The sequence below is a fragment of the Acinetobacter sp. TY2 genome, assembly GCF_046269225.1.
Taxonomy (GTDB): domain Bacteria; phylum Pseudomonadota; class Gammaproteobacteria; order Pseudomonadales; family Moraxellaceae; genus Acinetobacter.
Window position 1 is genome coordinate 1 of record NZ_JBJZOR010000028.1, and the last position, 43,619, is coordinate 43,619.

General features: G+C 36.4%; 39 protein-coding genes and 1 pseudogene. 20 read left to right on the forward strand and 20 right to left on the reverse strand.

Features of this window, described 5'->3' with window-relative positions; all coding sequences use genetic code 11:
* Positions 1-76: 76 nt before the first annotated feature.
* Both ACK1JC_RS14500 and ACK1JC_RS14505 read left to right on the forward strand, forming a co-directional pair.
* A pseudogene (locus ACK1JC_RS14500) lies at positions 77-2,944 on the forward strand (efflux RND transporter permease subunit); the annotation flags it as partial.
* 8 nt (positions 2,945-2,952) lie between these two features.
* Positions 2,953-4,344 (forward strand): efflux transporter outer membrane subunit, encoded by a 1,392-nt coding sequence (locus ACK1JC_RS14505; RefSeq protein WP_409512582.1) that lies wholly within the window; start codon positions 2,953-2,955, stop codon positions 4,342-4,344.
* 280 nt (positions 4,345-4,624) lie between these two features.
* Here ACK1JC_RS14505 and uraH read toward each other — a convergent pair whose 3' ends face one another.
* Together uraH and ACK1JC_RS14515 are read right to left on the reverse strand one after the other, a co-directional pair.
* Complete coding sequence (gene uraH, locus ACK1JC_RS14510; RefSeq protein WP_409512583.1) at positions 4,625-5,023, reverse strand: hydroxyisourate hydrolase; 399 nt, start codon at positions 5,021-5,023, stop codon at positions 4,625-4,627.
* A 2-nt stretch (positions 5,024-5,025) separates the two neighbouring features.
* Positions 5,026-5,523 carry a GlcG/HbpS family heme-binding protein gene (locus tag ACK1JC_RS14515; RefSeq protein ID WP_409512584.1) on the reverse strand — a complete coding sequence of 166 codons (498 nt, stop codon included), beginning with the start codon at positions 5,521-5,523 and terminating at the stop codon, positions 5,026-5,028.
* Between the two features lie 102 nt (positions 5,524-5,625).
* On the opposite strand from ACK1JC_RS14515, the gene ACK1JC_RS14520 reads away from it, so the two are divergent.
* Both ACK1JC_RS14520 and ACK1JC_RS14525 read left to right on the forward strand, forming a co-directional pair.
* Entirely contained in the window at positions 5,626-6,300 is a 675-nt protein-coding gene (locus ACK1JC_RS14520; RefSeq protein WP_409512585.1) for a heavy metal response regulator transcription factor, read from the forward strand.
* Complete coding sequence (locus ACK1JC_RS14525) at positions 6,300-7,673, forward strand: heavy metal sensor histidine kinase (protein ID WP_409512586.1); 1,374 nt, start codon at positions 6,300-6,302, stop codon at positions 7,671-7,673. Before ACK1JC_RS14520 ends, ACK1JC_RS14525 begins: the two co-directional genes overlap by 1 nt.
* Before the next feature lie 283 nt (positions 7,674-7,956).
* Here ACK1JC_RS14525 and oxyR read toward each other — a convergent pair whose 3' ends face one another.
* From oxyR to rubA, 4 genes are all read right to left on the reverse strand, one after another.
* Complete coding sequence (oxyR, locus tag ACK1JC_RS14530; protein WP_409512587.1) at positions 7,957-8,862, reverse strand: LysR family transcriptional regulator OxyR; 906 nt, start codon at positions 8,860-8,862, stop codon at positions 7,957-7,959.
* Between the two features lie 13 nt (positions 8,863-8,875).
* Complete coding sequence (locus ACK1JC_RS14535) at positions 8,876-9,814, reverse strand: alpha/beta fold hydrolase (RefSeq protein WP_409512588.1); 939 nt, start codon at positions 9,812-9,814, stop codon at positions 8,876-8,878.
* Between the two features lie 68 nt (positions 9,815-9,882).
* Positions 9,883-11,073 carry an NAD(P)/FAD-dependent oxidoreductase gene (locus tag ACK1JC_RS14540; RefSeq protein ID WP_409512589.1) on the reverse strand — a complete coding sequence of 397 codons (1,191 nt, stop codon included), beginning with the start codon at positions 11,071-11,073 and terminating at the stop codon, positions 9,883-9,885.
* Positions 11,074-11,146: 73 nt separating this feature from the next.
* Complete coding sequence (rubA, locus tag ACK1JC_RS14545; protein ID WP_409512590.1) at positions 11,147-11,311, reverse strand: rubredoxin RubA; 165 nt, start codon at positions 11,309-11,311, stop codon at positions 11,147-11,149.
* 661 nt (positions 11,312-11,972) lie between these two features.
* Between rubA and ACK1JC_RS14550 the strand changes: the two genes are divergently transcribed.
* On the forward strand, positions 11,973-12,515 hold the full coding sequence (locus tag ACK1JC_RS14550; RefSeq protein WP_409512591.1) for an adenine phosphoribosyltransferase: 543 nt from the start codon (positions 11,973-11,975) through the stop codon (positions 12,513-12,515).
* A gap of 136 nt (positions 12,516-12,651) precedes the next feature.
* Here the strand turns inward: ACK1JC_RS14550 and ACK1JC_RS14555 are convergent, their stop codons facing one another.
* Positions 12,652-13,158 carry a YqiA/YcfP family alpha/beta fold hydrolase gene (locus tag ACK1JC_RS14555; RefSeq protein ID WP_409512592.1) on the reverse strand — a complete coding sequence of 169 codons (507 nt, stop codon included), beginning with the start codon at positions 13,156-13,158 and terminating at the stop codon, positions 12,652-12,654.
* 173 nt (positions 13,159-13,331) lie between these two features.
* Complete coding sequence (locus ACK1JC_RS14560; RefSeq protein ID WP_409512593.1) at positions 13,332-14,048, reverse strand: hypothetical protein; 717 nt, start codon at positions 14,046-14,048, stop codon at positions 13,332-13,334.
* 111 nt (positions 14,049-14,159) lie between these two features.
* Here ACK1JC_RS14560 and lysS point away from each other — a divergent pair, with 111 nt between their 5' ends.
* Positions 14,160-15,692, forward strand: a complete 1,533-nt coding sequence (gene lysS / locus ACK1JC_RS14565; RefSeq protein WP_409512594.1) for a lysine--tRNA ligase — start codon at positions 14,160-14,162, stop codon at positions 15,690-15,692.
* Positions 15,693-15,891: 199 nt separating this feature from the next.
* The gene (locus ACK1JC_RS14570) at positions 15,892-17,349 is read left to right on the forward strand and encodes a capsule assembly Wzi family protein (protein ID WP_409512595.1); all 1,458 of its coding nucleotides are present in this window, start codon (positions 15,892-15,894) and stop codon (positions 17,347-17,349) included.
* 287 nt (positions 17,350-17,636) lie between these two features.
* Here the strand turns inward: ACK1JC_RS14570 and ACK1JC_RS14575 are convergent, their stop codons facing one another.
* Positions 17,637-18,080 (reverse strand): GNAT family N-acetyltransferase, encoded by a 444-nt coding sequence (locus tag ACK1JC_RS14575; RefSeq protein WP_409512596.1) that lies wholly within the window; start codon positions 18,078-18,080, stop codon positions 17,637-17,639.
* 151 nt (positions 18,081-18,231) lie between these two features.
* Between ACK1JC_RS14575 and cysD the strand changes: the two genes are divergently transcribed.
* From cysD to ACK1JC_RS14600, 5 genes are all read left to right on the forward strand, one after another.
* Positions 18,232-19,140 (forward strand): sulfate adenylyltransferase subunit CysD, encoded by a 909-nt coding sequence (gene cysD / locus ACK1JC_RS14580; protein ID WP_409512619.1) that lies wholly within the window; start codon positions 18,232-18,234, stop codon positions 19,138-19,140.
* Between the two features lie 157 nt (positions 19,141-19,297).
* Entirely contained in the window at positions 19,298-20,911 is a 1,614-nt protein-coding gene (gene cysN / locus ACK1JC_RS14585) for a sulfate adenylyltransferase subunit CysN (RefSeq protein ID WP_409512597.1), read from the forward strand.
* 859 nt (positions 20,912-21,770) lie between these two features.
* A complete protein-coding gene (locus tag ACK1JC_RS14590; protein WP_409512598.1) occupies positions 21,771-22,280 on the forward strand; it encodes a PadR family transcriptional regulator in 510 nt (169 codons plus the stop codon).
* 9 nt (positions 22,281-22,289) lie between these two features.
* Positions 22,290-22,601: a DUF3861 domain-containing protein gene (locus ACK1JC_RS14595; RefSeq protein WP_409512599.1), complete on the forward strand. Its 312-nt coding sequence runs from the start codon at positions 22,290-22,292 to the stop codon at positions 22,599-22,601.
* Positions 22,602-22,615: 14 nt separating this feature from the next.
* Positions 22,616-22,876: a DUF2798 domain-containing protein gene (locus tag ACK1JC_RS14600; protein WP_409512600.1), complete on the forward strand. Its 261-nt coding sequence runs from the start codon at positions 22,616-22,618 to the stop codon at positions 22,874-22,876.
* Between the two features lie 5 nt (positions 22,877-22,881).
* On the opposite strand, the gene ACK1JC_RS14605 is transcribed toward ACK1JC_RS14600, so the two are convergent.
* The gene (locus ACK1JC_RS14605) at positions 22,882-23,226 is read right to left on the reverse strand and encodes a thioredoxin family protein (protein WP_409512601.1); all 345 of its coding nucleotides are present in this window, start codon (positions 23,224-23,226) and stop codon (positions 22,882-22,884) included.
* A gap of 138 nt (positions 23,227-23,364) precedes the next feature.
* Here ACK1JC_RS14605 and ACK1JC_RS14610 point away from each other — a divergent pair, with 138 nt between their 5' ends.
* Positions 23,365-24,357: an NAD(P)H-quinone oxidoreductase gene (locus ACK1JC_RS14610; RefSeq protein WP_409512620.1), complete on the forward strand. Its 993-nt coding sequence runs from the start codon at positions 23,365-23,367 to the stop codon at positions 24,355-24,357.
* 63 nt (positions 24,358-24,420) lie between these two features.
* Here the strand turns inward: ACK1JC_RS14610 and ACK1JC_RS14615 are convergent, their stop codons facing one another.
* The gene (locus ACK1JC_RS14615) at positions 24,421-24,705 is read right to left on the reverse strand and encodes a hypothetical protein (protein ID WP_409512602.1); all 285 of its coding nucleotides are present in this window, start codon (positions 24,703-24,705) and stop codon (positions 24,421-24,423) included.
* A gap of 142 nt (positions 24,706-24,847) precedes the next feature.
* Here ACK1JC_RS14615 and ACK1JC_RS14620 point away from each other — a divergent pair, with 142 nt between their 5' ends.
* The gene (locus ACK1JC_RS14620; RefSeq protein WP_409512603.1) at positions 24,848-25,351 is read left to right on the forward strand and encodes a hypothetical protein; all 504 of its coding nucleotides are present in this window, start codon (positions 24,848-24,850) and stop codon (positions 25,349-25,351) included.
* 117 nt (positions 25,352-25,468) lie between these two features.
* Here the strand turns inward: ACK1JC_RS14620 and ACK1JC_RS14625 are convergent, their stop codons facing one another.
* On the reverse strand, positions 25,469-26,809 hold the full coding sequence (locus ACK1JC_RS14625; protein WP_409512604.1) for a CitMHS family transporter: 1,341 nt from the start codon (positions 26,807-26,809) through the stop codon (positions 25,469-25,471).
* Between the two features lie 603 nt (positions 26,810-27,412).
* Here ACK1JC_RS14625 and ACK1JC_RS14630 point away from each other — a divergent pair.
* Positions 27,413-27,631: a hypothetical protein gene (locus ACK1JC_RS14630; RefSeq protein WP_409512605.1), complete on the forward strand. Its 219-nt coding sequence runs from the start codon at positions 27,413-27,415 to the stop codon at positions 27,629-27,631.
* 338 nt (positions 27,632-27,969) lie between these two features.
* On the opposite strand, the gene ACK1JC_RS14635 is transcribed toward ACK1JC_RS14630, so the two are convergent.
* Both ACK1JC_RS14635 and ACK1JC_RS14640 read right to left on the reverse strand, forming a co-directional pair.
* Positions 27,970-29,289: a hemolysin family protein gene (locus ACK1JC_RS14635; protein WP_409512606.1), complete on the reverse strand. Its 1,320-nt coding sequence runs from the start codon at positions 29,287-29,289 to the stop codon at positions 27,970-27,972.
* A 129-nt stretch (positions 29,290-29,418) separates the two neighbouring features.
* Complete coding sequence (locus ACK1JC_RS14640; protein WP_409512607.1) at positions 29,419-30,408, reverse strand: LysR family transcriptional regulator; 990 nt, start codon at positions 30,406-30,408, stop codon at positions 29,419-29,421.
* A gap of 648 nt (positions 30,409-31,056) precedes the next feature.
* Here ACK1JC_RS14640 and ACK1JC_RS14645 point away from each other — a divergent pair.
* Entirely contained in the window at positions 31,057-32,658 is a 1,602-nt protein-coding gene (locus ACK1JC_RS14645) for an isocitrate lyase (RefSeq protein ID WP_409512608.1), read from the forward strand.
* Between the two features lie 99 nt (positions 32,659-32,757).
* Here ACK1JC_RS14645 and ACK1JC_RS14650 read toward each other — a convergent pair whose 3' ends face one another.
* Positions 32,758-33,246, reverse strand: a complete 489-nt coding sequence (locus ACK1JC_RS14650; protein ID WP_409512609.1) for a copper resistance protein NlpE — start codon at positions 33,244-33,246, stop codon at positions 32,758-32,760.
* 462 nt (positions 33,247-33,708) lie between these two features.
* Here ACK1JC_RS14650 and ACK1JC_RS14655 point away from each other — a divergent pair, with 462 nt between their 5' ends.
* Entirely contained in the window at positions 33,709-34,299 is a 591-nt protein-coding gene (locus tag ACK1JC_RS14655) for a 1-acyl-sn-glycerol-3-phosphate acyltransferase (protein ID WP_409512610.1), read from the forward strand.
* A gap of 79 nt (positions 34,300-34,378) precedes the next feature.
* On the opposite strand, the gene ACK1JC_RS14660 is transcribed toward ACK1JC_RS14655, so the two are convergent.
* The 4 genes from ACK1JC_RS14660 to trpS form a co-directional block, all read right to left on the reverse strand.
* On the reverse strand, positions 34,379-34,702 hold the full coding sequence (locus tag ACK1JC_RS14660) for a hypothetical protein (protein ID WP_409512611.1): 324 nt from the start codon (positions 34,700-34,702) through the stop codon (positions 34,379-34,381).
* Between the two features lie 496 nt (positions 34,703-35,198).
* Positions 35,199-36,905 (reverse strand): flotillin domain-containing protein, encoded by a 1,707-nt coding sequence (locus ACK1JC_RS14665; protein ID WP_409512612.1) that lies wholly within the window; start codon positions 36,903-36,905, stop codon positions 35,199-35,201.
* Between the two features lie 75 nt (positions 36,906-36,980).
* Positions 36,981-37,628, reverse strand: a complete 648-nt coding sequence (locus ACK1JC_RS14670) for a YqiJ family protein (RefSeq protein WP_409512613.1) — start codon at positions 37,626-37,628, stop codon at positions 36,981-36,983.
* 496 nt (positions 37,629-38,124) lie between these two features.
* On the reverse strand, positions 38,125-39,138 hold the full coding sequence (gene trpS, locus ACK1JC_RS14675) for a tryptophan--tRNA ligase (RefSeq protein ID WP_409512614.1): 1,014 nt from the start codon (positions 39,136-39,138) through the stop codon (positions 38,125-38,127).
* Between the two features lie 241 nt (positions 39,139-39,379).
* On the opposite strand from trpS, the gene ACK1JC_RS14680 reads away from it, so the two are divergent.
* Both ACK1JC_RS14680 and ACK1JC_RS14685 read left to right on the forward strand, forming a co-directional pair.
* Entirely contained in the window at positions 39,380-40,306 is a 927-nt protein-coding gene (locus ACK1JC_RS14680) for a DUF808 domain-containing protein (protein WP_409512615.1), read from the forward strand.
* 54 nt (positions 40,307-40,360) lie between these two features.
* On the forward strand, positions 40,361-41,254 hold the full coding sequence (locus ACK1JC_RS14685; protein ID WP_409512616.1) for a neutral zinc metallopeptidase: 894 nt from the start codon (positions 40,361-40,363) through the stop codon (positions 41,252-41,254).
* 62 nt (positions 41,255-41,316) lie between these two features.
* On the opposite strand, the gene ACK1JC_RS14690 is transcribed toward ACK1JC_RS14685, so the two are convergent.
* Entirely contained in the window at positions 41,317-41,862 is a 546-nt protein-coding gene (locus ACK1JC_RS14690; RefSeq protein ID WP_409512617.1) for a hypothetical protein, read from the reverse strand.
* A 285-nt stretch (positions 41,863-42,147) separates the two neighbouring features.
* Here ACK1JC_RS14690 and ACK1JC_RS14695 point away from each other — a divergent pair.
* The coding region (locus ACK1JC_RS14695) for a cation:proton antiporter (RefSeq protein ID WP_409512618.1) at positions 42,148-43,619 on the forward strand (1,472 nt) is incomplete at its 3' end.

Here is a 43,619-nt window from a genome sequence, read left to right on the forward strand (position 1 = left end):
TCTTGCTCATGGTAAACTCCTGATGAGTGTGTTTAGTTTACCAAGTTAAAACCTCCTGTTTTTTCAGCACACATCAGCCATTAACTCATCGAGTAGTCAGAGTTCGGCACAAGTAGTTTTGAATTTTGATTTGGCAACCGACATTAATGAAGCGGCAAGAGAAATACAGGCCGCCATCAATGCCGCCATGTCGCAGCTACCCTCAGGCATGCCCAACCCACCTGAATATTTTAAGGTGAACCCAAGCCAAAGCCCTATTTATTACTTAGCACTGAGTTCGAAACATTTATCTGCGGGTAAATTGTATGAAATCGCAAGTGATCTATTACAACCTAATTTGGCACAGCTCAGCGGTGTGGGGGAGGTTTCTATTGATGGTGCTTCCATGCCTGCGGTGCGAATTACCTTAAATCCAAATGCGCTTATTTCGCAAGGCGTTACTTTAGAGCAGGTACGTGAAGCCATTGATAAAAGTAACCGTACACAAGCGCTTGGTGTGGTTGAAACTGAACAATTACGTTGGCAAGTGGCACTTTCTAGCAATTTAAAAACAGCGGCTGATTTTGCCAATCTGACTATACATAAAAATGCTCAAACCATTGTACGGTTAAAAGATGTGGCTGAGGTTCAAGACTCAGTGGAAAACCGTTATGTGAGTGGCTTTCATAATGGTAAACCCGCAGTCATTATTAAAATTAGCCGACAGCCGAATGCCAACACCGTTGCAACCATTGAGAAAATTAAAGAAAGATTGCCTGAATTGCAAATGATGATCCCTGAGGATGCTCAACTTGCAACAGTAATGGATGGTTCAAAAATTATTCGGGCAGGTTTAGATGAAGCAAGAGATACTTTGTTGCTTTCAATCATTTTGGTCGTGATTGTTGTCGCAATAATGCTTGGGCGAGTACAAAGTGCATTGGTGCCTGCTGTAGCTTTAATTGTGGTTTTGATTGGCGCAAGCAGTTTGGTGTACTTGGCTGGATTTTCACTTAACAATTTGTCCATTATGGCAGTCATTGTCGCTATTGGACTTGTGGTTGATGATGCTATTGTGGTTCTCGAAAATATTGAACGTCATATAGAGCAAGGCGAGCAACCTATTCAAGCTGCCTTAAAGGGCATTCAGGAAGTTGGGACGACCTTGGTTGCTATGAATTTAGCTTTAGTCGTGATTTTTATCTCTATTTTGTTTATGGGGGGAGTAATTGAGCGCCTCTTTCGAGAGTTCTCTTTAACTTTAGTTTTTATTGTTATTTTATCGGTAGTGATTTCACTGATCTTAACGCCAAGCTTATCTGCACGCTGTCTGAAACCATTGGCTAGCTATCAACATCAAGCGCTGTATCAATATAGTCATCGGTGGATGCAAAGTCTAAATCGAGCTTATTTAGTATCTTTAAAATGGATGCTCAGGCATAGCTATTTGATTATTGTGTTATGGGTTAGTGCAATTGTTGGCTCGGCTTACATTTATCAAACCCTACCTAAACGTGTATTGCCTGAGCAAGATACAGGGCAAATCGATGCCTTTATTCGAGGCGATGATGGATTTTCATTTCAAATTATGCAGCCCAAAATTGCAGCTTTTAGCGAGAGCGTTCTGAAAGATCCTGCGGTACAAAATGTAGTAGGAACTTCGGGTGGCTCAGGTGGGACAACCAATTCATCATTGATGGTGAGTTTAAAACCAAAAGCTGAACGAGATGGTCAAAGTGCTCATGAAGTTGCAGAGCGTTTGAAACAGAATGCGCCGTGGCAGGCAGGGGCAATTTTTTCTGCACGTGTAAAACAAGAGTTGGAACTTGATGATCCATTTGGTGGAAGTGGACAGGATTATATGTTACTCCTGCAATCTGACAATGTGGCATTGCTACGTGAGTGGGTTCCTAAAGTTGCATTGGCAATGCAAAAACTTCCTCAGCTTGAAGAAGTAGAGTCGATGGGCGATGAAGGTGCGCAACATGTAACTTTAGAAATTGACCGTGAGGCTGCTCGACGCTTGGGCGTAAATATAGAAAGTATTTCCAGTGTCTTAAATAATTCATTTTCACAGCGCCAAATTTCAACGATTTATGATCAGACACAACAGTTTCATGTGGTTATGGAAGTCGATAAACGTTTTACCGAACAACCTGAGGCTTTGACCAATATACGCGTACCGAATCAGCAAGGCGAGTCAGTTCCATTAAGTAATTTTGCCACATGGTCTTACGGAATTACCAATGATCGAGTATATCGTCGTAATCAATATGCTGCCATGGGAATTGGTTATGTCGTAAAACCAGAATATACCAATGAACAAGCCGATGTCGCAATTCGTTCAGTTCTACCTGAAGTCATGTTGCCAAACGAAATTTTCATGACCAGTGATAAAGAAGCCGAAGAACAAAGCTTACAAAGTGGCTTAAGCACGCCTGTACTTGTGTTGGTAGTGATTTTAATGATCTATATCGTATTAGGTGTGACCTATGAAAGTGTACTTCATCCTTTTACGATTCTGTCCACCATACCCGCAGTCGCCTTGGGAGCTTTACTGACACTATGGACATTTGGCTTCCATTTTACCCTAATTGCCTTGTTGGGAATGTTCCTACTCATTGGGGTCGTAGTGAAAAATGCCATCCTTCTCATTGATTTTACATTGATGGAAAGGCGGGCAGGAAAATCAGCTTATCAGGCAGTATTATCAGCAGCGGAACTACGGTTTAGACCCATTCTAATGACGAATACGGCAGCATTGTTAGGTACTGTTCCATTGGCACTCAGTTGGGGTGAAGGGGCTGAATTGCGTCAGCCATTAGGTGTAGTGATTGTCGGTGGATTGGCGCTTGGACAATTACTTACTTTATATACTACGCCTGTGTTGTATTTAGTTTTGGAAAAATGTGCTGAATTTTTTAAAAGATCGAAAAATGTGCATGCGATTGATTTGGGTAAATAGGAAACAAAATGCAGAGTTTAATTTATAAAAATTTGATGAGCCTAAGTTGCGTGCTCATTTTAACTGCTTGCAGTTCTCATATGCTATTGCAACCACCTGAATATAAAATTCCACTTATACAAGCCGATGATCAATATAAATATGCAGATTTAAATTGGGTACAAACCTCAGCCATTAAAACTTCCGATGATGGGTGGTGGGACATTTATCAAGACCCAGTGTTAAGTCGGTTGATGGAACAATTGAATCAAGAAAATTTAAGTTTAAAACAAGCTGAAGCACGTTATCAGCAGGCACAAGCATTACTTGATATACAACGCGCCAATCGGTTACCAAACATCACAGTAAATGGTTCTACAAACCGTAATGGGGCAAAAAATATATCAACAAGCGGTCAATTTGGGTTGGCTCTTCAAGCCAGTTGGGTACCTGATGTATGGGGGCGAGTGGCAAAAGCCATTGAAGGACAACAAGCCAATTTAGAAGCGAATCAAGCAGATTTAGACGCTGTGAAATTAAACCAACAGTTGTTAGCTACAGAAACTTATTGGAATATCAGAGTGTTGGATGCTCAATTCGATTTGCTTGAACATACTTTAAAAAGTTATATTCGCTCAGTTCAAATTTTAAAGAATCAATACAATGCAGGCATGATTGCTCGGGCAGATGTCATACAGGCTGAAACCCAATTAAAGCAGGTACAAATCCAACAGATTGAAACAACTAGAGATCGAAATTTACAAGAAAACATTTTGTCAGTGTTACAAGGTAAAAGTGTTGCCCAATTTCAATTGACCAAACAAAAGCAAGTATTGACAGTACCACACATACCATCAGAGCTTCCGAGCCGATTATTGGTACAGCGTCCCGATGTTATTCATGCAGAACGTGAATTAGCAATAATGCATGCTGAACTAGGATTAGCCCAAACAGCATGGTTGCCAGATGTAACAATTGGCTTAAATGGAGGGTTAAATAGTCAAATTTTTAGTCATCTTTTTCAATCGCCACAATACTTATGGTCTACAGGTTTACAAGCTGCAACAATTATTTTTGATGGTGGCACACGAAAAGTTGAAATTGCTCAGGCTCAAGCCAATTATGATGAAAAATTAGCAGCGTATAAGCAGGCAATTTTAACGGGGTGGAAAGATGTTGAAGATGCTTTGTTACAAGCATCGAGTTTTAAACAGCAACAAGATGAACAAGCGAAACTATTTGCCTTGGCAACTGAAAATGAACAAGTTGCGATTCGGCGTTACAATGCAGGTTTGGTGAGTTATTTGGAAGTAGTGACTGCTCAAAACTTAAGATTACAGGCAGAGCAGACTACTTTACAATTGCAGCAATTACAATTGAATAATGCTGCACAATTGGTTGCTGCATTGGGAGGAGGTTGAGAAGGTTTTAATTAAGATATTGTTATTAATTTTTTTCAGCCAAGATTTTACCAAATAGTAGCGTATATAAAATTTTAGACTAAACGATATCAACACTAAAGTTTCGAAATACCTATGAAAATTGAGTGAGTCAAAATAAGGTTCGTGAAATTTATTTTTTGCTTATAAATTACATGAAAGCAGTTGTGAATAGCCAATAAAATTAGAAAAGCATATTCATGTATGAAAAAGTATGAACAAAATAATAATCATTTTATTCATACTTTTTTGTCATTAACGTTTAATTGCCACGATAGGTTGAATAACCATAAGGGCTCACTAATAAAGGAATATGATAGTGCTTTACTGCACCATCTACATTAAAGATGACAGGCACTTCTGGAAAGAAACTATTTTCATTATGACTTTTAAACCAATCACCTGTTTTAAAAGTCACGCGATAAACACCTTGTTCAAGTGCTTTATGATCAGGGTATAGCGCAGTAACGCGTCCATTTTCATTGGTGAATTTTTCATTGAGTTTGATCCATTGACCTTTTTTATTTTGTTCAAGAACAACAGCAACTTCAGATGATGGTAATCCAGTTTGTAAGTTAAGTACATGTACACTTAAAGGATTATCAGCGGCCATTGTATATGCACTTAATAGCATTCCTGTACCCAATACCAATGCTTTCATATTTATATCTCCTGTGAATTAAATGTCATTTTGATTGCCTGTTCGGCACATAAATCATCATTTTTAGAACCACCAGAACCCGCAATTCCAATGGCTCCGACGACTTCATTTTGATAAACAATTGGAAAACCACCGCCTAACAACAATAGTTCTGAGAAAGAAGTGAGGTTTTGTGAGTCAATATTCTGCCGAGCATTTTGGCTAAAAATAGTGGTTGGAGTTTTAGTTGAAAGTGCAGTAAATGCTTTTTTTTGTGCAGCGATTGCATTATGTGGCCCAACACTTTCATGACGTTTGATTAAGAGAGGTTGACCACTACGATCCAATATCGCAACAGCTAAATGCTTATTTAACTGTTGACAAGATTTTTCAGCATTTATCGCTAATTTTTCTGCTGTAGCTAAATTAAGATTATACTGCTTTGAAAGTTCGAAATTTTCTGCAAAACTAGGCGCGCTAAAAAACAATCCCAGCATCAGTCCTAAAATGACTTTTTCCATACGACCCACCTCTTTGTATTGCTTTTAGTCTAATTAAGCAGTCGAAGTGCAACATGACATTTACATTACAATCTTGTCATTTTAGAAATGGATGTTCCTATCATGCGTATTCTTATTATTGAAGATGAAACAAAAATTGCAGGTTATTTGGTACAAGGTTTAATCGAGTCTGGATATCAAGCGCAATATGTTAATCATGGTCTTGAAGGGCTAGAGCTTTTAAAAAAAAAGCGATTTGATTTGGTTATTTTAGATGTAATGCTGCCCGATATTGATGGCTGGACTGTATTACAAATATTGCGACAATTTTCTCAGGTTCCTGTGATCTTTCTGACCGCTAAAGATCAGATTATGGATCGGGTCAAAGGGTTGGAATTAGGAGCAGATGATTATCTTGCCAAACCTTTTTCATATGTCGAATTGTTGGCTCGAATTAAAAGTTTATTTCGTCGCCAACAAGTTCAAATGGGTAATATTTTAACGCTTGCAGATTTACAACTTGATTTGACTCAACACAAAGTTTTACGTGCGAATCAATTGATTGAATTGAGTAAAAAAGAATTTGATTTGTTACGTTTTTTGATGCAACACCATAATCAAATTATTTCACGTCGCCAAATTGCATCAGAAGTCTGGCGAATCAATTTTGATACAGATACGAATTTTATTGATGTTGCCATCCGACGGTTACGTCAAAAAGTAGATGATATCAGTGAACTTAAATTAATTCATACCATTCGTGGTTTAGGCTATAAACTTTCAGAAGAGATTGTTTGATGAATGTGCGTTCACTAGAGTTTCGACTTACACTCATGGTGACACTTGTCTGTACCATTATATTGTGCTTGGTTGGTATTTTGACTTATTTAGGAATCGACCGTATCTTGATTCGTGAACAGGATCAGGCTCTAGCCTCGCGTATAGAACGTTTGGAAATATTACTTCAAGATAGCGAAAATATTCAACAAATCGTTCAGAAACCTAAGATTTATCAAAATATGTTAGGAAACCAAGATAATCTATTTATCTTAATTCATGACAAAGAAAAATTAATTAATATCAATCCATTAGATATCAATATTCCCGATTTGATCGCTGATCAAAAAATCCATTTTCTTGACCTGCATCAAGATAAATTATCGACTCGTATCGCTTGGAAAAATTTTGAAATTTCAGGACAATCCTATCAATTAATTGCAGGGAAACAATGGTCTGAACGTCTTGGTATTTTATATTCTTTTCGCAATGACCTGATTTTTTATTTTGGTATAGGCATCGGAATAATATGTTTATTTTGTTGGTTTGTTTGCCGTTTCGGGTTAACGGGTCTACGTGAACTAACTCATCAAACTCAGGCTATAGATATTCAATCTTTACAACAGAGGATTGTGATTCGGCATAAAAGCAGTGACATTATGCAACTGAGCCATGCGATTAATCATATGTTGCAACGTATTGAAAGTGGTTATCAGGAGCTTAATCGTTTTTCAGAGAATATTGCACATGAATTTCGAACACCATTGAATAACGTGATGGGACAAACTGAAATTTTACTTTCAGAGCCTCGTACATCTGCTCAATATCAAGAATTACTGATTTCACATTTAGATGAATATCAACGTTTAAGGCGCATGATCGACAGCATGTTATTTCTAGCGAGAGCAGAGCAACAGCAAGTTAGACTAGATTTTCAGTCTATCGAAATTCAAGAATTTATTGAAAATATTTTGAGTTTTTATGAACTTCTAGCGAGTGAAAAGCGTATACAGATCATGTCAGAAGTTGAAAATTTAATTGTTAAAACGGATCCTGATTTATTACAACGTGCAATCTCTAATCTAGTTGAAAATGCAGTTTTACATGGCTCAGAAGGTGGCATCATTCATCTTTATGCAAAATACGTTACATATAAAAACCGAGAAATGATTAAGATTTCTGTGCTTAGTCAAGATGTATTCATTGAAAATCAGCATTTACCTTATATTTTTGAACGCTTTTATCAGTGCCAGTCATCTCGTCATTTACAAGGGCGTTCTGGTGGTTTGGGTTTGTCGATTGTGGCTTCAATTATGAAATTACAAGAGGGTGATTATCATGTTGAAAATACAGAATGTGGGGTTTGTTTTTCTCTTTATATACCCATTCATTGATCTAATTTTGATTAAAATAGAGGATGGTTTTTCTTTTTTAAATGACTAAATGTTCAAAATTTTGTCGGAAATAATAAAATCTAAAATGTGGAATTACAAAAAATATTTTAGATTGTTATAAATTGACCAAACAATTGCTTAGATCAAAAATTGAATAATTTTATACAAGATGACTGTAAAAATTGCTTACTAATAGAATTACATAAAAATTTATATCTAAGAAAAACAATACAATAAAAAACCCCAATATTAAATTGGGGTTTTAAAATAATACAATACGGACTTAATGCAAATCAGAGGTAATTTTTTGCAAAATTTGTAAAAGAACATCAAACTCATTTTGTAATGGCGTACTTTTACGCGTAACTAAAGCCAATACACGAGAAGGCGCATTTTCGATCTGTTTAATGACAATCTGTTCATTGCTTTTCAGCATATGTGCATGAATTGCGATTTCAGGCAGTAAGGTAAAACCAAGATTGGCACTAACCATTTCAACCAATGTCGGTAAAGAACTCGCTTTTAGGCGGTGATCATTTTTACGTTCACTAATTGGACAGACACTTAAAGTATGGTCACGTAAACAATGACCTTCTTCAAGTAGCATTAAATGTGTTAAATCGAGGTCATCTAGCTTTCTTGCATTGGCAGCATTTTGATCATTTTTATTGTAAACCAAAAATAAACTTTCTTTTGCAACTTCAGCAACTTTTAGACCACGTGTATCGAAAGGTAGAGCGAGCATGATCATGTCCAAATTACCATGTTCAAGCTTTTCTACAATTTTATCACTTTGCGCTTCATGCAAATGTAACTGAATTTTGGGCAGTTGCTTATGCACTTCATCTAATAATTTAGACAAAATAAAAGGCGCAATAGTCGGAATAATACCAAGATGTAGATCACCCGTAAGCGGCTCACTCATCTCACGGCTTAATCGCATTAAGTCCTGAGCATCGGCAAGAAGGACACGGGCGCGGGCGACAACTTGTTCACCCAACGGAGTTAAACGTACGTTTTGACGATCGCGTTCAACAAGTACGCCACCCAATAAACGTTCAAGCTCCATAATCCCGCCTGAAAGCGTAGATTGAGTGACGAACGAACGGCGCGCTGCTTCAGTAAAGTGCAACGTCTCAGACAATGTCACCAAATATGACAGCTGTCTTAGGGATGGTAATGCAGCCATAGTGTCCTAATATTTACGATTTAAAATGATGAGCAAATAATCCACTAAGTTGAGGAATAAAGTGCGGAGGGATATCATGCCCCATTCCTTCAATTAATTCAAACTTAGCACCTGATATTGCCTTGGCAACAGCCTTACCATGACTCGGTGGAAGTAGACGATCTTTTGATCCATGAACTACTAAAGTCGGTTTTTGAATCTGTTTATCCAATGGTAATAATGAACCTGTACATAATATTGCTAAAAACTGTTGAAGTACACCCGCTGGATGATAACTTCGTTGATATAACTTACGAGCGGTCTGTAAAGCTTCCAATTGATTTAAATATCCAGGAGAACCAATCGTTTTAAAAACTTTTAACGAATGATTGATAATACCTTGTTCATCACGCGATTCAGGTTTACCAATGAGTGTAAATAATTGCTTTGGAAAGGGTGGTGGCAGTAAAGGCTGATTATTACTGGTGAATATTAACCCTAATTTTCCAATTTTTTCAGGATATTTTGCTGCAAGAATTTGTGCGATCATACCGCCCATGGAAGCCCCAATAATATGGGGTTGATCTAAACCTAAGCGATCAATAAGTAGTGCAACATCATCTGCCATATCATAAAGATTATAAGGCGCGCCATTATTAGGTAAGCCTATGGCAAAACGCCCCATCAGTTTTAAATGATTCAAACGAGGGCCTTTGTGGCGAATTTTAGAAGATAGACCAATATCACGGTTATCAAAGCGAATTACACGATAGCCTTGATCAATAAGAGATTTACAGAAAAAATCGGGCCAAAATAACATTTGTGCACCTAAGCCCATAATCAACAAAATGGCTGGATCAGTTTCTTTTCCGCCTATTTCAACATGCAATTGCACACCATTACCCAAGTCAATCGAAGTTTCTTGCATAAAAGGTGTGTAAGGAGAGATTTGGAACTGAAGTGCACTATTCATTATTATTTTTCCTAGATAGTGAAAGAGGTCTGTATCTTTTATATGGATACAGACCTTTAAAAATCAATTTAAACTGTAGCAGGAATCAGGTCAGGAACGAGTTTAGTCAAAGCTAAGCGTTGTTTGCCTGCAGTTGCACCGAGCAAGACAAAACCTCTGAGTGTACCTGTTGAATCAATGGCTTTTGACAACATACCATCTTCAAACTCTTCATTTTCCCAATTGACTTCAACACCCACAGGCACAGGAAGCACAGTCAGTGGAGCAGCAGGTGTTTTAACAGCAACGGGCATAGCTGGATAGTGGACATTCGTATTTTGACCATCAAGTGTTTTTGCAAGTGCACGTGCTTGTTGCATCAGAGGCATCACATAAGGCAATAATGTACCATTAATTTCTGCACAGTCACCGATTGCATAAATATCCGGTTGATTGGTTTCCATTAGGGTATTTGCAATGATGCCACGGCTTGTTTCAATATTCGCCGTTTTTGCTAAGGCAATATTTGGCTGTAAACCAATCGCAGAAAGTACGACATCTGCAACTAACGATTGACCATTAGCGAGTACAACTTGGTAGCCAATATCAATTTTACTGATTTTTTCAACCGTTGTGCCGAGTGCGAACTGAATGCCTGATTCTTGTAAATTGTGTTGGAAGGCTTGTGCAACATGTGCTGGCAAAAGTCGACCTAAAGGCTGTGGCGCTAAATCAATCACCGTGACTTTGTGACCTGTATTTTGTAGATCATTGGCAAATTCACAACCAATTAGACCTGCACCTAAAATGACTACACGTTTTTCACCTGATTCAGCAGTAGAGCACTGATTCAGTGAGTCGCGAAATGCACGGTAATCAATCAATGAATTTACGACATGAATATCATCACTACCATCACCTGCAATGGCTAAACGGACAGGATTTGCACCCACAGCAAGAATAAGTTTGGAGTAACCTTGAGTTGTGGTTTGACCTGCTTGATCTAGGGTTAATTCATGTTTATCAGCATCAATCGATTTAACCCATGTATCGTTTTCAATGCGAATATTGAGTTGTGTACGCATTTTTGTCGCATCGGCAAGACCAATTTGATCAGGTGCTTTGTTACCGACTAAAGCATTGGAAAGCGTCGGTTTTGCATAATTCACCGCATCGTCAGCACTGATCATAACCAATTCTTGTGTTGGATTTAATTTGCGGAATTCCCGTGCTAGGGTATAACCGGCCATTCCTGAGCCAATAATGACGATTGGTTGCATATTTTTCTCCGCTTTTTACTTATTCAAATAACATAAAAAAAGACCATGCAGCATCATGGTCTTTGTCTTGTAATCAGATTTCGACCATTTCGAAGTCTGCTTTAGACACGCCACAGTCAGGGCAAGTCCAATCATCAGGAATATCTTCCCATTTTGTGCCAGCAGTAATACCATCCAATGGCCAACCTTCTGCTTCGTCATAAATCCAACCACAAACGATGCATTGATACTTCTTCATTTAACTCTCCAAAAAAACCAACAGCTCATCAGCTAGACTCTTGGTTTTTATATGACCTTTATAATATGCTCAGACTTCTTATTTTGTATTGCTACATTCTTTATTATTACCGTAAATAAAGGCGATAAAGAATTTCAATCAGAAGTCTATTGAAATGTTGCTCTAAGTTTACATATTCAATTCAATTGAATTTTTACGCAGTTTCAATATGAAAGTAAAGTAATTAAAGGGAGTTTACCGTACTAATCTGAAAGCTGAATGGCAGAGTAGGACAAAAGCAGGGGCGTTTTGGCAAATATATGATTATTTTGTCTAACAATTTATATCGTCGTATTTTATTTAATCAACCGAATTGTTAAATAATCAATTGTTTATAAATGTGAAGATGAGTTTTAATGCATTTTTCATATTCAAAGATAATGACATAAAATGAAAATCTTTAGACTATTGTCTAGCATGATTTTTGTATGTAATGAGGTATAATTAATTCAGAATATTATATACCCAATATTTCATATAAAAATGATGTAAATAAAATCAATTAGTTATGTTTTTTCATTGACTCTTTTATTGCTATTAAAAAACCCTTGAGCTGTTAAATTGTATAAAAATGCGTTAAAATTCACCTATTCCTTATTATACTATTCTCCCTATTATGAACATGTCTACTGCTTTGTGGTCACACATTCGTACTGTCCAAAATTTTCCAAAACCAGGTATTTGTTTCTATGATTTAACGCCATTGTTTATGAATAAACTTGAAGCGTTAACAGATGCACTTATTGCCAGTATTCCTGTAGATCAACTTGAGCAATTAGACAGTTTTGTAGCAGTAGAAGCACGTGGCTTTGTATTGGCGAGCTTACTTGCACAACGTACAGGCAAAGGTTTATTGTTGGTGCGTAAAGCAGGTAAATTACCACCTCCAGTTGTGGGTGTCGGTTATAGCCTCGAATATGGTTTAGATCGTTTAGAAATGTCGGCTGACATTGCAGCGCAAAAAGTGATTATTGTTGATGATGTCTTGGCAACGGGTGGCACACTACGAGCTGTAAAACAGTTGATGGATAAATGTCATCACACGGTATTGGGTGCAAGTATTTTTCTTGACTTACCTACACTGCATGGTGATTTAGGTATGACGATTTGGTCTGTATTAGATGAAAGTTCAAAACCTGTCATCAAAGAAGTTGAAGTTGCATAAGCAATAGACTTCAAACGTATAGATTTTTGTTCTTGATGAATAAAAAAACCTGTCTATTGCAGGTTTTTTTATGCGTGAAAATTACAATAATTTAAGATTGATGTATAAAAAGTATTGATCAATCAAATCGAAAAAATTAGGACTGAAGAAAGGTTTTCTGCATATATTCGATTAATGCATTCAAATTTTCAGGTTGCGCCAAACGATGATGACCACCTTCAATACTTTTAATTTGCATGAAGGGCTCAAGCTGCTCTGATACTTCATACATATTTAGAACTTCATCGCCAAGTTCAATATAAGCAGTTTGTGGGATATCGTGCTCAAGATCATGTTCATCTATAGGGCAGTAATCATCTCTAAAGTTAGGCGAAAGGCTAGGGTTGGCAATGATTGCAGGCATTCGATGTAGAGAGGAAAGTTTTAGCGCCCAATAACCGCCTAGACTGTGACCGACTAAAAGATCAGGCTTAATAGTTGCAATAGCATCATTATAAAATTTTTCGACCGTTGCATAATTCAAATTACGATAATCAACATCTATGCAAAACTTTTTGGTAGCATGAATGGCATGAAATTTAGTTGATTCTCGAGAAGAATCAAGTCCATGTAAAAATAAAATTCTTAAATTACTTTGATTCATTGTTATCGCTTTCATACTGTCTTTTATACAAAGATAGATTTGAATTGAAACGTTATATTTCAATTAACTTTCTGGTTCTGTTCATTGTACGTATTAGCAATAATATGAAAAGTTAGCTTTTGGTCTAAGATGATTAAACGACTGTATGATTTTATACTGATTGAGATGAATACTTATTCCGAATTACATTGAATAATCAGCGGTTGATCAATCGTAAACGGTATAGGAATACCATATTGATTGTAGGGATAGAAGCGTGCTTTTTTGAATTGTGAGGTCATTAAATGAATGGTTTCTTGATCTAAAGTTGGATTATATTTGACGGCATAAATTTGCCCTTCAGAATCTACAGACAAATTGGCATTGAAGATAAGTTGATGATTTTGATCAGGTCGTATTTTTAATCCCTTTTGTTGTCGTGTTTCATTATTACAGAGGTTTTGCAGTCCATCATTCATGGCTTTGAAACCCGGTTTAATGTTGTACTGAAATCCTCTTGGGAATTTGATTACTAAGATGTATTTGCCATAATAAAAATCGGTTTTTAGTAGATTTTTTTCATCAGTATTTAAATTGGATTTACTCGAAAGGCTATCAATTTTAGGTAGTTGAGAAATTTTGATCTGACGAGCAATATTTAAGGCTCGAGTATTTAAAAGACTGAGTTGGGCATGCGGATTTAATAATTTGACTTGAATTTGTTGATTGAGCTGTGGAATTAATTCAAGTTGCCAAACGTAATTTTGTGTATTTACGTTAGTGGATTCGATACGAGTCGGCAGATCTTTACGTGCTGTGTTTAATATTTGAATAGGTGAAGCAATCGTTACACTGCATTTAATCATCCCGATCAAAATCAGCAACATGGTCTTGTGTATGCTTGAATGCAATTACTTATCCATTTTTTATTTTTGTAGGCTCATTGAATTATAGTCATACGCATTATGTTGTAAATCTGCTATGCTATGCAACTTCCGTTTTTAATTACAATCGAGGCAGAGATGACGCAACAAAACGCTCAATCGACTTCTGAACCAACTATTTCCGAGAACGATTTAATAGCACAGCGTCATGCCAAGCTTAAACAAATACAAGACAAGGCTCAAGAAACTGGAACGAGTCCTTGGCCAAATACCTTTAAACGTGAACATTACGCACAAGATTTGCAAGATCAATTTGCAGAAATGTCTAAAGAAGACATCGAAGCAGGTGAGAAAGTTTATGTGTCTGTCGCGGGTCGTGTAATGTTGAATCGTGGATCATTCATAGTGATTCAAGACATGACAGGTCGTATTCAGTTGTATGTTGCACGTAAAGAACTTGAACCTGATGTTTTAGAGACAATAAAAAGCTTAGACCTTGGTGATATTGTTGCAGCTAAAGGTTATATCGGTCGTTCTGGTAAAGGTGATCTTTATGTTCATATCGAACATTTTGAACTTTTAACTAAATCACTTCGTCCACTTCCAGATAAATTCCATGGCTTAACAGATACTGAAGCTAAATACCGTAAGCGTTATTTAGATTTAATCGTGAATGAAGAAACACGTAAAACTTTTGAAATTCGTGCAAAAGTCGTGTCAGGTATTCGTGCGTATTTAACCAATGAACGCTTCATGGAAGTTGAAACGCCAATGATGCATGTGATTCCTGGTGGTGCATCTGCACGTCCATTTGAAACACATCATAATGCGTTGGATATGCCATTGTTCTTACGTATTGCACCTGAACTTTATTTAAAACGTTTGGTTGTAGGTGGTTTTGAACGTGTATTCGAAATTAACCGTAACTTCCGTAACGAAGGTGTATCAACGCGTCACAATCCTGAATTCACCATGATTGAATTCTATCAAGCCTATGCAGATTACAAAGACTTGATGGAATTGACTGAAAAGATGCTTGAAAAATTAGCCATCGACATTTTAGGTTCAACTGATGTTTCTTATGGCGAAGAAGTGTATAGCTTCAAAGGGCCATACAAAAAAATCTCAATGTTCGATGCGATTCTTGAGAATAATCCACAGTTCACACCTGAAAATGTCGGTGATCGTGAATTCCTTGCAAACTTCGTTAAAAATGAATTGAAAGAACAAGTTAAACCAGGTTTTGGTTTAGGTAAACTTCAAACGATTGTATTTGAAGAAACCGTTGAAACTAAACTTCGTCAACCAACTTTCATTACTGAATATCCTGCGGAAACTTCTCCACTTGCACGTCGTAATGATGATAATCCACATATTACCGATCGTTTTGAATTCTTTATTGGCGGTCGAGAGCTGGCGAATGGCTTCTCAGAGTTGAACGACCCAATCGATCAAGCAGAACGTTTCCAGGCACAGGTTTCAGAGAAAGATGCAGGAGATGATGAAGCAATGCACTATGATGCTGAATTTGTTGAAGCATTGGAATACGGTTTACCTCCTACAGCAGGTCAGGGTATTGGTATTGACCGTTTGGTGATGTTATTCGCCAATGCACCAAGTATCCGTGATGTGATTTTGTTCCCACATATGCGTATTAAACAAAGCAACTAATTTTTTTAAATAAGTTGTTGTTTAAAAGTAAAAAAGCCACTGATTTTAGTGGTTTTTTTATATCAATTTTGAGCCTTAATTATTTGTTGAGAGACCTAGTTTTAAATACACATGATAGATAAACACACAGATTTACCATTGAATAAAGTGACTAAAATCTTTATGGTGGGGCGGAGAAAATAAACTTGAGAAATAACACATGTATTTAAGAAAAGCGCTCTATGCTGCAGTTTTAACGACGATGAGTCTGCCTATTTTTGCACAAGGTTTAGTGCTGAACAATGAAGATATTCGCACTGACTTAAATTGGTTAACTCAGCAAGGCGTGATTCAGATCAGTACATCGACATGGCCAATGAGTGGTAATGAAATTCAGCGCGCGCTTTCTCAAGCTAAAATTTCAAATAATGCACAACAAAAAGTGATTGATTCAATCCAAAATGCGTTGAAAGCGGACAATCAAACTGCAAAAATAGGATTATTCGCAGAAACGGATCAAAAAAATATTCCACAAGCCTTTGGGGATAGTACTAAAGCTCAATACGTTGGATCACTTGAATTAAATGCAGGTGGCGAAAATTGGGATGGTAAATTACGTATTAATGCAGAAAAAGATCCACAAATTGACAATGGTCAAGACGTCAATGTTGAGGGTTCTTATATCGCAGGAAAATTATGGAACCAATGGTTGATTGCAGGACAAATGCCGACTTATTGGGGCCCAGGTCATGATGGTAGTTTAATTCGTGGTGATGCGAGTCGTCCTGTTTATGGTTTTACTGCGCAACGTGCGGAACAAAAAGCATTTGATACAAAATGGTTGTCTTGGGTTGGTCCTTGGCAGTATCAAGCATTTGCGGGTCAACTTGATGATTACGAAGCAATTCCTGATGCGAAAATATTAGGCTTTCGTTTAACAGCTCAGCCACTTCCGTATTTGGAGTTAGGGGCATCTCGTATTCTACAGTGGGGTGGAGAAGGTCGCCCTGAAAGTTGGGATTCGCTTTGGAATGCAATAAAAGGTAATGATAATTTTAATGATGGTGATGATGATAAATCGAACCAAATTGCAGGATTTGATGGGCGTTTAAATTTACAGCCTTTACTTGATGTACCTGTAAGCCTATATGGGCAGTATGTCGGTGAAGATGAAGCTGGATTATTACCATCGAAGAAAATGTACTTAGCTGGCGCTGATTTTTCATCAAGTTATAAAAACATGCCGTATCAGCTTTATGCCGAGTGGGCAGATACACGTACTAATGGCGATGCAAAAGGGATTTCATATAGTCACTATATTTATCAAGATGGTTATTACCAACACGGCTTTCCGCTCGGACATGCAATGGGCGGTGATGGTGAAATGATTTCGGTGGGTGGTGATATTCGTTTTGATGTAATGAATCGCTTAAGTGGTCGTGTGATGTATGCCAAAGTGAATCAATCTGCAGCTCATTTTGGTGATGATCAAATTAATAAAGCGTTTCCTGAAGATGATAAAATTAAAGCACTTGATTTAACATGGACACATTATTTGAAGCCGACTTTACCATTGAAAATCAATGGTTGGGTGAGTGATTCAGATCGTCAAGGTAATGATGCTGGGGCATCTATTGGAATTGAAATTCCACTTGATCGTGATATTTTTGGTTTCTAAAAAGTAATTGTTTGAAATACTCATTATAAAAGTTCATATCAATATGTTACATATGGACTTTTATATAATGAACGATTAATTAAAGTATAAAAATACCTGATTTCAGGTATAGCACTGTTATTTTTAGAACGTTATTCTATAAGTGCTTATCCATCATGACCTTGATGAATAAGTTATTCCTACTTTAAAGCATGAAAGATGAGGTTGTGCTTTTATGTATTTTAAGGCTTATTCATATTGGATAAGCCTTTTTTTAATAAAATTGCATAACTTCAACAATACGAATTTTAGAGTGTCTGTTTATACTGAATAAATCCTGTTTGACTCGCAACTTGATCATAAAGATATTGTGCGGCGATATTCGATTTTTGTGTTAGCCAATAGATACGATCAAATTTTTCAGCACATACTGTATAACTATGTTCAATCAGTTTACGAGCAAATCCTTGATTTCTAAAATTTTCATCAATATATAAATCTTGTAAATAACAATACGGTTTTTCTGTCCACATACTCATGTGTGAAATTAAATGTACAAAACCCATCATTTTTCCTTCATGAATCAGCGCATAACCAAACATATCTGCTTGCTCTGAATTTGTGATTCTCTTCCAAGATAATCTTATTTGTTGTTCTGTCATTTCTGATTTATAAAAGTTTAAATAACCTAGCCAAAGAGGAAGCCATTGCTCAAACTTTATCTGTTCTAATGAAAGGATATTGGTCATCATTTTATTGCGTTCTCGTGATTTATATATGATGTTTTTTTATATCAATATAAAAAAACAAGCAATAGAAAGGGGTTGTAAATCACTATAATGAATATAAATTTTAATATGTGTAATAAGTACACGTTTTTGTGAGTTGGTGCTGTCAATGTCTATATCTGAGGAAAGACTTACTCATCTCAAGCAACTTGAAGCTGAGAGTATTCATATTATCCGTGAAGTTGCTGCTGAGTTTGAAAACCCAGTCATGCTTTATTCAATCGGGAAAGACTCAGCAGTAATGCTGCATCTTGCATTAAAAGCATTTTATCCTGCAAAACTTCCTTTCCCACTGTTGCATGTCGACACAGGTTGGAAGTTTAAGGAAATGATTAAGTTCCGCGATAATATGGCAAAAGAGCATGGTTTTGACCTAATTGTTCATCAGAATAAAGAAGGCAAAGATGCAGATGTAAATCCATTCGATTACGGTAGTTCAAAATATACTGACATTATGAAAACCCAAGGCTTAAAGCAAGCTTTGGATAAATATCAGTTTGATGCGGCTTTTGGTGGCGCACGCCGTGATGAAGAAAAATCACGTGCTAAAGAACGTGTTTATTCGTTCCGTGATTCTAAACATCGTTGGGATCCGAAAAACCAACGTCCTGAACTTTGGAATCTTTATAATGGTAAAGTGAACAAAGGCGAAAGTATTCGTGTATTCCCATTGTCAAACTGGACTGAATTAGACATTTGGCAATATATTTATCAAGAAAGTATTCCTTTAGTGCCTTTATATTTGGCTGCTGAGCGTCCAGTTGTTGAGCGTGATGGTACGCTCATTATGGTCGATGATGAACGTATGCGCTTGAAAGAAGGTGAAGTTCCACAAATGAAATCGGTACGTTTCCGTACTTTAGGCTGTTACCCATTGACTGGCGCAGTTGAATCTAAAGCGGATACCTTGCCTGAAATTATCCAAGAAATGCTTTTGGCAACAAGCTCAGAGCGTCAAGGTCGTATGATTGACCATGATGAAGCGGGCTCGATGGAAAAGAAAAAGCAAGAAGGTTATTTCTAAATTAATTTTTAATCTCTCCCCATGCGCAGCAGTGCTACTCATCTTTTAAAAGAGGGGGAATCCTGAAAAGAAAGAGTGGAAAGTCCCTCTTTCTCAAAGAGGGATATAGGGAGATTAAAAAAACCGATTTCTAAAGAATATTGTGGAGCTTTGAGCGATGTCTCATCAATCAGAATTGATTAGCCAAGATATCTTGGCATATTTAAAACAGCACGAAAATAAAGACTTATTGCGCTTTCTAACTTGCGGTAATGTGGATGATGGTAAATCAACTTTAATCGGTCGTTTACTTTACGATTCAAAATTGATTTATGAAGATCAGTTACAAGCCGTAACTCGTGATTCGAAAAAAGTCGGTACAACAGGTGATGCACCTGACTTGGCGTTACTTGTAGACGGTCTACAAGCTGAACGTGAGCAAGGGATTACCATTGATGTCGCTTATCGTTATTTCTCGACTGAAAAACGTAAGTTCATCATTGCGGATACTCCAGGGCATGAGCAATATACGCGTAACATGGCGACTGGTGCGTCTACTGCGGATCTTGCGATTATTTTGATCGATGCTCGTTATGGTGTTCAAACACAAACGCGTCGTCATACTTATATTGCGAGCCTTTTAGGGATTCGTAATATTGTAGTTGCGATCAATAAGATGGACTTGGTTGAATTCTCTGAAACTCGCTTCAACGAAATTCAAGCAGAGTACAATGATTTCGTCAATCAATTGGGTGATCGCAAACCTGCCAATATTATCTTCACACCAATTTCTGCATTGAATGGTGATAATGTGGTGAATCCATCAGTGAATACGCCGTGGTATAACGGTAAAACACTGATGAATACTTTGGAAACAGTCGAAATCAGCCGTGACACAAGCGCACATGAATTCCGTTTTCCTGTACAGTATGTGAACCGTCCGAACCTCGACTTCCGTGGTTTCTGCGGTACGATTGCTTTAGGTTCTGTGAAAGTTGGCGATGAAATCGTGACTTTGCCATCAGGCAAAAAATCAACAGTTAAAGAGATTGTAACTTTTGATGGCAATTTAGAACATGCTATTGCAGGTCAAGCAGTGACGTTGACCTTGAATGATGAGATCGACGTTTCTCGTGGTAATGTTTTGGTGAAAGCTGGAGAGCAACCACTCATTTCACGTTCGGCTCGTGCAACTGTGGTATGGATGGCAGATCAACCTTTAGTGGTGGGTAAGTTATTTAACGTTAAGTTTGGTACGCAAACCATTCCTGCCAAAGTATCTAAAATCAATTTCCGTACCAATGTGAATACTTTGGAAAAAATGGAAGTTAATCAATTAGATTTAAATGCCATTGCTGATATTGATATTGAGTTTGATGTACCTATGGTCTTTGACCGTTATAACGACAGTCGTTATACAGGCTCATTTATTTTCATTGACCGTTTAAGCAATGTAACGGTGGGTGCAGGTATGGTTGAGTCTGCAATCGAATGGTCAGCGCATGATGAACCTGTCACAGCAGAAGCGCGTGCAGCTCGTTTGGGTCAGAAACCTGCTGTTGTGGCTGTAACAGCTAAAGCACTTGAAAATGCGCAAGCACTTGAGAGCTTGCTTATTCAGCAAGGTGTAGTTGCAATTGCTAAAGTTGGCTTAACAGCAGAACAAGTGGCATTACTTCGTCAAACAGGTATTGTTGTGATCACTGATTTGGAGCAAGGCGCAGATGTAACATTAACTCAGGAAGCTGTTGAAGAACTTGCTGAGAAAATTGTGGAAACTGTTCGACTGTAATAGATGAATTGATGTGAAAAGCCCACGTCAGTGGGCTTTTTTATGACAATACAATAGGTGAATGCATTGAATTAGATGATTCTTGAAAAAGTATATTGCTATGCGCGTGAATAGATTCAGAATAAAGCAAAAAAGAATCAAGCCTTTAAATAGTAATCTTGATATAAATAAAAAATGCTGTTTGTAGTCATTATATAAGTAGAGTTTTTAAAAAATGAAAATACAAGCGACTGTGAGAGTTGATCATTATTTTTAGAATATTTAATGTCGTAAGTGGAGTAGCCAAATGACTGCGCGGCTTATGCTTATTATGGCGACGAAAATAGCCTGAAAATCAAAGAATATCAAAAAGCTCCATCCAGATGCACCATTTACTTTTGATGCTTAGAATTCGACCTAATTAATATAAAAATAAGCCAGAACTTGAAATATAACGATAGCTTTGAAAGCATAATCTCAAGGGAACTGTAAAAACCACGCCCAAGCGATAATTGCCAATGTACTTAAGCCTGTGAAAAATGCAATTTCAAGTCGATTTTGCCATGTCATCGAAAGATGGTTAAACATAATGCTGCACCTCAAATTTTGCAGCTGAGATGGTTTAATTTTTATCTCAATAAAATTGTATTTTCAAATCGATCATAATCTTTTAACAGTTTAAAATATATCGTTTTTTGATAGATATTGTTTAACCTATTTTTGCTGTATCACATGAAGCTAAAAATAAAGAATCTATATTTTTAGTAAGGAATAGGAAGGCACTGTAGTTGTGGTGTTGTAATTTAAAAATTATAAGGTTGAAATTTTATTACTTCACATATAAGATATATCTTAATAAGTCTTATGGTATGTCTTAATGATGTCAAATTCAGAAGATTTTATTGATATCGAAAATAGTAAAAAGCCACGCAAACGCCTGTTTGAAGCAGGGCATATGAAGCTTTTGGTATTACATCTGATTGCGCAAACCCCTCAGTTTAGTTATGACATTATTAAAGAAATTGGCAATATTGTGGGTGGTGGTTATAGCCCAAGCACAGGTACGATTTATCCAACGTTAAATTATCTTGAAGAACAACAGTTTATTCAGTCAGATATAACGTTAGATGATCGTAAACAATATCGTATAACAGATGCAGGAATGGTGCATTTACAACAGCAAATTGAAACGGTTGAAAAAATAATGAATCGTTTTGATACTCGCAAACAGATTCAAAATAACCAACAATATTTAGAGATTAAACGTGCGATGGAGCATCTTAAAGCCTCGCTACGCCTCAAAATTCAACACTGCGAACTGAGTGTTGACCAAGTCCAAGATATTGCCGATAAGATAGATCAAGCCGCTGTGGAAATTAGTCGTTTATAGGAGCAGAACATGAAACAACATCAATACGAAATAACTGTAAAACATATTGCCGATGCACAAGGTCAGCCTTCAAGCTACAGCGAGATCTTACAGTTTCAAGCCTATAATCATGATGATTTATTTAAAATTTTGGAAAAATTGGCTAAGGCTAACTTACTTGATGATGAAAAAACTAAAGCATTTACCGTGGGATTGAAACTATTTGGTGAAACTTTATTGGAAAATAAAGACATTCCGTTATTTAAAGAATTTTTGCCACAGTTTGCACACTTTATGAAAGCTTTAAAGCAAACCGTTAAAACTCAAAATGAAATGAATTAAAAAATAGGTCTTATATGTTAAATCATTTTCCAAAATTTCACCCTAAACACTTGGCTTGGTTAATGCCATTAATTTTATCAGCCATCATGAGTGGCACTATTTCATGTTTTAACATGTGGATGAATTTAGGCTTTATTGATGGGTTTTTATCAACTTGGTTACATGCATGGGGCATATCATGGCTTCTCGCATTTCCACTGATTTTAGTGATGTTACCTTTGGTACGTAAATTTTTGATGCAGTTTGTGTATGCACCCAGTCATTTGGAAAAATAAGTGATTTAATCTTCAATATGAGCGAATGTTCGGCTTAAAATATTTTGCATTTCTAGCACATTTTTAACGCCTACAATACGCTGAATAATTTTTCCTTGGTAAAAAATTAAGGTTGATGGGAGTCTGTAGACGTTATAGCGTAAAGTGAGAATGGGGGATTGGTCGATATTCACTTTCCCAAATTTAATGTTGATTTGTGTACTTTGAAAATACGTAGCCGTTTGTTCAAAAAATGGAAAATTTTGTACACAGGGTGCACACCAATCTGCGTAAAAACGAATCACAGCAAAGCCATCATGCCATTCAAAGTCACTATAATTATTTTCTGTATATTGGATAATATAATGCATTAGACCATCACTATTCATTTGCTAAATAAAAACAAATTATACATAAGTCCACTGTTATTCATTCTTGAGCAACTTTATGTTCAAATACATAAAATTTGAAAAGTAATGAATTAAACAGGAAGAATGATGTTAAACCAAATGATCGCAACAAGTATGCAACAGGTGATTATTACTGAACCAGGCGGTGTGGAAAAATTGGCTTATGAAACAGTCAGTATTCCTGAAGTAAACGCAGACGAGGTTTTAGTCAAAGTACATGCATTTGGAATTAATCGCCCTGACATTTTGCAACGTCAAGGTTTATATCCTATGCCAAAAGGCGTAACGCCAGTTCCTGGGCTTGAAGTTGCAGGGGAAATTGTTGCTGTTGGTGATACAGTTACGCAGTTTAAAGTGGGTGATCAAGTTTGCGGTTTAACCAATGGTGGTGGTTACGCAGAATATTGTGTTGTACCTGAAAGCCAAACATTGACGATTCCACAAGGCGTCAGTTTTGTGCAAGCGGCGGCAATTCCAGAAACATTCTTTACTGTTTGGGCAAATGTATTTCAAATGGGTAAAGCCAAAACTGGGGAAACTCTACTTGTCCATGGTGGTACAAGCGGGATTGGTACGACGGCATTGATGCTTGCAAAATCATTGGGTTTAAAATCATTTGCAACGGTTGGTTCTAATGAAAAAGTTGAAGCTATTAGCCATTTAACGGATGCAATTAATTATAAGACGCAAAATTTTGAACAAGTGATTAATGAAAAAACTGAAAATGGCGGTGTCGATATCATTTTAGATATGGTAGGTGCGCCATATTTAGAACAAAATTTAAACTTGCTACGCCATGATGGACGTTTAGTTTATATTGCATTTTTAGGTGGTGCAAAAGCTAAAGATGTGAAACTCGGTCAGATTATGATGAAACGTTTGACTATTACAGGCTCAACTATGCGTGCGCGTACTACAGCCGAAAAAGCTGAAATTGCTCAAGGTTTACAAACACAAGTTGCACCACTTTGGGCAAAAGGTGAATGTCTGCCAATGATTTATCAAACCTTTAAATTTGATCAAATTCAAGCGGCTCATGCATGTATGGATACAGGCGAGCATATTGGTAAAGTTGTGGTTGAAGTGCTTTAACATGAAGTATTGATTTTGCTCAATGTATACCTTTTCCCAAGGGAGAAGGTATAACACAATCATTTAATCAAAAAATTTAGACAGTAAAATTCGTATAGGCCAACTGAACAAACGCCACCAAGTAATGAGTGGATACGTAAACCAATGGTCATGCCACAGCGTTTCATTAAAACGGTTACGTCTTTTTTGTTCATAAGCAGCGGGTGTAATCATGACAGCAAGGATAAGTAAAACCGCCGCTAAAATAAGTAAAAATGGGTGATTATTTTTTGTAAAATAGAAATAAATCAAATAAATGCTCGAATAGAAACAAGTGCAAGCAAGAATTGCAGAAATAGAAAAAGGCATAGAAATGATCTATCTTTATAAGATTATTATGCTAAACATTGTGCCAAAAACTGCTGATCATTTCATCTTTTCATTTAACTCAGCTTTCTGCGTGAAATTATGCGAAAATAGGTAGATTAAATTTTCTGTTTTTCGGACTCCCATGACTAAACAAACGCCTGCATCACTTAGTGATATCGAAATTATGGATATTTTACAATCCATGAAAAATGACGAGCTTGATATCCAAGCACAAGATATTATTCGTCAAGGAGGCAAAGCGGGTCGTCAGGAATCTCATAAACAGGCATTGGTTGCATTGCATGAAAGCTTTGAAGAGAAGTTTGTTGAAGCAGTGACTTTAGCTTTAAATTTAAATGAAGCTCAAGCGAAGAAAATTCGTTATAAAAAAGATCGAATCCGTATTTTGAAAGCCAAAGGCATTGATTATATGGATATTGATGGTGCAGAAACAGCACAAGTATTATCACAAGTCGCACAAGCTATTTTACGTGAAGATGCGGTTGTGACACATGATTTGCACAACATTTTCCCATTTTGGAAAGAAGGTTGGCCAATGGTTCAGTTTGATAATGCGTTCAATATTTTAAATGATGATATTCGTATTCACTATCAAGCGACTCTAGATGCATTGCTCAGCGTGTAGTACAAAATTAATATTTTGATTTAGTAAAAAAGCCAATCTGAAATAGATTGGCTTTTTTGTACGTATGTATAAAGTAATGATACAGCTGATTATAGCATCAGCCGAATGTGTTTTTCTTTAAGGTAAAGTCGAATACAGTGGGAATATACCAAATAGCATCGCAGTAACGAGCATGACTAAACAGGTTACAATCGCCCATTTAATGGCAAATTTTTGATGTTGTCCCATTTCAATGCCTGCTAATCCACAGAGTAAATAGGTTGATGGCACCAATGGGGAGAGTAAATGTACAGGTTGACCCACAATAGATGCGCGTGCCATTTCTACAGGAGTAATGCCATAGTGTGCTGCTGCTTCCGATAGAACAGGTAGAACACCATAATAGAATGCATCATTCGACATAAAGAAGGTTAACGGCATACTGACAATTGCTGTAATTGGTGCGAGAAAAGGTCCCATACTTTCAGGAATGATCGCAACTAATTCCTTAGACATAGCATCGACCATGCCCGTGCCAGTTAAAATGCCAGTGAAAATTCCCGCTGCAAAAATAATACCCACTACATTGAGCGCACTTCCTGCATGGTGAGCAACCAAACTTCTTTGCATATCAATATCTTTGTAGTTCACAACAAGTGCGATACTCAATGCAATCATAAAGAGAATTGAAAGTGGTAAGACGCTTTTGACAAGACAGACCATCAATACAATAGTCAATAAAGCATTAAACCATCTTAAGTGTGCACGATTGGCTTCAGGGTTAGTTGAGATTTGAATGCTATCACCATGACTCACATCAAGATCAATAATACCTAAGCGCTTACGTTCCATACGTCCGTACATAAAGCCAAGGAAATATAGCCATGCAATCGCACAGAGCATTGGTAAGATCATTGGAACAAAAACATCACTTGGATCGACATGTAATGCACTAGCAGCACGAGCAGTTGGACCACCCCAAGGGGTTAAGTTCATAATGCCGCTTGCAAGCATCATTAGACATGCCATGATCAGTGGGCTCATGCCTAGACGTTTATAAAGTGGAAGCATTGCAGCCACACAGATCATATAGGTGGTTGAGCCATCACCATCAAGAGAGACAATAATAGTCAGGGTAATAGTGCCAAGAATAACTTTAAGCGGATCACCTTTAACAAGCCGTAAAATGAAGCGAACAGAAGGATCGAATAATCCAGTGTCAATCATGATGGCAAAATAAAGAATAGCGAATAAAAGCATAATACCTGTCGGGGCAAGCTTCTTTACACCTTCGAGCATCATTTCGCCAAGTTCATGAATTTGGATATGACTTAAGCTGTCAACAAAGAAACCGAGCCCATAAGCAATAAGTGCAAAAATAACAGGAATCAATGTGAGGGCAACAAGGGGTGTAAGGCGCCTAGACATGATTAAGTACATAAAGCACATAATCATGCTAAGACCGAGGACGGTTAGCATAGTTCAATCCTTTGATTTTGAATGATCTTGTTGTTGGGATAATTTCATCCGAAGTTTAATGGTTTTTTAAACTAACCTAAATAATTCAAAATAAATATGATTTATCAAATGATCATTCAGCGAAATAATTGTCTTTGATTGATTGTTTAATTATTGACTAGATGATTTTAAAGTTAAAAATAAATAATTGTTTTATATTTATTTTTAACTTACTTTGATTTTTTTAATTTTTAAATAAAAAAATAATATTGTATTTTATTAAAGTGTATCAGTAAAAAATGGCACTTATTACAAATACAAATGTTCATTTGAGCAAATCATATAATTAGAAAATCTTTAATATTTGGTTAAGTATAATTTAACAATATGGATATAAAAATAAAAAATAACATCTAAACTTTAAGAAAATTTAAATAAAGGATACTTCTAAATGATGGATTTATTGATTGGTCATATCATTTTGTTTGCAATCATTGTATTGGTTATTTTGGGAACTAAAAATTTAAAAATTTTGGTAAGGATGTCGGTAGGGCCGTAAAGGATTTTAAGCAAGCGGTAAAAGATGACACGACATTGAACGATCCTAAATAGAGTTCAATTGTTATGTTTGAAGTGGGTTTTACTGAAATCTTATTTCTAGGCATTGCTTTAGATATTTTAGAAAACAAGCAAGCTTATGCTGTTGTTGTGAGTTTTTTTATTGTGATGTTTATCATCCCACCTGATATTTTCTCTATGGCTGTTGCGGGTTGCTTTAATTATATATACGAAATTGGGTTACTGCTTGCATGTGTGCTTATGTACTATACAAGCGATTTATGAAAATATAACAGCGTTGTAGAAACTCGATGATAATGCGGAAGATGTGTAAATTGTTTCCCAAGGGCGTTATCAAGCAGGTGTTGGACAATTGCTTAAAGTGATTAATTCACAAAATCTACTGATCGAAACTCGGATGAATTATTTCAATGCTTTAATTGAGGTTTGGTTGTCCGTTATCAACTACTTGCGAGTCTAGGTAATCTTAATATTTGGTCTGAGTAATCTAGCCAAAATTAACAGCAATTACACAGGTAATGTCTGCGTCTAAAAAATTATATAAAAACAGGAGGCATTAAAAAGCCGAAGATTCGGCTTCAGCCAATTGGAATGAACAGATATTATTCATCAGCAACAGGTGCGTCTGAGTGATCTAATAAACGGGTGACAAGTAATTGGTCAATTTTAAAATGATCAACATCAACCACTTCAAACTTATAATTGCCAAATATCACTGCATCAGCAGGGCGAGGAATTTTACGTAGGCGATACATCATAAAACCAGCAAGAGTTTCGTAATTTTCTTCATCGGGCATTTCATCAATTTCAAGTGCATGTTTCAGGTCTTCAATAGGCGTACTGCCTTCAATGAGCCATGAATTATTGTCCCGTTTAATAATTTGTATGTCAGCTTCAACAGGGGTAACCCAATCACCCATCACAGTAATCATAATATCAGAGAGGGTAATGACACCTACGACCAGTGCATATTCATTGATTACAACCGCAAATTTTTCTTTGGTTGAACGAAATCGGTCAAGTAGTTCCGATAAGGTCAGTGTGTCTGGAATAGTTAAAACATTACGGATGGTACTTTCGTTAAGTTGTAATAATGACTGGTTTTTAAGAATACGAACCAAAATATCTTTGGCATCGACATAGCCAATAACATCATCAATATTTTCGCTACAAACCAAAAATTTTGAATATGGATATTGTGCTAATTTCTGGCGAATACTTTCTTCAGATTCATTCAATGTAAAATAAATGACATTTTCACGGGTAGTCATACTCGATGGAACATTACGTTCTTCGAGTTCAAATACATTTTCAATAAAATGATGCTCTTGTTTTTGTAAAACTCCAGCTTGTGCACCTGCATCCATAACGGCAGAGATATCATCAAAAGTAATGTTGTCGTCACGAATGGTATTGACTTTAAATAATCGAAATAACACATTGGCAATAGCATTGATGATCCATGCCAAAGGTTTACAAACGGTAATAAAAACTTGAATCGGATTAATAACGGAAACAGCAATTTTTTCAGGTGCAATCATTGCCATACGTTTTGGCATTAGATCTGCAAATAAAATAAATAATGAAGTTACTAAAGTGAAGGACAATGCAAAACTAATGGATTCAGCCCAAGTACCTTGATAAAACTGCATCACAAAATTGAGAAAATAAGGTCGGAATGCACCTTCACCTAATATACCACCCAAGATGGCAATGGCATTTAAACCAATTTGCGAGGCTGCAAAGAAATTTGCTGAATTTTCTTGTAAATCTAATACTTTTTGCGCACGAATATCACCTGATTCCGCGAGGATTTTTAATTTAACTTTTCTTGCACCAGCAAGTGCAATTTCTGTCAGAGATAAAAAACCCGCCCCGGCAATAAGTATGGCGATAATAACGATGTTTTGGAAAAGGCTCACGCATCCACCTGTGTATTTTCATTATTATGAATATTTTTAACACATAAATATCCAAACAATGAATTGTTTCATTGTTTGGACGAGTATAAAGCAAAAAAATAACAATTTAGTTTTTTTATTAAAATCAGCTTAATATTGAGAGAAATGAGAATTATTTGTTAAAAATTCACGATTTTCTTCTTCAACCATCTGACGAGCCACATACAAAATTAGCTGACGTAACCAACGATGTGCAGGATGATGATGCAATAAAGGACACCAAGCCATTTTCAATTCAAATTCAGGAATATAAAAAGGAGGGTCTTTGATGAGCAAATTTTGGCTGTTGGCTTGTAATTGTGCAATACGTGTTGGCAGCGTTGCGACCAAATCAACATTGGATGCCAAAAGTGCAGGCATTTGATAATGCCGAGTAAAAACAGAAATTTTACGTTTTTGACCAATTCGTTCTAAAGCCTGATCAATCCATCCAAGTCCAGCTTGTTTTTCAGGATTTACTCCAAAGCCTACGCCCATACCTGTTTTTGAAACCCAAATATGCTGTGCATCGAGGTAACTTTTTAAATTCAAGTTATTGGCGGCAGGGTGTTTGCCGTTGAGTAAACATGAAAAACTGTCACGCCATACTAAAACTTGGTGAAAACTTTGTGGAATTTCATTGAAGCGGTTAATGGCAAGATCGACTTTACCTTGCTCCATGTCACGATATGACACATCACTTGGTGTTAAAAAGTCCAGTACGACATTGGGGGCTTCTGAACGTAAGGCTTTGACTAATCGAGGAACTAAGGTCGCTTCTGCATAATCAGAGGTCATAATTCGAAAAACACGATTAGACGTATAAGGACGAAACTCTGTACGTGGTTCCAAAATCATCGACAAATCAGACAGCGCATCACGAATACGTGGTTGTAATTCCAATGCACGTTCTGTCGGTGTCATGCCTTCAGATGAGCGAATCAATAAAGGATCATTAAATAAATTACGTAAACGACGTAAAATATTACTCATAGCTGGCTGAGTTACACCAAGTTGTTCTGCAGCACGAGTTACATTTTTTTCACGTAACAGTACATCAAGGTAAATCAGTAAGTTGAGGTCGACCCGCTCAAGATTCATAAAATAAATACCGAAAATAAAATTTAGAAATCACGATGGATTATGCCATAAGCAAAGTCTTTTGTGTTAAAAGCTGACGAAATTTGCATCTGATTCTCAACATTCATTTAGGTGATTTTAATTTTATTTGCACTATATCTGTGGGAGCTTTTATTTTGATTGGTGATCAATAGATACTTTGGGGTAAAGGTTATATTGAAGAAGTTTTGTTGAATGATAACACTATGTTATATTATTGCGTATGATTTGCTCGTGTAGTTGTTTAATATTTGCGCGTTTAAAATTGTAGATTTTTTAAAAAATTGGCTGAATTGACCTATTTTCGAATTATTTTGAAACAGCTAAGACTTAGGTCTAATAATGTGACTTTTGAGTTTTTGTCTTTAATTTAAACAAGAAATAAAAAATATTGAAAAAATAAAATAAATAAAAACATATATTTATTAAATGCAACTCTAATTATAATACGACTTTGATCTATATATTTTTTAAATAAATACTGAAAATTACAGCAAGATATTGGATAAATTATTTGACTCAAACTAAGCTAAGTCCATAGCAACGAGGTGTACTAAATCTGAACAGTTTTTAAAATTTCGATTTAGCCCTTCAATTGATGAAATCCTAAAATTATATACAGGAAATATCATGACTCAATATCAAACAGCAGTAGATGCAATCCGCGAATTAAAAGCAAAATTCGGAAGCACTTGGCGCGATATTAGCCCAGAAGATGCTGCACGTATGCAAATGCAAAACCAATTCAAAACTGGTTTAGACATTGCAAAATATACCGCTGCGATTATGCGTCAAGATATGGCTGCTTATGATGCTGATTCTAGCAAATACACTCAGTCTTTGGGTTGCTGGCACGGTTTCATCGCACAACAAAAAATTATTGCGAACAAAAAATACTTCGGTACAACTGAACGTCGTTATATCTACCTTTCTGGTTGGATGGTTGCTGCTCTTCGTTCAGAATTTGGTCCACTTCCTGACCAATCTATGCACGAAAAAACTTCAGTACCTGCGTTAATTGAAGAAATCTATACTTTCCTTCGTCAAGCTGATGCGAAAGAATTAAACGATTTGTTCCGTGCGCTTAAAAAAGCAAACGAAGCAGGCGATGCAGCTAAAGCGAAAGAAATTACTGCTCAAATTGACGGTTTCCAAACTCACATCGTTCCAATTATTGCGGATATCGATGCTGGTTTCGGTAACGAAGAAGCGACTTACTTACTTGCTCGTAAAATGATTGAAGCGGGTGCATGTGCACTACAAATCGAAAACCAAGTATCTGATGCTAAACAATGTGGTCACCAAGCTGGTAAAGTAACAGTTCCACATGAAGACTTCATCGCTAAAATCCATGCATTACGTTATGCATTCTTAGAAATGGGTCTTGATGACGGTATCATTGTTGCACGTACTGACTCTGAAGGCGCTGACTTAACTCAAAAAATCCCAGTGGTTAAAGAGCCAGGTGACATCGCTTCTCAGTACATTAGCTACTTAGACACAGTTGAAATTGACATCGCTGATGCTCAAGAAGACGAAATCTTAATCAAACGTAACGGTAAATTACACCGTCCTAAGCGTTTAGCTTCTGGTTTGTATCAGTTCCGTGCTGACACTCAAATTGACCGTGTTGTACTTGACTGCGTATCTAGCCTTCAAAACGGTGCTGACCTTCTTTGGATCGAAACTGCAACGCCAAACGTTGAAGAAATTGCTCACATGGTTAACCGTGTTAAAGAATCAGTTCCAAATGCGAAGCTTGTTTATAACAACTCTCCATCTTTCAACTGGACTTTAAACTTCCGTCAACAGTCTTATGACCGTTGGGTTGCTGAAGGTAAAGACGTTTCTGCTTACGACCGCGCTAAATTAATGAGTGCTGAGTACGATGCTACTGAATTAGCTGCTGATGCTGATGCTAAAATCCGTACTTTCCAAGCAGATGCTTCTCGTGAAGCAGGTGTGTTCCATCACTTGATCACACTTCCGACTTACCACACTGCAGCGCTTTCTACTCATGAGCTTGCACAAGGTTACTTCGGTTCTGAAGGTATGTTGGCTTATGTAGCTGGCGTACAACGTAAAGAAATCCGTGGTGGTATCTCTGCTGTTAAGCACCAAGCAATGGCTGGTTCTGATATCGGTGATGATCACAAAGAAATCTTCTCTGGCGACAATGCACTTAAAGCGCATGATGATGCTAAAAACACAATGAACCAATTCGGTGGTTAATCCTCGAAATTGATTCAAAAAAAACCCTGCCAAGCAGGGTTTTTTTTATGCATTAAAATAAATAAAATTGAGCATTTCAAGACTCAATTGGATCATAGGTTAATCGGTTTTTTTCGTTAAAACATAATGTTCAGCAAGTGTACTTTCAATTTTTTCACCCGTTTCAATATCACGCGCTTCTAATTGATTTTCACCGACAAAAAATTTACGTTTTTCTGCATTTTGATCAAGTGTAATGATTGTTCCTGAAGGGTCAAAACTAAATGTTCCTTCAGATTTAAACTCTTTACCATCTCCCTTACCTTGATAAACTTCTGTAAGTTGATATTGATGATTGGGTTTTAATTCCAATTGAGTTTCGATACCACTACAGTCAGCACATGGAAATAGACCTGTATAGAGTCCTTCCCAATCTAGACTGTTTTGTGCATTATGTTCGCTGTCAATAGTTGGAACTGCGGCTTCATGTGTCGTTGCAGCTTGTGTTTGAGGCGTACTTTGGATGTCATCAGTTGCTTCATGTGTTGGTTTAGAACATGCACTAAGTGTAAGTCCTAGTATAGAAATCATTAGGAGTGTTTTTTTCATCATATGATCCAATTTAATATTATAAAAAATAAGTAGAATGAGTAGGGTTTCAGAATAAGAATACAATTCATGTTTTCAAAGGAATATGTATGTAATGTAAAAATAGACATGAATACGAAAGGATTGTGTTGAGTTATATATTTTTATGAGTTGGATCTCGCCATAATACATAAAAAATTTTATAGGCAAAACTCTGCTTCTATGGTTGTAAAATATTGAATAAAAAACGTATTGATATATAAAATTGAGAATAATTGTGATCTTTTTTTTGGCGAACTTATTTATTTTTTACATTAAAATCATTATATGAAAATAAAATAAAAAATAAGTAATTTTAAGTGCTTATGAATGCTTAAAAAAATTATACACATATATATTAATTGATAAATTTTCTGTCAAATTGAGCTTTCATATTTTGATCTGGTTGCTACAATCCACGCATTATTTTATTGAGTATATAACGTGTTTGAAAAATTGGCAGAACAAAGCCTTGGATTGATAGGATGGAAAATTGATAATCATTGGGATTTAAATATTGATCAATGTGTCATGATTGCTGCACCACATACTAGTAACTGGGATGCTTTGTATGCGCGTCTTGCACTTAAAGCTTTAGGTGTGAATGTTCGCATCACTATTAAAGACAGTTATATGAAATTGCCATTGGGTCCTTTTGTCCGTGCAATGGGTGGCATAGGTATTAATCGTCGGCCTAAAAAAGAGGGTGAAGCACGCCCAAGTATGGTTGAATTGATGTCAGACTTATTTAAAACACATGAAAAATTAGTGATGTTGGTGACACCAGAAGGAACACGTGCTAAACAAGAAAAATGGAAAACAGGCTTTTATCATGTTGCCATCAATGCAGGTGTACCTATTGCTCTTGCATATATGGATTATGATAAAAAAACTACAGGTGTTGGGAAGATTATTTATCCAACAGGCGACTATGAAAAAGACATGGCTGAAATTATGGCTTTTTATGCACAGATCAATCCTAAATTTCCTGAATTATTCAGTGTTGATATCCGTTATCATTCATCTCAAGAATAAGTATTAAAGACGATTTAAAATGATAAAAGACAGGATAGACCTGTCTTTTATTTTTGAAAATTAAAATCTTAAATGCTTTTTAGTTGATTTTTGATACACCGCCTAAAGATTCGCAAGCAGATTTATAAATATCATATTGTTGTTGAACCACTTGATCGAGGGGAATACGAAAAATTTCCTCGCCTTCCTTATAACTTTCAACATAAGACGATGCTTTTTCTTTACTGACCGATAGAGTGCGTTCATGATAGCTCGTAATTGCACTGTGGTTTAGTTGCCCTGTTTCAATATTTTTACATTCAAATTGATTAAGTATAACTTCGGCTTTTTTGAGTTCACGGGGTGTGCCGAGTGTACACCCAGCTAAAATGGCTGAGCATATGATTAAAAATGAGAATTTCATCACACATATTTTTATAAAAATGGATGGGCGAGATTCTATGCTTAATCGTAAAATTTAAAAAGTATGTATTACTCTAAATCTTTTAAAAATAAATTCAACTGTTTGAAAAATAATCTTAACAGGGCGTAAGCAAATTAAAAGGTAGAGAGCTCTTTTTGCATGGCATTCTATAGCTTTGTTAAGCACTCAGGATGATGAAAGGTACTCTAACCTGTGGTGGTAAAATATAAACTCAAAAAGACATCATAAATAAGGTAAAGATAAAATTTATCAATTTTTGAATCTACGATAAAGCCTGTCACGGTGCGCTACAGATAAAATGAAGCCAAAATAAAATATTATGACCTAAATAAATGATTATAATTTTAAAATGATGATTTTACGGTATTAAAAAGTACTGAATACTTTGTATATTCAGTACTTATACGTATGAGAAAATTCAAGCAAAAGGTAGGACTTGACTCAAAGAAATTTGCTGAAATAAAGTCAGCGAAACTTATTCAACTTTAGGTTTAAGGCTTTGCGTCATTCCATTGATATCACCACCTTGAATACCCAATTCACTCATTAAGCTATCAATGAGCGGTGCTTGGCTACGGTAGCGTAGGGCACTATTTACCACTTGATCTGATAAGGCAACCTGACCTTGATCATTCGCTTCACCATTCACTGTTGCAGAGCCAATATTTCCTAAACCATTGACCTGAAGAATTTTAATATCGTCAATATTTTCCATTGGTTTAACACTTTCACGAATAATTTCAGGAAGATATTTTAATAATGCTAGGCGGATTTGCATTTCTACTTGCTCAGAAGACAAAATATTATTGGCTTCATTGACTGCACGTGTACCTGCTGCATCAACTTGATATTGTTTTTCTTGTGCTTGAGCGAGCAAAATTTTTGCATCGGCTTCACCTTTTGCTTTTAAACGAATTTTTTCTGCATCGGCTTCGGCAACAGTACGCACTGCTTCGGCATCATCCACAGCAGCTTGTTTTGATGCTTCTGCTGCCACAGTAATAGCAATTGCATCAGTTTCAGCGACTTGTTTGGCTGCAACAAGTTCAACAGCCTTTAAGCGTTCAGCACGTTGAGTTTCACGTACAGTGGTGACTTCCTCTTCGGCTTTGACTGCTTGTGCACGGGCTTGATCCGCAAGTGCTTTCGCTTCAGATTCTGCACGAGATTTTTCAGCAATCGCAATTGCACGGTCTTGTTCAGCAAGTTCAATGGTTTTCTTTTGTTCAACTTGTGCTTTTTGAATGGCTTGTGCTTTTAAAATATTTTCATTTTCAATATCACGATCGGCAGCAATTTGTTTTAATTGGACTTGACGATCAGAGGCAATTTTTGCTTCGCCTGCTTCACGTTGCTTTTCAGATTCTTGAGTTGCAATTTCAGCTTGTTGCTCCGCACGGCGAATAGAGAGTTCTCGGATTTGTTCCATCTTCGAATATTCTTCTTCACGAGTAATTTTAAGACGTGCTTGCTCGGTTTCAAGATTTTTAGTTTTAATGGCAAGGTCTGCATCTTGTTCTAGACCATTACGTTTTTTACGGCGATCTTCAATGGTTTCAGTCAGTTTCGTTAGACCTTCAGCATCGAAAATATTCTGTGGATTGAAAAATTTAAAATCGGTTTGATCTAGACCAGTTAATGATACGGTTTCAAGTTCAAGACCATTTTTAAATAATTCTTCTGATACTGCTTGCTGAACTTTTTGTACAAAATCGACACGCTTTTCATGTAATTCTTCCATCGCCATTTCAGCAGCAACAGAGCGTAATGAATCGACAAATTTACCTTCAACCAATGACTTTAATTCATTCGGTTGCATGGTTTTCTGCCCGAGTGTTTGAGCAGCAGTCGCAATTGATTCAGCAGTAGGTTTAACACGAACGTAAAACTCAGCAGCAACATCAACACGCATACGATCTTTGGTAATTAAAGCTTGATCTGCGGCACGTTTAACTTCTAAACGCAGGGTATTCATATTGACAGGAATGACTTCATGTAAAACAGGTAGAACAATTGCACCTCCACCTAAAATCACTTTTTCACCGCCAAATCCTGTACGGACAAAAGAGACTTCTTTACTTGAGCGTTTATAAAGACGGGCAATAATAATCCCAATAATAATCAATGCGGCTAAAATAATGCCAGCAAGAACCAAAATGGAATAAAGATTAGAGCTTTGCATATGTTGTTCTCTTGTGATTATGGTTGAAAATATAAATTAAAGTTGTCATTAAATTTTTTAAATATAAATAGAGCTTTAAGTGATTGCTTGTGCACGAAAACCCATGCTTGTTCGTTCACTGAGTAAAACTTCTTGACCTTGAGCAAAAATAATATCGATTTCGGGTTCAACCAAAATGTAATGTGATTGACCGAATTGATCTTTAACTCGTGCTTGAGCTGGGTAATTTAATCGTGCTTCACCTAAGATAATAATGGCAGTACGACCAATCAATTCATCACTATGAATGGCTGTAGTTTCATCTTTAGGTAAAATCTTAGCCATGCTAGCTGAACAGATACGAACAAGAGGCATACATAAAATTAAACAAGCAGGAGCAGCAATCCAAAGTGGAAAATAATGCGTGCTGAAACTGTAAAAAATGCTTTGTAAGATAAAACCTGTTAAAGCGTAAATGGTTAAAAAAATAATGAGCCACACCAACATGGGGATACGACCTAAATACAACCAATCAAGAAGTTGAACAAAAGCATCATGATCAACGTGGACATCGAATTCAGAATGTGGAGCTTCGATCAATTGATCAGGAACAAATTGATCGAGAAACCCTTGACTACTTGAGCCAACAATCAAAAGTAGACATTCCAATACACCTAATAAAACCATAAGGCTTAAAGAAACACTAAAAATGAGATTCGATGGATGTATAAAAAGTTCCCACATGGGCAATTACTCTTTTGTTTTTTACATTAAAAATAATTTGAGAGTGAATAAAGTCACGTTGTTTTATACGCTCAAAAAAGGTTTTGATTGATCAATTAAATCTAGCGTGACCTTGATAGTATATTTTTAAATCGACTTGATCAAGTTGAAATGCATGTGATAAATTCATTAAATCAATGCTTTATATTTAATTTTTATTGAAGTTTGTCTGTTTTTGGCAAAAAAATACGCAATGATTGGGGAATCACTGCGTAGGAACAACGAACCTGAATATTCAGTTTCGGTAAAGGAGAGTGTTATGAATCTGGGGAGATTCAGAACTTAAATTAAGTATAAAAAGTACAGTGCTTAATAACATCAGTGTTCACGTAATTAAGTGTAAATTCTCGTAAAAAATGTTTTATTTGCATAAAAAAGTTAGATACTCAAAAAGAAAAAGCCTTTTATTTAAAAGGCTTTGACAAGGTTCTAGATCAATATACACATCGTATTCACTTTAGAAATGAAATACGCCCAAACCTGCTTTAATCTCATCTAAGGTTTGTTGAGTAATGTCACGACATTTATCTGTACCTGTTTTTAAGATATCCATGATGTAATCTGGGTCTTTAGCAAGTTCCATACGACGTTCACGAATTGGTGTAATTAATTCTTTTAACACACCTTCGAGACGTTTTTTCACGGTACCATCACCTAAACCACCACGTTGATAGTGTGCTTTCAGTTCTGCAACTTCTTCTTTGTTGGTATCAAATGCATCGAGATAAGCAAATACAATATTACCTTCAACTTGACCTGGATCTTCAATACGCAAATGGTTTGGATCGGTATACATTGCATTTACTGCTTTTTTGATATCTTTGTCAGAAGCATCAAGCACAATGGTATTGCCCAACGATTTTGACATTTTCGCTTTACCATCAAAACCAGGGAGACGACCTGTATTTGAAAGCAAGACTTTGCATTCAGGTAAAAGATCATGACCAATTTGACGATTTAAACGGCGCACAATTTCGTTAGTTTGTTCGATCATTGGAATTTGATCGTCACCTACAGGAACGACAGTGGCTTTAAATGCTGTAATATCAGCTGCTTGGGCAACAGGGTAACATAAGAAACCAGCAGGAATATCTCGTTCAAAACCACGCATCTGAATTTCAGATTTAATGGTTGGATTACGTTCTAAACGCGCAACAGTCACAAAGTTCAAATACAACATGGTGAGTTCATTTAATGCAGGCAGGCATGATTGAACGCAAATAGTCGTTTTAGTTGGATCAATACCGACAGCTAAATAATCGGTCGCAACTTCAATAATATTACGACGTACTTTTTCAAAATTATCAGCATTGTCAGTCAGTGCTTGAGCATCAGCCAATAAAATGTGCTGATGATGCGAATCTTGTAATTCTACACGTGACCGTAAAGAGCCAACAAAGTGACCTAAATGAAGTTGTCCAGTTGGGCGGTCGCCTGTCAAAATAACAGGGCGATTGTCTTGAGTGCTCATTATTTATTCCAGCGTCGTAAAACGACCATCATGTTTTTAAATTCGGGCTTATTGTACGGCATTATTTTTTTTTATGTCAGTACGAATTTAAATGAACTTGGCAAAGTGTATTGTGCTTATGTTTTAATGACATGAGAAAAAATAAACTGAAGCAACTGACTAAAATATTTGTACAAAATAAGTTATAGAAAACACAGGTTTCAATTTAAAATAGCGACATAACTAAAAATTAGGAAAAAAAATGGCAAGTAGTTTATTAATATTACTCGATGATATTGCTGCAGTCCTTGATGACGTTGCTGTGATGAGTAAGATGGCGGCAAAAAAAACAGCGGGTGTATTGGGTGATGATTTAGCCTTAAATGCTCAACAAGTCAGTGGTGTACGTTCAGATCGTGAATTACCCGTGGTTTGGGCGGTGGCAAAAGGTTCATTTATCAATAAATTGATTTTGGTGCCATTGGCATTAGCGATTAGTTTTTTTGCACCTTGGTTAATTACACCTCTGTTGATGATAGGCGGTTTATTTTTATGTTATGAAGGTGTTGAAAAAGTACTTCATAGCTTACATCACAAGAAAGCAAAGACCACAGAAGAAGCAAAAGATGAGCTTCAAACTATAGAAACTGATTTGGTAAACTTTGAGAAAGATAAAATTAAAGGTGCTGTGCGTACTGACTTTATTCTTTCGGCTGAAATTGTGGTAATTTCACTTGGAACAGTTGTTGCAGCAACGTTTAGCACGAAACTCATCGTACTTTCAGTGATTGCCATTGGTATGACAATTGGCGTTTATGGTTTTGTTGCTATGATTGTGAAAATTGACGATTTGGGCTTGTATTTAACTGAACAGGCATCAAGTGTTAAACAAAAAATTGGGCGTGGATTATTGGCATTTGCACCAAAGTTAATGAAAACATTAACGATTGTTGGCACGATTGCGATGTTCCTTGTGGGTGGTGGTATTATTACTCATGCAATTTCAACCTTTCATCATTGGACAGAAGAAGCTGTAGATCATGTGGAGCTGATTCCTGCGATTGGAAATATTATTGGGGCAATTACGCCGACTTTTATCAATTTTGTGGTTGGTTTTATTGCTGGTTTAGCGGTTGTATTGGTGATTGGTTTGATTCAAAAAATTCGTTCATCATCGAAAACGGTATAAAGTTGAATAGATCAGTTATGATCAAGGCAACGGCTAAAAATAAGGATAAAAATTATGCGTTGGAAAGGGCGACGTGTTAGCGAAAATGTTGAAGATCGTCGAGGTGGCGGTGGTGCAAAGGCTGGTGGCATTAGTATTTTAGGTTTAATTGTTGCCTTTGTAGCCTGGAAGTTTTTTGGGGTTGATCCTCAAATGGCCTATCAAGCGACTAAACAAGTGACTTCAAGTCAGCAAACACAAGGTGCATCACCTGAAAATATGACAGCTGAGCAGAAAGAATCTTTAGCATTTGTTGGTACAGTTTTAGCAGATACGGAAGATGCATGGACACAAATTTTTCAACAACAAGGTGCACAATATAGTCCACCGAAATTGGTGATGTTTAGTGGTCGGGATCGTTCTGCATGTGGTTCGGCTGAATCCGCAATGGGACCATTTTATTGTCCTGCCGATCAAACGGTTTATTTGGATACCACTTTTTTTCGTGAAATGCGTCAGCAAATGGATATTTCGGGTGAGCAAAATCAGACTGAGCTTTCAACACGTGATGAGGCTGGTGATTTTGCACAGGCTTATGTGATTGCACATGAGGTTGGACATCATGTACAAAACTTATTAGGCATTTCATCGCAAGTACAAAAAGCACGTCAACAAGCGAGTCAAGTACAAGGCAATCAATTGTCTGTGCGTTTAGAGTTGCAAGCCGATTGTTTTGCGGGTATTTGGGCGAATAAAACACAGCAAAAAACGCAATTTTTAGATCAGGGTGATGTGGAAGAAGCGATGGATGCTGCACATAAAATCGGCGATGATTATTTGCAGAAAAAAGCACGGGGTATAGCTGTACCAGATAGTTTCACGCATGGTACAAGTGCACAGCGTATGCAATGGTTTCAAACTGGTTTAAAAAGTGGCGATGTGAATGCGTGTGACACATTTAAATCTTAAGATTTAAATATTTGAATAAAAAGAGAGTATTTGTACTCTCTTTTTTTATGAGGAAAATAAAATTACTTATTTAAAAATTTTCGGAAGTCTCGCAAAATTCGATAACAAACATATAGTGCAAATAAAGCAAATAAACTTAAAGTAATGATCTGATTACGTAAAGTAATGAGATCAGCTTGGTGAAAAGATTGAATATCTTGAGCTGAAAATTTTACAGTATTTTGCTGCATATTTTGGGTGTTGGTATAGCTCATCTCTTGAATATAATATTTGTCATTAAAGCGTTGAACTGTTACATGATCAATTCTTCGGAATGGATGTTGATTGTCTTGATCGGTGCATAAGGTTTTTAGGTAATGTTCACAATTTAACTCAGCGATATATCCTTGATTTTTAATCACAATCCATAACTTTTTATCGGGCTTTTGATTGTTACTGAGCAAACGATATTCTGTTTGAGTATTTGAACTGAATGTTGAAACATGATCAGGAGTATTACTTGAGCGAGTGAGTTCAAGTGTTTTAACAACACAAGTCCAAATGAGCATGGTTGTAATTAAAATGAGAACAAAAGCGTAAAAACAACGGAACAACATTTTAAAAGTCATATTGAATATCACAGAAACAGGAGTACGATCAAAAAATCGTAATGCAGGTAGTTTAACTCGATTTGTAAGCTGAAAATAATTTTATGTAAAAAATAATCGGATTGCATTTTTTGATCAGGGAGTATGAGAAAAAAGTAGTTTTTATGTTAAAAAATAAACGGGAAATGCGACGTGGTTTACTATTTTTTGTAAAATTATATTTTTGTTGAATGGTAGGTATTTTTCTATTCATTTAGGAAATGTTGTGGCATTCATTATCAATCACAATTAAAGATTAGGGCGCGCATGGGTAATTATTTCTTTCTTCAAGTTTTTACAGTCGTTTTTGCATTATCCATTGCGACAACAATATTTAATAAACGTATTTTGGGATTTCCTCAGGCAATTGGTGTACCACTTGTTTCGGCTATTTTTGTCTTTCTATTGCAATGGGGAGCAAGTCTGCTGAATGGAAATCAGTTTGTCTCTATTAATATTCATAATATTGAGGAAGCTGTACGTCATATCGACTTTTATGATTTTTTAGTTAATGGCGTGATTTGTTTCATTCTGACATCATCCGCACTGAAATTTAAAGTCTCAGATTTACGTAGTTATTGGAAGCCAATTAGTATTCTTGCCACCATTGCATTAGTACTTTGTGCCTTATTTTTTGCAGGTTTAGTGTTTGGCTTTCAGTATTTAACAGGTAATCCTGTACCTATTTTGGTATTGCTATTACTAGGTTCTGCCTTAGGTGCAACGGATCCAATTGGAATTAAAGGTGTACTAAGCTCGGTTCGTGCGCCACACCATTTAATTGTAAAGCTTGAAGGCGAATCTTTGTTTAACGATGCCATGTGTATTGCAGTATTTATGACGTTATTGAATGTGTTGGAAGGTGAGCATTTTAGTTTGATTGCGACCTTACAAACATTGCTGTATGAAATTGTCGTTGCGGTCATTATTGGTTGGGCATTTGGTCTTGGGATTTTACGTTTACTCCGTGGTAAGCATGAAATGGAATCGCTGATTTTAACGACTGCATTGTTGGCATGTGGTTCATATTTGGTGGCTTTATTTGCTCACGCCTCTGCACCTATTGCCTGTGTGATTGGTGGTTTAATTGTTGGGAATAAATGGAAAGAGATTTTACAAGATCGTGAAATTCGAGAAGTAAACCATTTTTGGCATACCGTTGAAGGCATTATCAATTCATTTCTCTTTACCCTTATTGGGCTAGAAATCTTTATTTTAGATTTGAGTACAAGCTTAATTTTAGGCGGTATTGTTGCTTTCTTTGCTCTACACCTTTCACGTTTTGCTGCAAACTTTTTGGCATTTGCATTTTTCCCATCCTTCCGTATGAAAAGTTATAATGGTAGTTTAGCCATTTTATCTTGGGGCGGGGTTCGTGGAGGGATTTCACTTGCACTGATTCTTGCTGTGGCTAACGTGCCTGAGCTGAGCCAATACAGCAGTATTTTGATTGGTTATACATTTATTAGTGTATTACTATCTGGAATTGTCTGTGGTCTAGGCTTACCTGCGGTAATGAATGCATTTTATTACAACCCAAGTGAAGAAAAACAAGGCTTCAAAGGGTGGTATCAACGTATGTGTAATAAGATGAATCGTAAAGGATTTAAATATATTGTCGGAGAAGATGCTTATGGGAATGAAACGATTGTTATCTATAACCCAGAAGCCATTGTTGATCAAAAAACTGATGATGGTGTGGCAACCGTACATCATCCAAGTAAAGCGCAAGAAGTGAA

Excerpts from the sequence above, each read along its gene's own strand:
- ACK1JC_RS14610 (WP_409512620.1), top strand. The coding sequence starts at position 23,365 with ATGATCGCAACAAGTATGCAACAGGTGATTATTACTGAACCAGGCGGT.
- cysN (WP_409512597.1), top strand. The coding sequence starts at position 19,298 with ATGTCTCATCAATCAGAATTGATTAGCCAAGATATCTTGGCATATTTA.
- rubA (WP_409512590.1), bottom strand. The coding sequence starts at position 11,311 with ATGAAGAAGTATCAATGCATCGTTTGTGGTTGGATTTATGACGAAGCA.
- ACK1JC_RS14605 (WP_409512601.1), bottom strand. The coding sequence starts at position 23,226 with ATGCATTATATTATCCAATATACAGAAAATAATTATAGTGACTTTGAA.
- ACK1JC_RS14645 (WP_409512608.1), top strand. The coding sequence starts at position 31,057 with ATGACTCAATATCAAACAGCAGTAGATGCAATCCGCGAATTAAAAGCA.
- ACK1JC_RS14670 (WP_409512613.1), bottom strand. The coding sequence starts at position 37,628 with ATGTGGGAACTTTTTATACATCCATCGAATCTCATTTTTAGTGTTTCT.
- ACK1JC_RS14505 (WP_409512582.1), top strand. The coding sequence starts at position 2,953 with ATGCAGAGTTTAATTTATAAAAATTTGATGAGCCTAAGTTGCGTGCTC.
- oxyR (WP_409512587.1), bottom strand. The coding sequence starts at position 8,862 with ATGGCTGCATTACCATCCCTAAGACAGCTGTCATATTTGGTGACATTG.
- lysS (WP_409512594.1), top strand. The coding sequence starts at position 14,160 with ATGACGCAACAAAACGCTCAATCGACTTCTGAACCAACTATTTCCGAG.
- ACK1JC_RS14595 (WP_409512599.1), top strand. The coding sequence starts at position 22,290 with ATGAAACAACATCAATACGAAATAACTGTAAAACATATTGCCGATGCA.
- ACK1JC_RS14640 (WP_409512607.1), bottom strand. The coding sequence starts at position 30,408 with ATGAATCTTGAGCGGGTCGACCTCAACTTACTGATTTACCTTGATGTA.
- ACK1JC_RS14575 (WP_409512596.1), bottom strand. The coding sequence starts at position 18,080 with ATGATGACCAATATCCTTTCATTAGAACAGATAAAGTTTGAGCAATGG.
- ACK1JC_RS14630 (WP_409512605.1), top strand. The coding sequence starts at position 27,413 with ATGTTTGAAGTGGGTTTTACTGAAATCTTATTTCTAGGCATTGCTTTA.
- ACK1JC_RS14625 (WP_409512604.1), bottom strand. The coding sequence starts at position 26,809 with ATGCTAACCGTCCTCGGTCTTAGCATGATTATGTGCTTTATGTACTTA.
- ACK1JC_RS14665 (WP_409512612.1), bottom strand. The coding sequence starts at position 36,905 with ATGCAAAGCTCTAATCTTTATTCCATTTTGGTTCTTGCTGGCATTATT.
- ACK1JC_RS14525 (WP_409512586.1), top strand. The coding sequence starts at position 6,300 with ATGAATGTGCGTTCACTAGAGTTTCGACTTACACTCATGGTGACACTT.
- ACK1JC_RS14520 (WP_409512585.1), top strand. The coding sequence starts at position 5,626 with ATGCGTATTCTTATTATTGAAGATGAAACAAAAATTGCAGGTTATTTG.
- ACK1JC_RS14660 (WP_409512611.1), bottom strand. The coding sequence starts at position 34,702 with ATGAAATTCTCATTTTTAATCATATGCTCAGCCATTTTAGCTGGGTGT.
- ACK1JC_RS14590 (WP_409512598.1), top strand. The coding sequence starts at position 21,771 with ATGTCAAATTCAGAAGATTTTATTGATATCGAAAATAGTAAAAAGCCA.
- ACK1JC_RS14685 (WP_409512616.1), top strand. The coding sequence starts at position 40,361 with ATGCGTTGGAAAGGGCGACGTGTTAGCGAAAATGTTGAAGATCGTCGA.
- ACK1JC_RS14555 (WP_409512592.1), bottom strand. The coding sequence starts at position 13,158 with ATGAATCAAAGTAATTTAAGAATTTTATTTTTACATGGACTTGATTCT.
- ACK1JC_RS14680 (WP_409512615.1), top strand. The coding sequence starts at position 39,380 with ATGGCAAGTAGTTTATTAATATTACTCGATGATATTGCTGCAGTCCTT.
- trpS (WP_409512614.1), bottom strand. The coding sequence starts at position 39,138 with ATGAGCACTCAAGACAATCGCCCTGTTATTTTGACAGGCGACCGCCCA.
- ACK1JC_RS14535 (WP_409512588.1), bottom strand. The coding sequence starts at position 9,814 with ATGAATAGTGCACTTCAGTTCCAAATCTCTCCTTACACACCTTTTATG.
- ACK1JC_RS14570 (WP_409512595.1), top strand. The coding sequence starts at position 15,892 with ATGTATTTAAGAAAAGCGCTCTATGCTGCAGTTTTAACGACGATGAGT.
- ACK1JC_RS14620 (WP_409512603.1), top strand. The coding sequence starts at position 24,848 with ATGACTAAACAAACGCCTGCATCACTTAGTGATATCGAAATTATGGAT.
- ACK1JC_RS14615 (WP_409512602.1), bottom strand. The coding sequence starts at position 24,705 with ATGCCTTTTTCTATTTCTGCAATTCTTGCTTGCACTTGTTTCTATTCG.
- uraH (WP_409512583.1), bottom strand. The coding sequence starts at position 5,023 with ATGAAAGCATTGGTATTGGGTACAGGAATGCTATTAAGTGCATATACA.
- ACK1JC_RS14550 (WP_409512591.1), top strand. The coding sequence starts at position 11,973 with ATGTCTACTGCTTTGTGGTCACACATTCGTACTGTCCAAAATTTTCCA.
- ACK1JC_RS14515 (WP_409512584.1), bottom strand. The coding sequence starts at position 5,523 with ATGGAAAAAGTCATTTTAGGACTGATGCTGGGATTGTTTTTTAGCGCG.
- ACK1JC_RS14690 (WP_409512617.1), bottom strand. The coding sequence starts at position 41,862 with ATGACTTTTAAAATGTTGTTCCGTTGTTTTTACGCTTTTGTTCTCATT.
- ACK1JC_RS14540 (WP_409512589.1), bottom strand. The coding sequence starts at position 11,073 with ATGCAACCAATCGTCATTATTGGCTCAGGAATGGCCGGTTATACCCTA.
- ACK1JC_RS14600 (WP_409512600.1), top strand. The coding sequence starts at position 22,616 with ATGTTAAATCATTTTCCAAAATTTCACCCTAAACACTTGGCTTGGTTA.
- ACK1JC_RS14650 (WP_409512609.1), bottom strand. The coding sequence starts at position 33,246 with ATGAAAAAAACACTCCTAATGATTTCTATACTAGGACTTACACTTAGT.